The sequence below is a fragment of the Marininema halotolerans genome, assembly GCF_900116235.1.
GTDB lineage: Bacteria > Bacillota > Bacilli > Thermoactinomycetales > DSM-45169 > Marininema > Marininema halotolerans.
The window spans coordinates 1-40,666 of the sequence record NZ_FPAA01000018.1; the positions used below are offsets into that span (position 1 = coordinate 1).

The 40,666-nt window shown below is 37.0% G+C and carries 57 protein-coding genes and 4 pseudogenes; 59 read left to right on the forward strand and 2 right to left on the reverse strand.

What is annotated here, in order from left to right; translation table 11 throughout:
- The 56 genes and pseudogenes from CHX35_RS16285 to CHX35_RS16555 form a co-directional block, all read left to right on the forward strand.
- A partial coding sequence (locus tag CHX35_RS16285) for an RNA-guided endonuclease TnpB family protein (protein ID WP_140413643.1) occupies window positions 1–375 on the forward strand: 375 nt, incomplete at its 5' end.
- 114 nt (window positions 376–489) lie between these two features.
- Window positions 490–1,065 (forward strand): barstar family protein, encoded by a 576-nt coding sequence (locus CHX35_RS16290; RefSeq protein ID WP_091839560.1) that lies wholly within the window; start codon window positions 490–492, stop codon window positions 1,063–1,065.
- Between the two features lie 379 nt (window positions 1,066–1,444).
- Window positions 1,445–2,107 (forward strand): DUF7003 family protein, encoded by a 663-nt coding sequence (locus CHX35_RS16295; RefSeq protein ID WP_091839563.1) that lies wholly within the window; start codon window positions 1,445–1,447, stop codon window positions 2,105–2,107.
- A 15-nt stretch (window positions 2,108–2,122) separates the two neighbouring features.
- Window positions 2,123–2,323, forward strand: a complete 201-nt coding sequence (locus CHX35_RS18190) for a golvesin C-terminal-like domain-containing protein (protein ID WP_483869407.1) — start codon at window positions 2,123–2,125, stop codon at window positions 2,321–2,323.
- A gap of 29 nt (window positions 2,324–2,352) precedes the next feature.
- Window positions 2,353–2,523 (forward strand): annotated as a pseudogene (locus tag CHX35_RS18065) (hypothetical protein); the annotation flags it as partial.
- Window positions 2,524–2,535: 12 nt separating this feature from the next.
- Window positions 2,536–2,757, forward strand: coding sequence for a GH-E family nuclease (locus CHX35_RS18175; RefSeq protein WP_176392151.1), 222 nt, complete (start codon window positions 2,536–2,538; stop codon window positions 2,755–2,757).
- Window positions 2,758–2,766: 9 nt separating this feature from the next.
- Entirely contained in the window at window positions 2,767–3,333 is a 567-nt protein-coding gene (locus tag CHX35_RS16305; protein ID WP_091839568.1) for a suppressor of fused domain protein, read from the forward strand.
- Between the two features lie 256 nt (window positions 3,334–3,589).
- On the forward strand, window positions 3,590–3,940 hold the full coding sequence (locus tag CHX35_RS16310) for an SMI1/KNR4 family protein (protein ID WP_091839570.1): 351 nt from the start codon (window positions 3,590–3,592) through the stop codon (window positions 3,938–3,940).
- A gap of 488 nt (window positions 3,941–4,428) precedes the next feature.
- The gene (locus CHX35_RS16315; RefSeq protein ID WP_091839573.1) at window positions 4,429–4,830 is read left to right on the forward strand and encodes a DUF4279 domain-containing protein; all 402 of its coding nucleotides are present in this window, start codon (window positions 4,429–4,431) and stop codon (window positions 4,828–4,830) included.
- Window positions 4,831–5,354: 524 nt separating this feature from the next.
- Window positions 5,355–5,612, forward strand: a complete 258-nt coding sequence (locus CHX35_RS16320) for a hypothetical protein (protein ID WP_091839576.1) — start codon at window positions 5,355–5,357, stop codon at window positions 5,610–5,612.
- A 166-nt stretch (window positions 5,613–5,778) separates the two neighbouring features.
- Complete coding sequence (locus tag CHX35_RS16325; RefSeq protein ID WP_140413644.1) at window positions 5,779–6,120, forward strand: hypothetical protein; 342 nt, start codon at window positions 5,779–5,781, stop codon at window positions 6,118–6,120.
- A complete protein-coding gene (locus CHX35_RS16330; protein WP_091839582.1) occupies window positions 6,105–6,533 on the forward strand; it encodes a hypothetical protein in 429 nt (142 codons plus the stop codon). The genes CHX35_RS16325 and CHX35_RS16330 overlap by 16 nt, the downstream gene beginning before the upstream one ends.
- Window positions 6,534–6,791: 258 nt before the next feature.
- Window positions 6,792–7,256 carry an SMI1/KNR4 family protein gene (locus tag CHX35_RS16335; RefSeq protein WP_176392152.1) on the forward strand — a complete coding sequence of 155 codons (465 nt, stop codon included), beginning with the start codon at window positions 6,792–6,794 and terminating at the stop codon, window positions 7,254–7,256.
- 229 nt (window positions 7,257–7,485) lie between these two features.
- Window positions 7,486–7,980, forward strand: a complete 495-nt coding sequence (comJ, locus tag CHX35_RS16340; RefSeq protein WP_091839588.1) for a competence protein ComJ — start codon at window positions 7,486–7,488, stop codon at window positions 7,978–7,980.
- Window positions 7,981–8,007: 27 nt separating this feature from the next.
- On the forward strand, window positions 8,008–8,235 hold the full coding sequence (locus CHX35_RS16345; RefSeq protein WP_091839590.1) for a hypothetical protein: 228 nt from the start codon (window positions 8,008–8,010) through the stop codon (window positions 8,233–8,235).
- Between the two features lie 297 nt (window positions 8,236–8,532).
- Window positions 8,533–8,991 carry a hypothetical protein gene (locus CHX35_RS16355; protein WP_091839596.1) on the forward strand — a complete coding sequence of 153 codons (459 nt, stop codon included), beginning with the start codon at window positions 8,533–8,535 and terminating at the stop codon, window positions 8,989–8,991.
- Window positions 8,984–9,340 (forward strand): hypothetical protein, encoded by a 357-nt coding sequence (locus CHX35_RS16360; protein WP_091839599.1) that lies wholly within the window; start codon window positions 8,984–8,986, stop codon window positions 9,338–9,340. The genes CHX35_RS16355 and CHX35_RS16360 overlap by 8 nt, the downstream gene beginning before the upstream one ends.
- A 224-nt stretch (window positions 9,341–9,564) precedes the next feature.
- A pseudogene (locus CHX35_RS18180) lies at window positions 9,565–9,816 on the forward strand (SMI1/KNR4 family protein); the annotation flags it as partial.
- Between the two features lie 474 nt (window positions 9,817–10,290).
- Window positions 10,291–10,695 (forward strand): hypothetical protein, encoded by a 405-nt coding sequence (locus tag CHX35_RS16370; RefSeq protein ID WP_091839605.1) that lies wholly within the window; start codon window positions 10,291–10,293, stop codon window positions 10,693–10,695.
- A 161-nt stretch (window positions 10,696–10,856) separates the two neighbouring features.
- On the forward strand, window positions 10,857–11,150 hold the full coding sequence (locus CHX35_RS16375; protein WP_091839607.1) for an immunity protein TriTu family protein: 294 nt from the start codon (window positions 10,857–10,859) through the stop codon (window positions 11,148–11,150).
- A gap of 408 nt (window positions 11,151–11,558) precedes the next feature.
- Window positions 11,559–12,005, forward strand: coding sequence for an SMI1/KNR4 family protein (locus tag CHX35_RS16380; protein ID WP_091839610.1), 447 nt, complete (start codon window positions 11,559–11,561; stop codon window positions 12,003–12,005).
- 174 nt (window positions 12,006–12,179) lie between these two features.
- Window positions 12,180–12,635: a hypothetical protein gene (locus CHX35_RS16385; RefSeq protein WP_091839613.1), complete on the forward strand. Its 456-nt coding sequence runs from the start codon at window positions 12,180–12,182 to the stop codon at window positions 12,633–12,635.
- Window positions 12,636–12,699: 64 nt separating this feature from the next.
- A complete protein-coding gene (locus tag CHX35_RS16390; protein WP_091839616.1) occupies window positions 12,700–13,278 on the forward strand; it encodes a suppressor of fused domain protein in 579 nt (192 codons plus the stop codon).
- A 132-nt stretch (window positions 13,279–13,410) separates the two neighbouring features.
- Complete coding sequence (locus CHX35_RS16395; protein ID WP_176392153.1) at window positions 13,411–13,866, forward strand: SMI1/KNR4 family protein; 456 nt, start codon at window positions 13,411–13,413, stop codon at window positions 13,864–13,866.
- A gap of 193 nt (window positions 13,867–14,059) precedes the next feature.
- Window positions 14,060–14,428, forward strand: a complete 369-nt coding sequence (locus CHX35_RS16400) for a hypothetical protein (RefSeq protein WP_091839621.1) — start codon at window positions 14,060–14,062, stop codon at window positions 14,426–14,428.
- Window positions 14,429–14,600: 172 nt separating this feature from the next.
- Complete coding sequence (locus CHX35_RS16405) at window positions 14,601–14,909, forward strand: hypothetical protein (RefSeq protein ID WP_091839624.1); 309 nt, start codon at window positions 14,601–14,603, stop codon at window positions 14,907–14,909.
- Between the two features lie 231 nt (window positions 14,910–15,140).
- Window positions 15,141–15,626, forward strand: coding sequence for a hypothetical protein (locus CHX35_RS16410; RefSeq protein ID WP_091839627.1), 486 nt, complete (start codon window positions 15,141–15,143; stop codon window positions 15,624–15,626).
- 359 nt (window positions 15,627–15,985) lie between these two features.
- The gene (locus tag CHX35_RS16415; RefSeq protein WP_091839629.1) at window positions 15,986–16,450 is read left to right on the forward strand and encodes a hypothetical protein; all 465 of its coding nucleotides are present in this window, start codon (window positions 15,986–15,988) and stop codon (window positions 16,448–16,450) included.
- 132 nt (window positions 16,451–16,582) lie between these two features.
- Entirely contained in the window at window positions 16,583–17,197 is a 615-nt protein-coding gene (locus tag CHX35_RS16420; protein ID WP_091839632.1) for a hypothetical protein, read from the forward strand.
- Between the two features lie 279 nt (window positions 17,198–17,476).
- Window positions 17,477–18,133 (forward strand): DUF6881 domain-containing protein, encoded by a 657-nt coding sequence (locus CHX35_RS16425; protein ID WP_091839635.1) that lies wholly within the window; start codon window positions 17,477–17,479, stop codon window positions 18,131–18,133.
- 46 nt (window positions 18,134–18,179) lie between these two features.
- Window positions 18,180–18,524 (forward strand): Imm50 family immunity protein, encoded by a 345-nt coding sequence (locus CHX35_RS16430; RefSeq protein ID WP_091839639.1) that lies wholly within the window; start codon window positions 18,180–18,182, stop codon window positions 18,522–18,524.
- 596 nt (window positions 18,525–19,120) lie between these two features.
- Entirely contained in the window at window positions 19,121–19,675 is a 555-nt protein-coding gene (locus tag CHX35_RS16435) for a hypothetical protein (RefSeq protein ID WP_091839642.1), read from the forward strand.
- 389 nt (window positions 19,676–20,064) lie between these two features.
- Window positions 20,065–20,499 carry a contact-dependent growth inhibition system immunity protein gene (locus CHX35_RS16440; protein ID WP_091839645.1) on the forward strand — a complete coding sequence of 145 codons (435 nt, stop codon included), beginning with the start codon at window positions 20,065–20,067 and terminating at the stop codon, window positions 20,497–20,499.
- A 748-nt stretch (window positions 20,500–21,247) separates the two neighbouring features.
- Window positions 21,248–21,514 carry a CPCC family cysteine-rich protein gene (locus CHX35_RS16445; RefSeq protein ID WP_091839648.1) on the forward strand — a complete coding sequence of 89 codons (267 nt, stop codon included), beginning with the start codon at window positions 21,248–21,250 and terminating at the stop codon, window positions 21,512–21,514.
- 236 nt (window positions 21,515–21,750) lie between these two features.
- The gene (locus tag CHX35_RS16450; protein WP_091839651.1) at window positions 21,751–22,068 is read left to right on the forward strand and encodes a hypothetical protein; all 318 of its coding nucleotides are present in this window, start codon (window positions 21,751–21,753) and stop codon (window positions 22,066–22,068) included.
- Window positions 22,069–22,246: 178 nt separating this feature from the next.
- Window positions 22,247–22,864, forward strand: a complete 618-nt coding sequence (locus CHX35_RS16455; RefSeq protein ID WP_140413645.1) for a HEAT repeat domain-containing protein — start codon at window positions 22,247–22,249, stop codon at window positions 22,862–22,864.
- A 312-nt stretch (window positions 22,865–23,176) separates the two neighbouring features.
- On the forward strand, window positions 23,177–23,602 hold the full coding sequence (locus CHX35_RS16460) for an SMI1/KNR4 family protein (RefSeq protein WP_176392154.1): 426 nt from the start codon (window positions 23,177–23,179) through the stop codon (window positions 23,600–23,602).
- A 228-nt stretch (window positions 23,603–23,830) separates the two neighbouring features.
- Window positions 23,831–24,265, forward strand: a complete 435-nt coding sequence (locus CHX35_RS16465) for a contact-dependent growth inhibition system immunity protein (RefSeq protein WP_091839659.1) — start codon at window positions 23,831–23,833, stop codon at window positions 24,263–24,265.
- A gap of 215 nt (window positions 24,266–24,480) precedes the next feature.
- Window positions 24,481–24,699: a hypothetical protein gene (locus CHX35_RS17760; RefSeq protein ID WP_217895896.1), complete on the forward strand. Its 219-nt coding sequence runs from the start codon at window positions 24,481–24,483 to the stop codon at window positions 24,697–24,699.
- Window positions 24,700–24,947: 248 nt separating this feature from the next.
- Window positions 24,948–25,676, forward strand: a complete 729-nt coding sequence (locus CHX35_RS16475) for a hypothetical protein (RefSeq protein WP_091839664.1) — start codon at window positions 24,948–24,950, stop codon at window positions 25,674–25,676.
- A gap of 142 nt (window positions 25,677–25,818) precedes the next feature.
- Window positions 25,819–26,328, forward strand: a complete 510-nt coding sequence (locus tag CHX35_RS16480; RefSeq protein WP_091839667.1) for a DUF2247 family protein — start codon at window positions 25,819–25,821, stop codon at window positions 26,326–26,328.
- A 90-nt stretch (window positions 26,329–26,418) separates the two neighbouring features.
- Window positions 26,419–26,706 (forward strand): hypothetical protein, encoded by a 288-nt coding sequence (locus CHX35_RS16485; protein WP_091839670.1) that lies wholly within the window; start codon window positions 26,419–26,421, stop codon window positions 26,704–26,706.
- A gap of 100 nt (window positions 26,707–26,806) precedes the next feature.
- Complete coding sequence (locus CHX35_RS16490; RefSeq protein ID WP_091839673.1) at window positions 26,807–27,211, forward strand: hypothetical protein; 405 nt, start codon at window positions 26,807–26,809, stop codon at window positions 27,209–27,211.
- 15 nt (window positions 27,212–27,226) lie between these two features.
- Window positions 27,227–27,595, forward strand: coding sequence for a hypothetical protein (locus tag CHX35_RS16495; RefSeq protein WP_091839675.1), 369 nt, complete (start codon window positions 27,227–27,229; stop codon window positions 27,593–27,595).
- A gap of 97 nt (window positions 27,596–27,692) precedes the next feature.
- Window positions 27,693–28,250: a hypothetical protein gene (locus tag CHX35_RS16500; protein ID WP_091839678.1), complete on the forward strand. Its 558-nt coding sequence runs from the start codon at window positions 27,693–27,695 to the stop codon at window positions 28,248–28,250.
- Window positions 28,251–28,661: 411 nt separating this feature from the next.
- Complete coding sequence (locus tag CHX35_RS16505; protein WP_091839680.1) at window positions 28,662–29,114, forward strand: hypothetical protein; 453 nt, start codon at window positions 28,662–28,664, stop codon at window positions 29,112–29,114.
- Between the two features lie 143 nt (window positions 29,115–29,257).
- Window positions 29,258–29,518 (forward strand): hypothetical protein, encoded by a 261-nt coding sequence (locus CHX35_RS16510; RefSeq protein WP_091839683.1) that lies wholly within the window; start codon window positions 29,258–29,260, stop codon window positions 29,516–29,518.
- 127 nt (window positions 29,519–29,645) lie between these two features.
- Entirely contained in the window at window positions 29,646–30,347 is a 702-nt protein-coding gene (locus CHX35_RS16515) for a hypothetical protein (RefSeq protein WP_091839686.1), read from the forward strand.
- 304 nt (window positions 30,348–30,651) lie between these two features.
- Window positions 30,652–31,251 carry a GNAT family N-acetyltransferase gene (locus CHX35_RS16520; protein ID WP_091839688.1) on the forward strand — a complete coding sequence of 200 codons (600 nt, stop codon included), beginning with the start codon at window positions 30,652–30,654 and terminating at the stop codon, window positions 31,249–31,251.
- 279 nt (window positions 31,252–31,530) lie between these two features.
- Window positions 31,531–32,028, forward strand: a complete 498-nt coding sequence (locus CHX35_RS16525; protein WP_091839691.1) for a hypothetical protein — start codon at window positions 31,531–31,533, stop codon at window positions 32,026–32,028.
- A gap of 143 nt (window positions 32,029–32,171) precedes the next feature.
- On the forward strand, window positions 32,172–32,555 hold the full coding sequence (locus tag CHX35_RS16530) for a hypothetical protein (protein WP_140413646.1): 384 nt from the start codon (window positions 32,172–32,174) through the stop codon (window positions 32,553–32,555).
- Window positions 32,556–33,133: 578 nt separating this feature from the next.
- Window positions 33,134–33,442 carry a hypothetical protein gene (locus CHX35_RS16535; RefSeq protein ID WP_140413647.1) on the forward strand — a complete coding sequence of 103 codons (309 nt, stop codon included), beginning with the start codon at window positions 33,134–33,136 and terminating at the stop codon, window positions 33,440–33,442.
- A 256-nt stretch (window positions 33,443–33,698) separates the two neighbouring features.
- Window positions 33,699–34,079 (forward strand): CDI toxin immunity protein, encoded by a 381-nt coding sequence (locus tag CHX35_RS16540; protein ID WP_091839698.1) that lies wholly within the window; start codon window positions 33,699–33,701, stop codon window positions 34,077–34,079.
- A 258-nt stretch (window positions 34,080–34,337) separates the two neighbouring features.
- Window positions 34,338–35,220: pseudogene (gene tnpB, locus CHX35_RS16545) on the forward strand (IS200/IS605 family element RNA-guided endonuclease TnpB); the annotation flags it as partial.
- A gap of 119 nt (window positions 35,221–35,339) precedes the next feature.
- Window positions 35,340–35,927: a hypothetical protein gene (locus tag CHX35_RS16550; RefSeq protein WP_091839699.1), complete on the forward strand. Its 588-nt coding sequence runs from the start codon at window positions 35,340–35,342 to the stop codon at window positions 35,925–35,927.
- Between the two features lie 182 nt (window positions 35,928–36,109).
- Complete coding sequence (locus CHX35_RS16555) at window positions 36,110–36,484, forward strand: hypothetical protein (protein ID WP_091839702.1); 375 nt, start codon at window positions 36,110–36,112, stop codon at window positions 36,482–36,484.
- A gap of 232 nt (window positions 36,485–36,716) precedes the next feature.
- Here the strand turns inward: CHX35_RS16555 and CHX35_RS16560 are convergent, their stop codons facing one another.
- A complete protein-coding gene (locus CHX35_RS16560) occupies window positions 36,717–37,799 on the reverse strand; it encodes a thermonuclease family protein (RefSeq protein ID WP_091839705.1) in 1,083 nt (360 codons plus the stop codon).
- Between the two features lie 254 nt (window positions 37,800–38,053).
- Between CHX35_RS16560 and CHX35_RS16565 the strand changes: the two genes are divergently transcribed.
- From CHX35_RS16565 to CHX35_RS16575, 3 genes are all read left to right on the forward strand, one after another.
- A complete protein-coding gene (locus tag CHX35_RS16565) occupies window positions 38,054–38,380 on the forward strand; it encodes an Imm8 family immunity protein (protein WP_176392155.1) in 327 nt (108 codons plus the stop codon).
- Between the two features lie 524 nt (window positions 38,381–38,904).
- Window positions 38,905–39,513, forward strand: a complete 609-nt coding sequence (locus CHX35_RS16570; RefSeq protein ID WP_091839711.1) for a pentapeptide repeat-containing protein — start codon at window positions 38,905–38,907, stop codon at window positions 39,511–39,513.
- A gap of 93 nt (window positions 39,514–39,606) precedes the next feature.
- Window positions 39,607–40,092, forward strand: coding sequence for a hypothetical protein (locus tag CHX35_RS16575; RefSeq protein WP_091839713.1), 486 nt, complete (start codon window positions 39,607–39,609; stop codon window positions 40,090–40,092).
- 124 nt (window positions 40,093–40,216) lie between these two features.
- Here CHX35_RS16575 and CHX35_RS17345 read toward each other — a convergent pair.
- Window positions 40,217–40,513 (reverse strand): annotated as a pseudogene (locus CHX35_RS17345) (MBL fold metallo-hydrolase); the annotation flags it as partial.
- Between the last annotated feature and the right edge of the window lie 153 nt (window positions 40,514–40,666).

Sequence of the window (40,666 nt, forward strand, 5' to 3'; positions counted from 1 at the left end):
GACTTTCTCCATAAACTGTCTTCGAAGCTGATTCGTGAAAACCAAACGATCTGCATCGAAAATCTTGGTGTCAAGAACATGGTAAAGAATCACAAGTTAGCCAAATCGATCACGGATGCATCCTGGTCGGAGTTTGTTGCCATGCTCACCTACAAGGCAGAATGGCATGGACGAAACGTGGTGAAGGTGGGGAAACAGTTCCCTTCCAGTCAGCTATGCTCATCCTGTGGCAACCGCAATAAGAACGTAAAAAACCTCAACCTACGAGAATGGACATGTCCTACGTGCCACTCCCATCATGATCGAGACATCAATGCATCGAAGAACATTTTGCAAGAAGGACTTCGATTACTTGCCGTTGGGACGACGGTTTAAGCTTGGATTTGATCCTGTCAGTCGATGGGAGCTTCCAAGAATCCCCCACCTCTTAGCGTTAGCGTAGGTGGGGGAGGTTCAAAATAAGTGTTTGGAGTTAAAGGGTGAGATAACGTGCTGTCTAAATTGGATAAAATTATTAATTCTAATAAACCTAGAAATGCAGTGTGCACTTCTGAAAATAAAAACATAAATATAATATCGAATTATATTAAAAAAGAGGTACAGAATAATGAATGTATTTTGTATGAAATCGATGGAAGTAAAACTTTATCAGAAAAAAGTTTCTTCAAAGAATTTAGCAATAAGATGCCTTTAATAAAAGGGTTTGGTCATAATATGGCTGCCTTTATGGATCTATTACGAACTTGTGGTTATGGATCGAACTCAGATTTTAATCATTATATATTGTGGGATAATGCTCACTTGCTTTATAAAAATAATCCTGACTTTTTTTATGAGGTTATCGATATAATGTTTGGTATTTCTAAAGAGTTGGTTGATTGCGAAAAGGAAAAAGACAAATTCCCTCTTGAATTTGTAGATTGGGAACCTACACTTTTAAGGTGTTTTATTGTTGCAGACCTTAGTATTCTCAAAGATAATTATGATTTTACAAAGCTTCATGATGAATTTTGGAACCGAATATTTTATGATAGGGAATCGAATTCTGAATTATTGATGTTATAAACACAGAATTTAATAAGAAACATTGACAAGCTTATTATACGAACAAAGTCTGCTACAAGAGAGTTAAGAAGGCACCGTCGGTCGGTATTGAGAAGATTCAAACCACTGCGGAGTATCCCTTCTAGGTCAAAGGGAAGAGGGTTGGGTGAATGCGAAGGATATGCAACGGGGAGATCCGAGGACGATAGAGGAAGCTTACTTGTAAAGCGCGTCACGATACGCAAAAGTACGTGACGGTGTATAATTTTGAAGTAGAAGATTATCACACCCTATCATATGGTAGCAAGAGTCAACGTAATTTTAAACGGCTTGTTCTTGATCATCAATCACGTCTATTTATAAAAAAAGGATGATAGTTATATCAATTTACCATGATATTATGAGTCAATTTGAAGAAGCTGCAAATTCATTTTCATTTCCAAATCCAGATAATTTTCATATAGACATGTCCCAAATGAGACTATCTGTTTTTAGAGATGAGCAACACTGGTTAATCACCTTTGAAATGGTGGGGTACTTTATACCTAGTCAAATATTTATTAATGATTTATACGCTTTTGGTAATTGTATTGAAGAAGTAGGTCCTATTCAAATGTTTGAATTTATATCGGATGATAAAGGATCTGAATTCCCTTTTATAGATGAAGAAGGGAAGTTTATAGTTTCTCCAGTAGAAGAGATGTGTATAAAAATATGGGGGGAAGACATTAGTTATTTACCTAACTTAAATGACTATCAAAAAGCTGGAATTGATAGGGAATCCTTTTCGCCAACTTCATTTATTAGAATGGTTGGTTATTTATATAATAATAAATTATGGTTGGAAGATGAAGATATTTTCTCTGCTTTGAATTTAGATAAAATAAGTTTATTCTATCGAACAGATAGTTGGAATCATGAATATGAGCACCCGAGTAAACACGGGTTTTTCGAAAATCTTGCAAAAGCGATCCAAATTGGTGACCCGGATTTAATTAAAAATGAAACTCCGAATACCCATTGGAGTAATTGGAGTACAGATATTACAGATTCTGATTATTAATCATCCTCCACCAGTCTGTCCGAGCGTTTCAGTAAGGATTTTCTCTGGAACCACAGTGGGACAGGGGAAGACATCTTTACCTGGAACTTCTCCATTCCGGGAGACACCTGCTATGATGTCTATGTGCGCTACCTCAGCTACAAGGACCGCGCCACGGATGCGCCTTATACGATTAACTATGCTGGGGGTAGCACCGTCAAAAAGGTGAACCAGTAAGAGAATAGGGGCAGTAGGTAAGCGTTGGTACCTATGCTTTTAAAAAAGGGGATGGGCAAAAAATCACCTTGAGTAATGATGCCATCGGCACCGTGATCGCCGATGCGGTGCGCCTGGTGGAACACACCACGGAGAAAGACCCTGAGAAGAAAGCCTTCACCTACGGCTACGATGCCATCGGCAAATCAAGTTGGCAATAATGTAGGGTATTGGTGATTCGGTTTGCAAAAGGAGCGAATCAAAAGGGGCAAGTTAGAAGTCAAGGTTCGTCCCTTTCCAGTAAGCATCGTGAATGGGATATCGATCATCAACCTGCGTGGACAAATAGAAATTTCCCAGATGGAGCTAAACGCAAAGGGGTATTAGATGATTATCAAAGAGAAACAAGGTTTGACTGCGCTTCTTGCAATCGAAGTCGAGGAAATAGGGAGTAGAAAAAGTACATGGATAACTATATCAGCTTTTTAGAAAAACAGTTGGGGGAAATTGAGTGTGGGTGGCGGGTAGGTGAAGGAAGTAATTATCCATTCAATATTGTGAAATACAAACGAGGTCCTTTTCCGGGGACGGTAACCTATTCTACTCTAGGGATAAGTCATCATAATTTGAAATACTCGGATTCACAAAAAGAAATTAGACAAGAGCTACTTATAGTAGCTGATTTGAATTTTGGGGATCAAAATATTCCTGGTATTCTCGAACAAGTAGGAATGAAAGCATTGGAAACTCATTCGCCGTATCTAAGGGGAGAAGTTATCGGTCCCAGAGGGCCATTGTTTCAAGACTCTTCTTTAGAAGCATTATATGTTTCTATACCTGTGTACTTTCCAGATTCATTTCATGTATTTCATAAGGATAAGGATGTACCAATTGTTCAAGCGTGGTTAATTCCCATAACTTCAGCTGAAGCTAAATTTGTTCATAAAAACGGATGGAATAAATTCGAAGATAAACTTGAAAAAGTAGACCCTGATTTAATTGATTTTAACCGGACTAGTATTATTGACTGATATATACTGAGAACTCACCTTTCGCAGGGGTTTTCTTCGCGGAAAGGTATTTTGCATAATACTTGAGGGTATATTCGAAGACAGATTAAGTACGAACGCTAGTGATGTACAATATGTTTAAACGAATTACTAGAATGAGAGGAATTAGTAATGAACAAACAGGAAATAATCGCACAGATGATGAAAGATTACGCTGTAAAAGGTGAGGGCTATTTCGACCCAATGCCCGAGAGTAAAATTATAAGAAGCGGAAGCGTTGCTAGAGGTAAATTTCCCAGATAGTTACAAATGGTATATTCAGAACTATGGTCATGGAGGCGTTGAGGGGGTAGAGATCTTAGGGATCGCCCACATTGCTATGCCTGTCGTGGAGGAAACTGTTCATTACAGACAGCATGGATTGCCTCCACAGTATGTTGTCGTTGAGGATTGTGGCGAATATGTGTACTGTTTGGATACATCCCGAATGGAGAATGGGGAGTGCCCTATAATAAACTGGGCAATATGGGAACCTATCGCTATCGATAAATTTGACGATTTCTACAGTTTTTTAGTTGATAGATTTCAAGAGGAAATTGATAATCTGGATGACGATGACGAGTTGTAATTACTATAAATGAATTCCCTATGTTTTTTAAGCTGTCGATAATTTTGCGACAGTTTTTTTATCTAACATTGAAACACTTTCACTATTATGGAATTGTAAACGGAGAATGAATAGAATTAAATACTATTCATGTCTTCTGTTGGAAGAGGGGACGGTTATAAATCCCGCATACATTTAGTGAGCTGGATGGGCATATCAACTCCTGGGGTGGGGGAAGGGCTTAAGTATAAAGAAGATCAGTGACAATCGATTGAAAAGAAGGGGAATTGATGCCCTTGAATTAAAGAGAGAATGGCTTGAAAGGAAGGCTAAAATCGCCCGCTATGATTTGTATTATGATTAAAATACAAGTCAAATATATATGTATCGTAAAGGGGAAAGGTGAAAGAATACCAACAGAATAGTATATAAAATAACATTAAAATAATGTATTAACAAATAATTTAACCATTAATATTGCGCAGAGAAGAAAAAGGAGAAGATCTTGTATGGATAAAACAACGATCATGGTTGAATTTGCGGTAATGGGTGACGAATTTCCTCCAGATGAAGTAACAAAGGCATTATCCATTAAACCGACTAGTTCATGGTTAAAGGGAGAAAAGATAGCGGATAAAAATATCACAAGAAAAGAAACTAGTTGGGCTATAAGTACTGGTTATGAAGAGTCTCTTGATATGAATGAACAATTACAAAAAATAATAGTGTTATTTGAAAATAAAAAAGCAGATTTACGTCGTGTTTCTAAGTTATATGAATTGGATTGCAAGTTTTTTGTAGTTATAAAAATAGTGGAAAATTATTGCCCGGGAATATATATAGATTGTGCTTTGGTGGATTTTTTGCGCGAAATAAAGGCGGAGATTGATATGGATCTGTATGTAACTTGATGTTCAATGACCACTATGTTTACCCGGTATCCTATACATAAGGTGCTGTAAAGCGTGTCACTGTGAAGAAAACCCCGTGACCGTGTATAATTTCGAGGTAGAAGATTACCACACGTACTTTGTTTCGGATGAGCATGTGTGGGTAACCTTACGAATTAAGGGGACTATTGGGAATGATCAGCTGACTTATATTATGGTAAGGGTTCAGTTGATGGTAACAGGGTGAAGCATATATAAGCACATGCTTCACCAGATCCTACAAAAAGAAACCATACCGTTGATTAATGAAGCATGGACAAAGAAAGGGACCTCCGTTAAAAAATGATCCAGGTGCATATCTAGTTCCTATGGGAAGAGTTGTAGGTACAAATGGGGAGACTGAGACTACTATTAGAATAGTAGTGAAACCAGGACATTTAAGATAATAACGGCTTATCCTCATAGTTTTTATAACCTCAATTTGTCAGGTGAAGTTAAACTTCACCTGATTCTATACTTTTAAAAATTGATTTAGGAGGTTACCCATGGAGATATTTCAAGATAAAGTAGTATGTCCTCGTTGTAATGGGAATGGCCTGATTTTTAAAGCTAAAATAAGTGAGTTGGATCTGATAATCTATGTTTGTGATGAATGTGATGCAACTTGGGGGAATGAAGATGATATTTTATTTAATAAATTTAGTGATTTAAGTATATTTATAAATAATTTTGGTCTAAATGAGGATGAGGTAAATATCAATATCATTACTTATTATTGGTATAGTAAAAATAAAGAGAATTAATAGGGTGTTTTTGCATAGTGCGAGTATAAAGTCGCTTTCAGTAATGAGGTGAGAACCTTGTAAGAAGGCGGCATTCTGGGCACTTACGGCTACAGCCTATACAGAGAAGACCAACCGAGCGCAGATGTACAAGCCCTATCGCTATACCACAAGCGCTGGGACCCGGATGCGGAAAGTTACAACATGGACTTCCGGAACTACGACCCCACATGCCCGCTTTGACACTCGGGACGCCTACAGCGATGCTTCCCAGGACCTGGGACTCGCGATGGACATGGCTACGGATAGCCGCTATGCCTTTGCTGTAGGAAATCTGATCACGTATAGGGAGTTGGATGGGCATATCAGCATGGTAGCTGGGGTTTATCAGAGTAATCCAGTGGGTGACTATACCAAAGGTGAAAATTTGGTAACAAGTACGATGAAGGTCTCATCCAAATGTTTGGACATAAAAAAATTTGTATTAGCAGATGGGGAAGTGAGGAAGATAAAATGGAAATTGAAATAATTCCATATCAAGGAATTATAGTTGAGGGGAAAGACATTTCATTGGGTATGAAAAGAAATGAAATATGGGAGGTATTGGGTAAGCCCATAAGTCAATTCAAAAAAACGTATTTGAGCGAACAATTGACAGATGAATATACAGGAATGCACGTGTTTTATAATAACGAAGATAAATGTGTAGCGATAGAGATGAATGATAGTTCATCTCCTGAATTTAAAGGCAGTTTTTTTTTCGATAAAAAGTTTGATGAAATTAAGCGATTGTTTGTTGAAATGGGCGATGACTCACTTGAAGTAGATGATAGTGGACTTACCTCTATTAAATACGGAATTGGTATATATATACCTGACATCGAAGAAAACGGGAATGTTGACGGCGTGATCGTATTTAAAAAAGGATACTATGAAGATTAAACAACAAGGGGTAACATTTCCTAGGATCGGCTTTTTATATATTAATAATATTGATTGACTTTCCCATTTAAAAAGATAATTACATTAGAATTAAATTTGTGAAAAGTATAATTAATTCCTTCAAGGTATAATTGAAAGAGGGATAATTATTATGTTTAGTTCTATTTTAATTTAATATAAAAACTATTTTAAGAATTAATATTGGTAAATTATAAATAAATAATACATAAATCATTTTTTATGGTGGAGGAATCAGTTGTGAACAAACGGGAAACAATCGCACAGATGATGAGGGATTATGGAGAACAAGGACTAACTTTCTTCGGATCAATATCCGAGAGTACAGTCAAAGAAGCGGAAACGATGTTAAATGTTACGCTTCCGGAAAGTTATAATTGGTATGTTCAGAGCTATGGTCATGGGGGTGTTGAAGGATCAGGTATTTTAGGAATTATCGAAAGTGACATGCCTGTTATGCCTGTTGTAGAAACGACTCTTGATTATAGACAATATGGATTGCCTCAACAGTATGTTGTCGTTGAGGATTGTGACGAATTTATTTACTGCTTGGATACAGCGCAAATAAAAAATGGTGAGTGCCCTGTAATTAACTGGGCAATATCTGACCCTGTTGCAATCCCTCAATCTGATGAATTCCTTAGTTTTTTAATAGAATCTTTTCAAGTAATAGTTGATAATTTAGATGAGGAAGATGATATTTGATTATTTCTGTTTTTTAAGCTGTTGTTATTGTTTCGGCAGCTTTTTTGTGATCTTGGAGGCATTGCAGTTCATGGTGGAATTTTATTCGCATTGTCTACAACGGATGGGCATGTCTGGGTGCATAATCCATGCGGTCGTTCTATTCAATTAATAATAGGTATTACAATGATTACTTTAAGGTGCTTCGGTACTTTATCTTTTAAATTGAATAAGAATTGAGGTGTTCAATATGAATAAGACATGGGATCGGGTTAGTTTAGATATATCTTTTTCTCAACTTTGTGTGTTTCGTGCAGATTTGAAAAATCCTTTTAATGATTGGGTCGATGAGCATGTGGAACAAGGATTTTCTTGGCGCCCTGGTTCTGTCTCATTTGCAGCATTATCCGATTGGGAATGCGACATAATCGTAAGTGTAAAAAACGAAATGCAGTTGAATGACGACTGCGTCCGTTCAATTGTAGTTCCATTTTATGTTGATAATGAAGAGGTTGCAGTAAGCAGTATCATGTCTGAAGAATATATCTTTAAAGTTCCTAAGGGGGTTTATGAACTATCTTTTCATGCTACTCCCTTAGAGGTGTCTGAAGAAGATGGGCTTTTTAGAGTAAGGTATGAACTGATTTTTATAAAATCGGATTTGCCAAAACCGAGAATACTTATAGCCGATGATGAATTAAAGCCCCCAAAAGAGTTTTTAATGCATACAAATGCTGCTTTATAGAGTAAAAATCTAGAATGAGGGGAAAACATGAATCGGCCAATTATCTTTGATTGTAGTCAGTTTGTTACCTTCGATACGTCGAACCCAAAATATGAAAAGAAGTTAAGGAGGGATCTTTCTAATCTTGGCTTTAAGGCGAAGAGAAAAAAAGAGATTGAAGTCGTTAAGTTGAACTATGGAAAAGAAGAATGGCGTGAATTTGTGCTAGAAATGGTTGATGAGGAGTATCTGGGTAACTTCGGATTTGATGAGTGACCAGAAGTAGAGGAAGTACCGAATGCTATAAAATAATCGGTGGATGTATTAAGAGAGTATGTAGATAACAAGTGGGTAGAAAATCTCTCGTTGATTTATATAGACTATGCCATAGAGGACATCACCCTTGATCGGGTTGTAAGAGAGAAAGCGGCGAGCCATGAGATACTCGATGTATTGTATGAGCATCAATACGAACAAGTTTTACTATTGAACATTGTAAAATCGTAAAAAATAATTTTTTAATCTTCGTTTCGTGATAGAGAAATTAACTATAGAAATGGAGAAGGAATCCCTATGGATAAATTATTTTTGAAGTGGATTCAAAATTATGCTGAAGATTATTTCGGACCAGGAATAGAAGTGGAAATTGATTACACAAAACACAAAATCGATAATCCTTCTTCTAAAATAACTAATATTAAATCTAATATTAAAGGAATTGAATTAATTGGAGATGCAATTGTGTGGGAAAATGGCTGTATGGACATACATATAATAAATGATAATCAAGATACGGTATTATGGGAACACCATCTTGTCGATGAAAACGTATCCTTTGATCATATATTAAGCAATTACAGAGAAGTATTTCAAAAAGGTCAGTTAAATACAGTGGATACACTGCGTACGTTTAAAATCCAAGCATCCTGTTGGAATGGAGATTGGGATGGGTTTATCGCTAGACAAGAGAAGGATCCAAGGAACTACTCTATCAATAAAGAGTGTGAGAAGGAGTCGATAAACAATGAATGAAAGATTTTTAAAATGGATTAAAAGTGATGCAAATGAATTTTTTTCATCGATCCCGATCTCGGAAGTTGAAGCTCCAGTTGGACCCAATGATTCATATACAAGAATGACAAATGTTACTGATCGATTTACTGGGAAAGTGAGCGTAAAAAATAATGGCAATTTCGAACTCGAGGTACAAGATTCTGAGGGAAAGATGGTTCTCTTTGAACATCATGAAATAGATGATACAGCGTCATTTGAGCAGCTATTAAGTCGCTATAAGGAATTGCTGAGTCAGGGTCAAATTTCAGGGACTCCGCAAACCTTGCAATATATGAGGTACCATCGTTATACGAATAGTCGTCGTTGAGGACATGGTAGAAAGGTCGTTTTATTGATAATAAGAGGGAGCACTCATTGTTTAGTGAGTGCTCCCTCTTATTATCAGAGTACAGTACAATAGGATTAGACGAAATACTTGGAATGGAGGAAGTAACAATGGGCAAACAGGAAATGATCACACAGATGATGAGAGATTACGGGGTAAAGGGTGAGGACTATTTCGACCGAACACTCTAGAGTAAAGTAAAAGAAACGGAGGCATTGCTAAATGTCGATTTTCTAGATAGTTATAAATGGTATGTTCAGAACTATGGTAATGTTGGAATTGAAGGGGCGGATATCTTAGGGATCACCCAAAATGATGTGCCTGTTGTGGAGACAACTATTGATTACAGACAGTACGGATTGCCTCAACAGTATGTTGTAATTGAGGACTGTGACGAATATGTGTACTGTTTAGATACATCCCGAATGGAAAACAGGGAGTGCCCTATAATAAACTGAGCAATAGGAGCCTATTCCTATAGATAAATCTGATTATGTCTATGGTTTTTTGGTAGATAGATTTCAAGGAACGATAGAAGATACGATCTTTCAAAATTCACTCGAAGGTAGTGATGATGGTGAGGAACTGTAAAAGAAAACACTCCTTCTAATATTAGCTTCCGATACAGTTTTTTATCATACATTGGAACCCAGTTACCTGAAAACATTGTGGTTCGAACAATTTTTAAATTAACCTATGCCATGAGTTTGAATGATGTGGTAAGGTACTTCTCCTTTAGGCGAAGGAAATGGTAAGGGTTGAGTAGTAGATGAATGGCGACTAAAGATTCCTAAGCTAAATTGGTTGTTCCTAAACTTTTAAGAAGAGGTTCAATTTAGAGAACTACTCCGATTGAAATTCGCTATGTGAGAAATACACGAACTAGGCAAGTAGAGATTTTAAGTTGAAAAGACTATTAAGGAGATGGAAAAGTGAGAGTCCAATGCATTGCGAATAAGGGAAAGGATTTACCAAAAAAATATTGGGATGCAGAAGCAGAAGAGGAATACACGGAATACTATGAGCTGAAAATCGGTCACGTATATATCGTGTATGGTATGTATTTATATAAAGATATCATTAACTATCTTGTGGCATATAGTATAAACCCAGCATTACCTTTTTGGTATCCTGCAGATTTATTCAAAGTTGTGAACCAAATACTCCCTATGGAATGGTATTTTTCGCATAGTAAAGGGACAGAAGATGAAATTACAGCAGTTTGGGGATATCAAGAACTGATGGATGATAAACATTTTGATGATTTAATGGAAAGAGAGCCAGAAGCTCTTAAAATATTTAAGAAGCGAAAAAAGGAAATTGATGAATTTATGTAGATGTCCCCAAGAAATATTTATGGGAAACAGATAAAATTAGGGATTGGGTATATATTATGGGTCCAAATTCAAATAGTTCAAGATGGAGTAAAAACGTGGGCGTTGTGTTCCAACTGAAATGCCTGAAGCTAAGAATATAAGGCACTTGGGAGGAAAATAGTATGCATGAATTTTTCTTAAATTGGGTTAAGAAAAATCAGTTGAATTTTGAAAAAATGGGTATTAAAGTAGAATTGAATGGAGTAAGAAGAGATATACCTGATCCAAAAGTTTCCTTTTCCTTTTCGTCTACTAACTGTATGAGTACTATGACGGTATGGAAGTCAAAGCTAGTAGACTTTGAAGTGCTTGATTTTAACAGTCAAAAGAGGGTGTTATATTACTACAGAGAGATTAAAGAGGAAGGAGAGTTTGACTCTATAATCCATAAAATGATTGAGCTAGTAGCAGTTTGATAGCTATTTTTTCTTTATTGGCTGACCAACTAGGCTCGATTTTATTTGAATACAATTATAAATATAAAAAAATATATATAAAATAAAAAACCGATTAAAATGTAGAGATATTTTTATTGATAATAAGAGGGAGCACTCACTAATCTATGAGTGCTCCCTCTTATTATCAGAGTACAGTACAATAAGCTTAAACGAATTACTTGGAATGGAGGGACTAACAATGAGCAAGCAGGAAATAATCGCACAGATGATGAGAGATTACGCGGTATAGGGTGAGGACTATTTCGACTCAATACCCGAGAGTAAAGTAAAAGAAATGGAGGCGTTGTTAGGTGTCGCTCTTCCAGATAGTTATAAATGGTATGTCCATCAAATGTAAGGTAATAAAAACGGAGGATTGTTCAAAAAATGCAAAAGGAAATTAGGAAACTTCTTTGTGGATTTGATGAAGATGATGTATTTTTTGGAGGCGGAGCAAGTACGGAACAGATCATTGAGTGTGAAAAAAAGCTAAATGTACAGTTCCCGGATAGTTATAAGTGGTTTATAAGAGAGTATGGTTTTGGAGGAGCTTGTGAAACTGAAATAAATGGAGTTAATATTAATTCAGGATCATTGAAAGTGGTCGAGGAAACCGAGTATTATAGAGAATTCGGCTTACCAAAGTCTATGGTTGTTATTAATAGTAGTATAGGACCCTATATTCTTTGTTTAGATACTAGTAAGATGGAAAAAGGGGAGTGTCCGGTAGTTGCTTGGGATCAGATTGAGGGTGAAGGTCTACCGGAATACAAGAATTTCTACGAATACTATATTGAAGATTTGAAACGGATTATAGAAGATGAAGGTACTTGAGCTGATTTAGTCAAATAACATCTAAAATAGAGACTTTTTACTTGTGATAAGGATTGTTATGGAGAAGAAGATAAAATAAAAAACAGAGAGTAACATCCCGCGGAGAAAAGGATGTAAACAGTTATATGGTCACTTAAATAATGGCTAGTACTATAAGTAGGGGGGGGGCGAAAGGTGTCGAATGATGTATTATTTGATTGTAGTCAGTTTGTCAGCTTTAATACAGATGATTCGTGTGTAGTGGATGACTTAAAAGCAGATTTAAAGAAGCTGGAATTTGAAAAAATAAAAATTAAAGCAGAGATTGATAATGTGAAATTACAGTATTATCAAGAAGAGTGGCTTGAATATGTTTTCGAAATGGTTGATTTGGAATTCTTGGGATATCTTCAATCTAATGAGTGGCCGCAACAAAATGAGGTACCCGTACCCATAGAAAAGTTGATTTCCGTATTAAAAAACTACGTGGATCTGAAGTTGATAAGAGACTTAAAGATCATGTTTGTTGGGTGTGCACCTGAAAAAAAGAATGAAAAATGGGTATCTAGAGTTCGGGTGACCAGTGATAAAATAATCGATGAACTTTATGAGAATCAGTTTGAAACCGTGATCATTTTAGAAGTTGATTAAGTATAGATAATCTCTAATTTTTTAGGATCAGATCTCTCTAAGGATGGGATTAGGAGGAATGGGTATGAGCGTGACAGAAGAAAAAAAAATAATAGCAAAATCAGCCCTACATTCATTTGGGGGAACACCGTCAGTATATAGATGCTGGGATGATAATAGGAATAGTCATGTGGATTTAGTAACATGCAAAAACAGACCCTACGAAGGCATAAATTCTTCTGCTACAATTGGACTTTCCGATTTTTCAATTGGGTATTCTGCAGGCGATGTTCCTTTAAGGACCGAGATTGTGGGTGCAGCTAATTCTGAGTTTGAATGGTTTCCGAATGTATTAAGTACCTGTGCCTTTAATGTGATTAATTCTCAGATGGAATGCGGTATGGGGAAAATACATCACGATGTAATCGAAATGTACTATCCTAGTTTTGAAATGAAACACATTCTCTTTGTGCCTCCATTTTTGTGGGAAGAATCGTTAAAGACCATTGATTTTCCTGATAAGAAAGTCGCATGGTTAATGGCTATACCTATTTCAGAAAATGAATATCGTTATGCTAAGGAAAAAGGAAGCGAAGCACTTGAGGATCTATTCGAGAAAAAAGAAATCGATTTTTATGATTTAAAGAGAAAATCCGTGGTATAACTCTTTTGATTATGGTGCCATTGACTAGATAAAATAGTCATGGTTCTTTTTTTATGTCTTCAAACAGATTAAGTACGAACGTTAGTGATGTACAATAAGTTTAAACCAATTACTAGAATGAGAGGAATCAGCATGAACAAACAGGAAATGATCGCACAGATGATGAGAGATTACGCGGTAAAGGGTGAGGACTATTTCGACCCAATGCCCGAGAGTAAATTAAAAGAAGCGGAAGCGTTGTTAGAGGTCGCGCTTCCAGATAGTTACAAATGGTATATTCAGAATTATGGTCATGGAGGCGTTGGGGGGGTAGAGATCTTAGGGATCACCCAAAATGTCGTGCCTGTTGTAGAGACAACTATTGAGTACAGACAGTACGAATTACCACAACAATATGTTGTAATTGAGGACTGTGACGAATATGTGTACTGTTTGGATACATCACGAATGGAAAATGGGGAATGCCCTATAATAAACTGGGCAATATGGGAGCCTATCCCTATCGATAAATTTGACGATTTCTACAGTTTTTTAGTTGATAGATTTCAAGGGGAAATTGATAATCTGGATGATGATGACGAGTTGTGATTACTATAAAATGGACCTCTTCGATGTCTGAAGATAGCGGTTGAACGAGCAAGAATTAAGCTAGCAGGAGTAATCGAGTCACAGTAATTCTATTAAGAGTCAAATTTTGAAGGAGTACGATAACAAGAAGAAAGATATTACCATCATATGGTGAAAGGATTGCGAAATGAAGGCCAAGTAAAGAGGTGTGCTGATGATATACGATGAACTGTATTGTAAGTTATTTGTAGATGCCAATATCGATTTTGATCAGTTAGTAAATATTATTACAAAAAAAACGAATGGGAAAAAAGGTTTCTTTGGTAGTATTACAACGAATTGTTGTGATATGTCTTTAATGACTAACGATGATTATAATTGTATAAAGAAACATACGAAGGGGAAAGGTTCATTTCTGTACTTTCGTTATTTCCTAGAGATTGATCCAGTAGAAAGCTGTGCTCAAGCCACATATATCGATGAGATAGGAAAATTACTTCAATCGCTTGATTCATCGGGATTTAGAGCGGTAGCTGCTTGTGATTTTGAAGAAGAACTACCGAATCAGGGATTCTTTTTGTAGGATGAGATGAAAGCAAAGTGAAGTACATGCAAAACCCCTCCAGAAAATTTGAAGGGGTTATAGGTGGATGGGCCATTTAAGGCAGGAAGAGATATTGCTAAACGCATAAGGCTATGGTTTATATGGAGCAGTGCCTAAAGTGAAAGAATTGAAATAATACAAAGGAGGAACTATGAAGGAAAAATCAATGATGGAGAGGTTATCCTATATTTTTAATTGCTATCTGAAGGGGGACCCAGTATGGATAGAGTGTGATACTTTCTGTGATGAATTTCATGATCTTTATGGTTTGAATTTTGCCGACAGTAGTATTGAGTTGTTAGGAACTGATAAACGTGAGGAACTCACAGAACTATTGAGAATTTGTTCTAGGTTTAATCCATGTATCAGTGAACACGTTAAGTATCCAAATGCATATACAAATGAAATGGATGTATATACTAAATCTACTGAGGTGTGGGAGATGATTTTTGATAAATAATCTTTGAGTTTAGAAAAGAAAATTACTGTCATTTTGCACTTTGCAGGGAATGGCTTGTAAAGTGCATTTTATTTTGCGATAGGAAAAGTCCTACATATCATGTAAAGCGTGTTACGTGTTTACGGTGACACGGAAGTGTGTGACGGTTTACAATTTAGAGGAAGAAGATTATCACACGTACTTTGTTTCGCTGCGTTCATGTTTCTAATTATTTGGATGAGGTGTTACTCTATGAAGGAGAGAAAAGAACGGTTGAAAGAGATAATATCGAGAAATAAATCAAGAAGAGAAATCGATATTATGAAAAAAGTATATAGAAACAAATGGGGATTGGAAATAGAGGTAGAGGATTTTCTTCCATTAAAAGAGTCGGAAGAGATAATATCTAATATATATAATAAAGTTATTTGGGGATATAACAATAATAAAATATATGATATAAATAGATTAATGATAAATATAAAAGAGTATATTTATAAAATGAACAATAATGAAAGGTTAATTGTATTCAATTTAAATGAGATTCCAGATTTCAAAAGAAGATATGGGTTAAAATTGGAATATAATAAAAGTGTTTTTCTTATAGAAAGTATTGTTGAATCGTGTAGATTAAATCTTGATGTAATAATCGTTGATGAATGTTTGCATTCTGGATTATGTGTAGAAGTCGAGGAACATTCGTTTTTATTTACAACATGGGGTATTGAAAAAGATTAATATGACGACGGGTTTTTCAACCTTCTTGCGACGATTGTCCACTAGAAGGACAAGAATAGTAAAACAGGCCTTGAAGCCCTATTCCTACACCTGGGCAAAGTGGATCAAGAGATCTTCTCATTAGGAATGTTAACCACTTCGACGGATCTAATCGATGTGGTCAATTAGATACAAGAAGATACTATGACGATAAAGGTAATGCGATACTAGATATCGATTGAATCATTCATTGAAATCCTAAAGCACACCGTATGCACATAATTGGGATGAAAAAAGGATTGACATCCCTAAGAGGAAAGGATATTAAACAGTTATATGATCACTTGAATAATGGTAAATATCCAGAATGAGGAGAAAACATGGGAAGTCAGTATGCAATTTTTGATTGTAGTCAGTTTGTTACCTTCGATACGTCGAAACCAAAGTATGAGAAGAAGTTAAGGAGAGACCTTTCTAACCTTGGTTTTAAGGCGATTAAGAGAAAAAAAGAGATGGAATCCGTTAAGTTGAACTATGGAAAAGAAGAATGGCATGAATATGTGCTAGAAATGGTTGATGAGGAGTATATGGGTAATTTAGGATTTGATGAGTGGCCAGAAATAGAGGAAGTGCCGAATGCTATAAAAAAATTGGTGGATGTATTAAGAGAGTATGTAGATAACGAGTGGGTAGACAATCTTGCATTGATTTTTATAGACTATGCCTCAGAAGACATCAACGATGATGAGGTTGATAGAGAGAAAGCGGCAAGCCATGAGATATTAGATGTATTGTATGAGCATCAATACGATCAAGTTCTAATAATGAACATTGTAAAATCGTAAGAAATGCTTTTAAATCTTCGTTTCGTGGGGATAAAATCCAACGCAAAGTTTTTCTAAAACCCAAAATAAAATAAGGGATTGTTGTATCCATGTATTTATTAGCTGGCTACTATTTAAAGGTAGTGATCATAAATGAGTAAAATATATCTCGATAATATCAATTGGATGGGTGGATATTATGAATTATCTATGGAATTTAATCCAACCGGAAACGATATTAGAATTCATGACGCAATGGCTGCTCTTATTAAAAGCGATATAATTCATGGCATCTGGTACGAGAAGGGTAGTTACTCGAAGAAATCCATTGAGCTGCCCATTGATTTAAATGAATTCGGAAAGACTTGCTATGTTGCTGTCGAAATTAATGACTATATAGTAGATTGTAAAGTAATAATAACGAGAATTGAGGACGAGTCTGATTGGATAGATATATTAATATCGCAAAGTGTACTTGAAAAAATATATTCATATCAATATCCTTTGTTATACTCGTTAAATCCATGGTTGTTCAAGGTAGATCATTTATTTATAACTTTAGCTAAGGATATCTTTCAGGAATCACCGTTTGATTTTGCAATGATTGGAGAAGATGCAAGTGGTTTAACAAACCAACAAGAGTTAAGTATTCAGCAGATATACAAGGAGAATTTCTTATTACCTCGTAAGTTATATGAAAAATTAGATTTGAAGAATGAAGGTGAAAAAATATCAAATGAGTTGAGGTTATACAGGTTTAAGGAATAGTTCATGTGGGATCCTGAAAAGAAATTTATTAGGATGGCTACGAGAATCATTAGTTAGCCTATTCCATTGCTCATCCTATTCATATCCTTACGGCGATATGGACGCCAGAAACGATATAGAAGGAGCCAAGAGTGAGGTAAAAGCAAGTAGCCCCTACCCATTCCAATATCCCTTAGATACATCCAATAAAATAGTAAGTACAGGAAAGAGTTGATTTTTCTCGATCATGGTATCGTACGATACCTGATACGATTATCAATTTAAATGGGGTGTGATTGATTGGAATATATAAAAGCAAAGTGGATTCATGATTTAAAAAATGAACCGATTTTTTACTATATGGAAGTAGATCCGGAAGGTTATGAAAAAAGGAAGATCGTCTTGTATGAAGATGAGAAAGTAGAATATGCTTCTGAAGAAGTAGAGAAAGGAGCTTTTTTATCACCAGTACCTGTAGGAACAGTTGAGGAAATCGACTCAGATCCAGAATGTGAGGCTGAGAGAATTTCTCACAAAGAATTCAATGAAATGTGGAGTATGAAGGTTGGATCCATGTGGATAAACTTTTTAGATAACCCTCTTCCTATATCAAAACTATACAATAATAATATACCTTCCTTGGATAGGGTTCGAATAGTTAAACTTTCATCAATTAATAAAAATGCACTTAACATTATTATTCAATTTAATAAGTTGCCAGAACCTTTGCCTCCCAGATGGAAATTGAATAACTATAATCAAGCTTTTATGGGGATTATTTTATATAACGTATCTGAATTCGAATTGGATGGTTGGAACAGTATGAATACTTCAAAGGTCACGTTTTCTAACTGCAGCGATGGAAAATTAAGTTTAGAAATAACGTCTAAAACATTTGAAGTTAGATGTAAATTTGATTGCGTAAATATTTCGAGAACATGGGGCGATAAAGTATAAGTTGTAATCAAAAACTTCATGAATATTATGATGCGGAGGGATATATATGTGGATAGAGTATTTAGATAACCCCAATGATATAAAAGAATTTTACAATAAAGTTCCTTCCTTATCCAATTCGGTAGTAACTGTGGTGAGTTTTAATACGAAGGGGATAGACATCAGTATCGAGTTAACTAAATTTCCGGATTATCCCCCTGTCGAATGGGAAAATTGCAATGTTTTAAACGTGACGCTAGGGTTCAGATCGATTAAGGAAGTAAAGATTTCAGGTTGGGAAATACATGATCATTTCAATTTTATTTTTGATAAATCGAAAGATGAAATAATAGTTCGTGGATCTTCAGAAAAGTTTGCATTTAAAATAATTTGCCGTGAAATAACTATATAAAATAAATATTTTTATATTATTGATTAAAAATAGTTGGTAATATAAGACTTCACTTGTTTTCTACAACGGCGATAAGAAAGAGAATGATCATATTGATGTTTTTGTCGAACTAGAAGATGGGTTTCTATGTTCCCGTAGCCATAGAGCCGTTGGTATCGACCGTGGGATTAAGGACTTTGCCATTCTAACGGATGAACCAAAGTCAAACCGTCCCAGTATTTCTGTCAGTACGAAAAGAAGTTAGCTTACTCGATTACGGATGCGTTATGGTCAGAGTTTCTGGGCGAAACGTGGTGAAGGTAGGGAAACAGTTCCCTTCCAGTTAGCGATGCTCCACCTGTGGCCTACCATAATAAAAAGGGAAAGAAACTTAACTTGCGAAAACATGGACATGCCTGACATGACCTTGTCACCATGCTCGACCAAGATACAATCCACCCAAGAACATCTTGCATGAGGGACTCCGATCATTTGCCGCTGGGATGGCGGTCTATTCTTGGAAGAAATTATCCTGTTAGTAGACGGGAGTTCCTAATCACTCCTATCTTTTAGTGTTAGCGTAGGGGGTGAGGTTCAATTAATAAGGGGGTATTTCATTGGAATCTTATTTGGATATTTGGATACCAGATATACAGGAGAATAAAAATTTTCAGGAGTATCTAGTTAATTTTGGTGGTGACTTATACAGTAAGGATCCGAAAGAGTATAAATGGACAAATGAAATTCATTTTGAGGTACGACATTTACGAGAGTTATTCATAGATAGTAAAAGAACGATTGCGAAGTCAGTGAAGGAGTTTCTTCCTGTGAATTATATTAATTACGATTGGAGTTATATTCATTCTATTATCGATAAAAATGGATGTTCTTCTCTTCATGGTGGCGTACAATATCCTGAGAGAGATGTTGCTTTTGCTAGGCATATTTTAGTTATGAATAATCTTATCTATAGAGAAAGTGACATGTATAAGCAAGCCTCATTAGAAATCTTAATACCCAAATTACTAAGATGCTTTCAAAAATGGGTAGTAGTATATCACAATGTAGATAAAATTGGTTTACGTTCCTTTCAAGCCAATGATGAAAGAATTGCAGAAGAACTTCGGGAAACAATTAAAATGGATGAAACAAGCTTTGTTAGTTGGAAATGAATCCAATCTTTCCTATTGACCTTATTTACTCCTGAAAGGAATACTATTTTATCTTATGAATAGATGGGATTCGCCAGGTGTTCTATAGAAGGTACCGGAACATGAGAATTTATTGTTGATCCAGAAAAAATGAGGTAGTACATGGGTTGTTTAAAAAAGGGAAGTGATTTTTCGACTGATAAATAAACAAAAAGGAAATGAAGGAGATTTTTATCATGTTATTTTCTAATTTAAGATTTTTTCATAACTATGAAGCTCCGCAATTGCCTGGTGAGTTAGTCTACATGAAACATTCTATTGATTTTGAACCGAGGTTGTCGGCGAATGCATCGATCTTAATAGATACACTGGAGTTGACTTTGGATGCAGTGTAAAGTGAGGGGATTTTCATGGATCTTACAATCGAAGAAATTGAAAGATTGTACGGGGTTGAGTATGAAGGCATTGTTGGACCTTACGGCCTTCCAATATGGTATGACGGGATTCGTAAAAAGAAATTGTCAGAGCTCAGGGAAGATGATATCGCTAGATTGATCAGACAAGATCTCTATGTAGATTATGCGATTGAAGAAGGGCTCAAGCGAGTAAAAGATGACCCTGCTGGAGGTTATAAAGTTGACGGTGAGATCTTATTAGCATTGGCTAAAATGAAAAAAAAGTATTGGTTAGAATACCCTGCATTAAGAAGGAAGGCCTTCGAGGTTATTCTATTCATTAGAGTGAATTATTCGGTAATCAGAGATGATGATTCTCTCATGGAAATCGATAAAATCGATATTTATGAAAGTCTATTTGAAATCGAAAAGAACATCAACATGAAATAGAGCCCATTGATAGAATCCCCTAATGGAAAACAGTGAACAAAGTCCATCGGTTAAGGTGGACCAAAGACATTGTTTAATCGCAGGGTGTTTTTCATTTTGGCTAGAAAGGGACAGTGCTGTCATAAATAATGAAAAACTTAAGGATTATATAGGGGAGAGTATACGAAGATAGAAAATTTATTGTAAGATAATTTTATTATCGATTATAATATAGAAGAAGTGAATGAAGAAATCCCCTAGGAGGTAGAGTATAAATGGATGATAGGTTTAAGGGTTGTAGAAGAGATGAAGAGTAAGATGTCTGGGAGGAAGTGTACGTTGAAACCATCTTTTAGTGTAAGTTAATTTAGATAAACCACCCTAATTCAGGCGTGTTGATTAACCTGTTTTTAGAAGTGGAAAGGAGGCGTGTGAGGGGCAAAAAGAGCTTTGCCATGGACCTAGCGGAGAATTAGATGAGGTCGAGCGTTTAGGGGCAAGGAACATCCTCAAATTCACTTCCCGAAGGGAGTTTGCCCCTGCTCGTCCTCAAATAATTTGGAGCGGACAGCGCTTTTTTACATCCGCGACAATGGCAAGTCTCTTGTGCTTCCACACATCCTCCACAATCCAACTTCTGGATAATCAACACGCCTGACCCTAATTACTTTTCTAACAAAAAACGCCAAAGGAATCCCTATAACTATGTTTAATCCAACGGATGGAATTAAGCAATTTCATTGGCAATAGTGAGTTGGGGGAGATGAATATGTATACTCAAAGTCCATGTCCATGCTGTGGGTATCTAACTTTTGATGAAGATTCACTAGGGGAGTACGAAATTTGTGCGGTATGCTTTTGGGAAGATGATCCCGTTCAAAGAGAAGATCCAACGTACGCTGGTGGAGCAAATACGATGAGTTTGGAGCAAGCTCGTAAAAACTTCGCTGAATTTGGTGCCAAATCCCATGAATCTGTGATAAATGTTCGTAATCCTCTTCCTGATCAAATTCCACCTCACATAAAGAAAGATTAGGGATAATGAATTTATATATATAAGAGTATTTGTGATGTCTGATATTATAAGAAAATTTGAGTAATATTTTAAAATAAAATGGCGTGTGAGTGTGCAAAACGTCAGCCTATTTTATTCACAAATACTTAGGAGCACCAAAGCGATGACCACTACATTCTGTCTACTTCCCTTTTGAACGATGTGGGTAGGGGGGCTTCTCTTTTAGGTGATGGTGGTTTGCCAAGGAGGAAGTGTGGTTGACGAAGATCTTAGGAGGTTCAATTGGAATGGACGATAGATACAGAGGCCGAAAAAGAGGCGAAAAATATAACTTTGATCTGTTTTTAACCCATTTGCAAATGGGTCATGATATTGAGTTCTCCTATAAAGGTGAACAGTATGCTGCTTGTCGATCCGGGAGTGATGAAGAAGGTCGGTACGTACTATACCGTTTTTACGATGACGCCTCGGTCCAACATTTTAAGAATGTAGAGTTCCTGCGTGAAAATGCTGTTATCAATGGCGAAAAACTTGAAGGTATATGGGAGGTAGTAGAAGTAGATAAAATATTCTAGTATATGGGAGGCGTACATCTTTGTCTCAGAAATAATATTCCCTTGTTGATGAAGGTAAGTATGTGTTAGAGCACAAAAACAATCCTCCTCGGAACCCATAGACAAAAGGGTTAACAAGAACTGATCTGACTGAGGGGGTTTGGAGGTAAAGTGTTTCAAAAGGTAAAGGATGGGTTCCATGAATATAGCGCATCAATTAAATAAAGAAGTAGATGGTTTTTGGAATTGGTCAGGTGTTAATATGTTGAGTGTTGAAAGTGTTTCTTATGAAGTGGATGCGACATTATACCCTGATTGGGAAAAAATCATTGAGCTAACGGATCGTTTGATTTCTAGTACAACCCATGCTTTCTTAGAAAATGAGATAACTCTTATCCTTACGGTGCTTGGTCTTGATAATGAAGTAGAAGATATACTAAGCCTGTTAGAACAAAAAATCAGCTATGATAACTTTCGTTTATTGATTGGAGAAGGGGTTAAGTTTCCTCTCTATCATACTCGATGGCAAATTGCAGAGTTGCTCGGGAGAAAGGATGATCATTCCTTTACTGAACATCTAATTATCTTATTAAACGATAAAAACAAGTATGTTGAGCGAAGGGCTTTAAATTCGATGGCCAGACTGAATTCAACTATAGCAAGTAAAGAGGCATACAAAAGGTTGACGGATAAAGATGAGATGATAAGGTATGTAAGCTTTTCAATATTGAAGGAGGATCCCTCAGTTAACAAAGATCATTTATATTATAAGATGAAAAATGAGACGAGTGAACTTATATTAAATGAAATGAATTGACCGATATCCAGTCAGGGCCAAAGTAGGTGCTTATTGATAGATCATGATGGGATGGAGCAACTTACCTACTTCAAGAAAAATGTCAAAGGTTAGGTAGAGGAGGCCTACGCCTACAGATATGATGCTAACAGAAACCTCCTCCAACGAAGCAGAAGAGAGAGTAAGCAGATATAACACCTAAAAGGGAGCACTTCACTCTATGAGAGCTCCTTCTTATAATCAGAGTAGAGTACAATAAACATAACGAGATACAACTTAGAATTACTGGTATGGGAGGAATCAGCGATAAACAAACAGGAAATGATCGCACAGATGATGAGGGATTACGCGGTAAAGGGTGAGGGCTATTTCGACCCAATGCCCGAGAGTAAATTAAAAGAAGCGGAAGCGTTGTTAGAGGTCGATTTCCCAAATAGTTACAAATGGTATATTCAGAACTATGGTCATGGAGGCGTTGGGGGGGTAGAGATCTTAGGGATCGCCCAAATTGCTATGCCTGTCGTGGAGGAAACTGTTCATTACAGACAGCATGGATTGCCTCCACAGTATGTTGTCGTTGAGGATTGTGGCGAATATGTGTACTGTTTGGATACATCCCGAATGGAGAATGGGGAGTGCCCTATAATAAACTGGGCAATATGGGAGCCCATCCCTATCGATGAGTTTGACGATTTCTATAGTTTTTTGGCAGATCACTTCCAAGAAGCAATTGATAATTTGGATGACGATGAGTTGTAATTACTATAAAATGCTCCTCTTCCCTCATGTAAAAGGGTGCTGTGACGTGTTACTATGACACAGGAGAGCGTGGTTTGCAATTTTGAGGTCCAAGATAACTATACGTACTTTGTTTCGTATAGGCAGTTCTTAGTGCATGGATGAATAATGTATCAATGTGATTGAATCAGGAGCACGACAATAAGTGTGGATGCTCTTTTCTACAGTGTGTAGAGTGAGGGGATTTTCATGGATTTCACAATCGAAGAAATCGAAAAATTGCACGGGGATGAGTATGAAGGCATTGTAGAGCCATATGGTCTTCCTATATGGTATGACGGGATTCGTAAAAAGAAATTGTCAGAGCTCAGGGAAGATGATATTGCTAGATTGATCAGACAAGATCTCTATGTAGATTATGCGATTGAAGAAGGGCTCAAGCGAGTAAAACAAGATCCTTCCTGTGGAGTTAAATACCCTGGAGAGGTTATACATGCATTGTCTACAATTAATAAAAAGTATTGGATAGAATATCCTGTATTAAGTGTGAAATCGCTTGAAATTATTCAGTTAATAAGAGTTAATTATACAATAATTAAAAATGATGATTATCTAGTGGAAGAGGATAAGGTGGAAATATATGAAAGTCTATTTGAAATCGAGAAGAACATCAAAATAAAATAAAAGCCCATTGATATTCCCTAAAGGTAAACAGTGAAGAAGTCCAAGAAAGTTGATTTTTAGCATGGAGAGTGCCACGCATTAGGGATACCTGCCCTCGATGTAGAGAAAGTACCGTTTGTGTTTAGATGGAATTACAGATCCTCTTTCACTTGACTGATTAAAACCAAATTGAGGTGATTCTAATGAAACAAAGTGAGGAGTATACCTATTAACATTTGCTAAGAGATTTGAGAAGGGGCTATGAAATAGAATTTAATTACAAGGAAGAAACCTATTCTTTTAGTTGTAAAAAATATGGATGGTATCTTACGAGATATCGTGATGGAGAAGATCAATCATTCCTTGATGTAGAAAGTTTGATAGAGAATGGAAAAATCGAAGAAAAAAACATAAGTGAGTTTTGGATGGAAGTAAAGAATGCAGGGACTGCTTGAATTTATCAACATAAAAAGTGGGTTAACTAAGTGCAACGAATCAAAGATGATACTTCTCCCTGCTTGTGAATTTGAAGAGGAATTACCGAATAAGGTTTTTTTTGAGATAAAGAGAATGTAAGATAGCCATATCATCAAGCATGTGCAAGATGGTACCACCAAATCCTACATTTATAATCGCAACCGCATGCTCCTGAGATTCCCGACATTTAGATGAATGAAAAGCCCCAAATAGAGTGGAGATAATTGTGAAATATTCGATCGATGTGTCACTTCATCCGTTAGTATCCGATGAACTCTTTCCAGTTGGAGCGCTGCTAAGTGATGTAGCAGATTTTGAAAATGGTAATTGGGTAGAAGAGATGATAAAGGAAATTGATCAAGTACTAAACAGTGAAAAAGAATGCGGTGAAACAGTAAGTTATGCGTGCTGTCTTGAAATTCGAAAGGATAAGACCAAAGCTTTTTTCAATTTTGGGGACGAAGAAGAATGTGAAATTGAGACAGTCGAGTTAAGGAGATTAATTATACAATGGCTAAAGATGATTGAAGAAATAAAGGGGTGGGTACAAGAAGCACCAATCACGACAAATCGCAATGGATGTAAAAGGTATTTGGATAGCAGAATAACGACAAGGGAAGAAAATGTTTTGAAATATTTTTTAGATATATTTCCTATTGTTTCATTTGAATCGATGGACATCTATCAAGTTGGTGCGCTTCTGACTAATGATGTCACAGATGGTGTGTTTCATGTCCAATTAATTGATCAAGTTTTAAACCATAAAAAAGGAACTGCTGTTACAGAAAGTGAAGCATATTCGCTAGAGATTCGAAAGGCTAAGACATTTGTTACAAATAAAACTAATGGCTATCAAAGTGAAATTGAGACGGTAGAACTAAGGCGATTGATTGAGCAATGGGTGAAGATGAAGGAGCGAATACGGGAGAGCGTACAATGGCACAATGCAATTTAGTAGATTGTTGAAGATCATCACGCTTGGTAGTTGTCTACAAGCGTTTTTAGTCGTTCTTGGCGAATTGGAATTCTTCAAGTCACGCAGCTGGGATGCATGATAAGGCTATGAAGTGAAGGGTAAATGAGGTGCCTATTAAAAAATGAATTACATTGATGTGTTCAAGGAAGAAGACATTGAAGTGAATTGGTTGACTCTATTAATAGGACTAGATGGTCCAGCTAACTTCCCTCCATTAGTGGATGTAGCAGAGATAATTAACTTTGCGATTGAGTTACTTGATGGTACTTCAGATAGGGATATCATATCAATTGCTACAGCTTATGTATCAGAGAGTGAAGCCATACGATCGTCTTTAATGAAATTATCTAAGAGAGTAGATTGTAACGAAGAGTTTGAGATGCGAAAGTGGAGATATATTTTGTTGAAAAGCATGATGAAGGATGTTCCTCAAGATTCATTGTATGGGTTGATATTCCTGACGGAATTTTGGGCGGATTTTGATTACCCATCAGATCGTCCTCATCTTGTGCAAGGACAAAAAAATAGTTTGACACCCGAAGAGTATTACTCCGATGAATTTTTTGAAAAGACAATTGCTAATCATTATACGTGGCTTAAGCAAGAACTCAATATCCTAGTAAAACAATAGTGATCGATATCTGTTGGATGAGCAAGATGAGACAGTGGGTACACGTAAGCAAACCTGGAATTCTACCACAATGGAGGGAGCCACTAGTTAATGAATGATGAATGGGAAGAAGCTTTAAGTAAAAATGATCACTATACGTTTCATGATTTTTTGATCTTTGTGAAGATAGGTCTTGATGTAGAATTTACATGTAGAGGTGAACAGTATTGTGCATGTTCATCTGGAAATGAGGAAGAAGGGCGTTATATATTCTATCGATTTTATGATGATTCCTCGGTTCAACATTTTAAGAGCGTAGAGCTTCTGGGCGAAAATGCTGTTATTAAAGGTGAGAAGCCTAAGGATATGTGGGATGAAGTGACGATAGATAGCATGTAGTTACAAGAGATACCACCACAATCGATGGTTAATTAAAATACGATTGATCGAGTTACATGGAACCATTGGGATGTGCGACTGAAAGGGAGCGTAAATTGCTATGGACCAATTGTTTTTAAAATGGGTAAAGGATTACGCTAAAGATTTCTTTGGACCAGATATCGAGATCATTGAAATTAAGCTACCGACTGCTCATAAAAACCCATTTTCTAGGATAACTAATTTTAAAGAGGATAATTTTTATGGTGAAGTAATTGTATGGAAAAACGGTGGGCTAGAACTGCAAATTTCATATATACATGATCCAATTCTATACGAATACCACCTTATTGACGAAAGTGTTTTATTTGCTCGCGTTTTAAGCAATTACAGAGAAGTATTGCAAACAGGTCGGTTAAAAACGAAGGCTACACTTCGTAAGATTGAAATCAAAGCATCTTCTTGGAATGGTGACTGGGATGTGTTTATCGAAAGTAGAGGGAAGGGCCAGAACCGTATTTACTAAAATAGAGGTGTTACAATGAAATATTCAAGTTTGCATGGTCATTTATTTGTTGATACAGATATGGATACTGATCAACTATTAAACCTACTAATTAATAAGTCAAATGGAATTCCAGGGTATTTGCAGTCTATGAGTACCGATTCATATGAAATAGATTTAAGCACGAATGATGATTTTGATCAAATAAAAAGGCATACAGAAGAAACCGATTCATTTTTATATTTTCGGTATTGCGCAGAAGTCGACATTGTTGAAGGTTATTTAGAATCAATGTATATCAAAGAGATTGGGGAATTATTGCAATCGCTTTATTCAACAGGATTTAGAGTGGTCCTTGCTTGTGAGTTTGAAGAAGAATTACCGAATAAGGGATTCTTCTTGTGAGAAGATGTGCAAGTTCGTACTCTTCTTAACTGATCGCTTATCTTTTACAATCCCAAAGTCTTAGCATGCTCATATGCAAGGAGGTTACTTTCTAACGATGGTATTTAAAAATCAGTCTCTTATAAATTTAGAAATTGTATCAAGTGAAGTAGATGGAGTTGTGAAAAATATTGAGATGAGTCATATTAATGGTGGTATTATTATAAAAATATTTGATATTATAAATAAAAAGGTTATTAATGAAACAATTAATCCATATTTTTATAATAATAGTCAAGATGGATTTAAAAAATTACTTTTATCAACGGATATTAAGTCATCGATTCCTTTGCTTAAACTAGATGATGGACTTCAAGGGGATACAGATTTTCAATTAAGCAATTCATTTGCCTTTGAATCGGAGATTGCATCTGCTATTTACCAGGGTGGTGCCTATTTTAAATTTAAAGGTAATTCGAGAGAGTCAAAAAATATAGCTGCTAATTTCACTGATTTTATATTTGGTATAGAGGATCCTGATTCTAATATTAAAACCTTTGAATCTTGCAAACCATGGAGCAAATGGTTTTTTGATGTTGCATGGGATGTATCTTGGCTAATATTTGATGGACGCAAGAATAAATTATGGATAATTTGTATAACTGATACAGATTAAGTGCTCTTTTGTTAGATCTTCATCACCTACGCCGCCTCTGATTCACACCCTTAGCACAATCCTGGTATGGAGACCGCTATTGACTTCATGTGTGGGTCTTCTCGGATGAAGTCGAAAGCATCACCGACATAGATATACACCTATACCACTTGAGTGGAAGGAGGAGAGGATAAGGACTCCCTTCTATGCTAAGGTTACAACAACCGCTGTGTCGTAGAGATTTGCATGATGAAAAGGGTGGTTTTACGCGGTAACTACATCGACACGATGTATGGTAAGACACAAAGAAGCATTACTGGCTTAGGGAAGCCAAGCTCCCTTAAGGAAGTGAGTTCTAAGCGAGCAAAATTACTAAATCGTATGGGTTATACCAATGCCTATTGTATTAGTATCGATTAAATGGAGGATTTCATGGATAAAAGTGTTTTGTATTTTATTTTTGACCTAATTTGGATTGTTGATGAGAAGAACAAAGATCAAACTGCTTGCATTGATGAGTTTAATAAAGGATTAAGGTTTGGATATAGTGCTGTGATGCAGATGATCATATCTAAAGTTTCAGATTTGGGTAGTGAATACGAGAAGGTGGTGAAAAATGAGGGAGAGGGAATGAGTATCGATTCACTTTTAGATGTGCAGAGAAAAGATGGCTTAAAGAATGAAAATACTTTCTTGACCAATCTCATATCAGCCCTAAAGGTGAAATATAACAGTACTATCAATGAAAAAAATGATTTTATATCAGGAGAAAATTTTTCTTATTATGATATATTGGATATTATTGAATCGCAATTGATTCTATTCGACTACGATATAACGTTGTTTGATAATATAACACCAATCCTCGGACAAAAAGTGAAGTAGCATGTATATTCCTAGAGAACCGGCTTTGGAAAATCAGAGGATGATATTCATCCGAACATGGCACAAAAAGTATGGAATGAACCTATAGGGCTTGATGATCTTCAAGATCTTAAATCACACAGTAATGGAAGGGTGTGGGTTCGATGGATGATTACTCTTTTGATGATTTCAAGAGGGATTTAAGAATTGGTCATGAAATAGAGCTTTGTTATAAGGGGCAAATATATGTAGTTGCCTATAGTCCTTATGATAGTAGTGAAAGAATATTATTGTTTTATAAAGCTTATGATGAAGAATCCATTCTTGAGTACAAAAGCACGGAGGAGTTTCTCCAAAGGGGTTCAATAAATGGAAACAAGCTAGAAGACTTGTGGGAGGATATTGTAGTAGAGATGATCTTCTGATAGTGGTTGATCTTAGGGGCAATTTAATAGAGGTTGGATTCTGCGAAACGTTTTTCATTGTAGTGGCCGTTGGAAAGATCAAATATCCATTCAGGTATCCCAAATCTTATCGAGTGGAGGATTAACTGTGAAATACGCGATTGGTGTAACGCCTTTTCCTGAAGTAACGGATGACATTCTTCCCGTTAAGTATCTTCTACATGATGTAGAATTTTTTGGAGACGAATGGGTAGAAGAGATTGTAGGAGACATTGATCAAGTATTAAACGGTAAGAAAACATGGGTGGATACAGGCAGTAATGCTTGCTCAATAGAAATTTATAAGGATAACACGAAAGTCATGTTCTATTATGGGAACGAAGAAGAATGTAAAATTGAGACGATAGAACTAAGGCGATTGATCGTACAATGGTCGAAAATGGTGAGCGATGTAGAAAAGTTGGTCGAGGAATACCAATCACGATTACGACGATGGAAAGCATCCTCTTCGAAAGGTGAGAATGCGATGAAATATGTTCTTGAACTACATCCAGTTGCTAAACTAGCGGTGGGAATTCAACAATTTAATCATTTACTAACCGATGACGTCACAAATGGTGTGGACCATATCCAAATGATCGATCATGTATTAGACAATGAGAGGAAAACAGTTAAAACCGAAGGCGAAAGATATATGTTAGTCATTTATAAAGATAAGGCAATCGCAACAAATAAAAGAAATGGTTATCAAAGTGAAATTGAGACGGTAGAACTACGGCGATTAATTGAGCAATGGGTAGAGATGAAGAAGCGAATAAAGCAGATTGTAGAGAATCACAATGATGGTTAGTTGATTGATTAGAGAGATATCGAAGGGTAATGTGGAAATATTTAACCATAAAGCAGTATTCCCTCGCTGAATGGAATGGGCTTATCTTTAAAGGAAAAATAAATGAAACGATCCTTTTAATTAATAGCGAAAACACTTTTTAAAAATCTTATCTTGATCCTCATGTATTTGTACAAATAATTTTCGCATGGATTCTGAAACATGGAGTAAGTCAAATTGAACGATTCAAACTTTATCGATGATATTATTTGAATGGAATTAGAAATATATATTATTGTGAAAATAGAAAAGGGAAGCTGATAAAATGGATCATAAAGAAATTTACCTTATTGGTAAAAAAGTAGTCTTGCGGGACATCACATTAGACGATATTAAAACGATTTACCATAATACCTACCTTGCTAATGACCGTGAGCATCTTAAATGGAATGCCCCTTATCAAGAAATTGAACCCATCAGCTTTGATGAGTATTTAACAAAAGAAAAAGACTCCCTTAATAAAACTGGCACTGACAAGATAAGAAGCAAGTTGGCGATTGAAGTTGACGGCAGATTGATTGGTCGTGTTAGCTGGTATTGGGTAGATGAAACAACGAACTGGCTTTGCAACGGACTAGTTATTTTCGATTCAAATTACTGGTCTGGTGGGTATGGAACTGACGCATTCGATTTATGGACGGACTATATATTTTGCCATATGGATGTTGCACGTGTGGGAATCTCCACATGGTCAGGCAACGAACGGATGATAAGACTCGCACAAAGAATAGGGATGATTGAAGAGGGGCGCATTCGCAAGGCTCGAATAGTAAATGGAGAGTATTTTGATTCTATCAAAATGGGGATTTTACGTGAAGAATGGGAACAGCGAAAGATGGACCTTTCCCATGTAGTAAAGGAGTAATAATTCGCAGATTAATATCTTTCTTGCATCACTGCTGATATTTACTGATTAACTAGCACCTAAGCATACACATGGTGCCCTTTTAGTTGGAGGAGATAAAGGTGGCAGGGTTGCACTCCTACCGCCCGCCCAATAATAGCCTGCCATGAGCAGCCAGGTTTAGCGAGAAGTAACCCGCACACCTTTGTCACAGGAACGGGTTACTTCTTTTTGAACGCCTGGTAAGATCTAATGTATGAATCCACTTTTTTGACCGAAGTAACAACTACTGGAGGAAGTATGAAAAAGATTACTAACACATTATTAGTATTATCCATAACCGCTTTATTGTTAGGTGGCTGCTCACAAGAAAATACTACAACTGAAAAATCATTCGATTCGGAAAGCGAAGCTATAAAAGCTGCCATGAAGGATGATTCTGAGATATCAAGGATCATTGGCGAATCACCATATGTAAACAAAGAAAGAATCGTGGTTTATCTTTATAAGAGTGAAGGCGACGAGGGTATAGGTACAGCTACTCTTACTCATAAGGGTAAAAGCATAACGTGGACAAAAAATGGTCCCGAAGTGATGGTGAAATATCAGCAGAATTATGACGTTGAGGTGCACGGGGTCGTTAAAAGTGCTTCTGGCAAAAAATATGATCTTTATGCAGGCGTGGCACATCGTCCTCACCAAACTATCGATACTCAAATGAAGCATGATGTAAAACCAAAAGTAGACAAAAAATCGAAGATCTATTACTATTTGGTGCCTATTACCAAGTACAGATAATAGAAAGTCAGTAACGTATGGGAGATGAACAGATGAATGTGTAGGATCAATACAGAGAACTTTGCTAGAAAATCAAGGAATAGCACCTATCCAGGATAAACTAGTAAAAGAAATGATATAAAGGTATTTGACAAGGGGCGGACATGACTATGGTTCATTTATTTTCCCAATGGATAGAAAACGCTGCTGAAAGTTACTTTGGACCAGGGATTGAGATCGAATTTGAGTTTGAAGGTACGATAACGAATATCAAGGAAAATGAGTTTATTGGTGAGGTGAGGGTGTGGGACAATGGCATTCTAGAACTACAGATAGCGGACTTTGATGAAAAGACAGTTCTTTACGAATATCATCTCATTGATGAAAACGTATCCTTTGATCATCTTTTGAGTAATTACAGAGAAGTATTTCAAACAGGTCGGTTAAAAACGAAGGATACACTGCGTACGATAAAAATCGATGCGTCCTATTGGAATGGGGACTGGGATGTGTATATTGAAAGAAGAGGGAAGGACTGGGGGAGGTAACCTAAAAGGAAACTGATAAATTTATGTACATTCAAAAGGGGTAGATCGTCGATAGGATAGTTAGTTTCAAATGGAGTAACGGGGTGACAGTTCAGTCGTGTTGACAGGGATTACTCGGATAGCCTATAGATCCAAGTCAGTGTCAAAAATTAAAGGGCATTGCCCTTATTTAGGTTAAGGGTCGGTTTCAGGCATATTGGTTTGTCAATTAAAGCAAGCAGTAGATTGTTTATGGTAATGGATGGTCAGTCGTGAACAGACAAAATGTTGAAAGAGCTGCTAATGACGTCGATGCAACATCATACCCTGTATAGAAGTTATTGAGTTAACGAGGAAGTATGGTTATGCTGACATAGGATAAGTGATATGGGTACAAATAATTACTGATGAATCGAGGGGTAAATGTGTGCTTTCATGAGATTGAAGTGATTTCTATTAGGGGGCGAGTAGCACTCGCTGTTACTTGTATGATAGAGGTCTGCAAACAGTGGGAAGTACATTCTGTAAAAATGAAGGCGTTTCTTTCTCACTTTCAGGACTTTACTCTCGCTAGGCAATTGGATAGGTGGGATAATGAAATGAGAATGTACCTTCCTGAAGAGGATTCAGTGGGTACCTATGCAAGTGAATTTGGATTTGATCACTTATCATTAGATAAACAGCGAGTAATTTATGAAATGATTGATGCTCTCTACGAAGTAAGCCAAGGGAACTTATATATAGGATTTAAAAACGAAAATACTTTGGAACCCTTAAGGGAAATGATTAAAATCATGAATGAAAATAAAATAAATATACCTCCCATACATCCCTTTAAGAAATCTAGAATCACTGAAGCTGGAGGCTGGGGGTTTGCAATTCAATATAAAGAGTTTATTGACAAATAAATTTTCGAAGTATGAGACAGTGTATACTTTTGAATAGCCGGACGATTGTATGTCTCTATAGAGTCGGATAACAAGGCGAACTTCCGATATATGAATAGGCACTTCGTAATAGGAATTGGGATGTTGGTAAGGAGATGGCTTTCAACTAGCAAAGAAGCAACCTAAAAGTATCAGATGGGATAAAATGGGATGAACAAATGACCTAAATGAAGAATTTCCGATCCGCTTTAGGCATCGAGAAGAGGATGGTGGCCGTATGACTTTGTATGAAGAGTGCTTGGAGGCTTTAGGTGAAGGGGTAGAGATTCTTTCAAAAAAGGATTCAGAGGAAATATTTGAATGGTTTGAATCTAATTTTTTTATTTCCTATGGAAGAATCGATTGGGAAAAAAGTAAAGGTCTAACCCTTATTAATTCACTTGAAGAGTTACCGAAATGTATTCAAAATGAGATGGTATTTATCCTATGGGATGAAGCAGATACCCCAGTTTTAAAAGCTAACTTCAGAACGGTATTGGATGTCATTGATGACGTCACTGCAGTAAGCTTTGACACATGGCTAGTCGGGAGAGATTCAGGATATGTTGTAGAATATCATCATGAAGGGGATATCACTATAGCGATATTAGACTTGTGAATTGAAGTATTCATCCCCACTATCAAATTTAGACCATATAGCAAAAATCGATTGCTATCACCAATCTCAAATCGATTTTATGCTACTAGCGCTTGGTGATTGTTTTACAAATAATGCAGATAATAAGGGTCGCTTTGAAAATAAGTGGGATCATCAACGAATTATCCTGGGAATTTTAAGAAGGGGATAGTTTTTGGGGATAAATAAAAGTCTAGTAACCAGGATTCATGATACAGTATTAACATTTCCTCAATTAAGGCGGATTCCTTCGCTCGTTTCTTTAAAAAGCAAAATGATCGCCCACGCTTTAAAAGCAAACGCAACCATGTCCAGTCCTACACCAGTCAGTGCAACCATCCGAAAAAAGGAAAATCCACTGTCGAGGTGGTAGCCAATCGGATCAAGCTTCCGAAACTGGGGTGGGTGCGGTTTGCTAAGTGGCGTGAAGTAGAAGGACAGATTCTTTCGGCTACCATCCGGCGAAATCCTAGGGGAAATACGTTGTATCCGTCCTGTGCGAGATCAGCGAGTGTCCAGTTTTACCTATGGCTAAAGGGAAAGCTATCGGCGTAGATTTAGGGCTGAAGGACTTTGCCATCCTGACCGATGGAACCAAAGTGAAACGGTCCCGCTATTTCCGCCAGTATGAAAAGAAGCTAGCCCATGCGCAAAGGATTATGAGCGTCGCATCAAGTGCGGTTCCAAATGGCACAAAGCACGGATCAACATCGCCCGCATTCATAAGAAGATCGGGAATGCTCACCATGATTTTCTCCATAAGCTGTCTTCGAAGCTGATTCGTGAAAACCAAACGATCTGCATCGAAGACCTTTCCGTCAAGAACATGGTGAAGAATCACAAGCTAGCTAAATCGATTACGGATGCGTCCTGGTCAGAGTTTGTTGCCATGCTTACCTACAAGGCAGCATGGCATGGACGAAACGTGGTGAAAGTAGGGAAACAGTTCCCATCGAGTCAGCTATGTTCTTCTTGTGGCTATCTCAACAAGGAAGTAAAAAACCTCAACCTTCGAGTATGGACATGCCCCACATGTGACTCTCACTATGACCGAGACATCAATGCATCCAAGAATATTTTGCAAGAAGGACTTCGATTACTTACCGTTGGGACGACGGTCTAAGCTTGAGGATGATCCCATCGGTAGATGGGAGCTTCCAAGAATCCCCCACCGCTAAGCGTTAGCGTAGGTGGAGGAGGTTCAAATCTGAGATTAAGATGTAACAGATAGGAGATTATGAAATGATCAGGGATATAACCCTTTTATTAGTTCCTAAGGAAAAGATATTAATTCAGCAATTGAAAGGGAAGATGATCAGTGATATGCAAATTGATTTGGCGGATACCAAAGAAATAAAAAATAATTGCTATTATAACATGTGTTTGTCTGCTAAAATTACTTGTTTAGAAGAGGAGTTTGCTTTTTATAGTGAAGCAGTTAAGACTTTTGATGATGAAGAATTTCCTCGATTGCATTTTAATTATTTTAAAGATGACTCTAATGATTTTAAGCCATTATACACCGGCTCAACAAGGAAGGAAGACTATGTAGAAGAAATCGAAGTTATTCATGATCATATAGAATGGATGGAACATAGTGGTCCTTGGAATCTTAAAATTGATGTAGGAATCCTACTTACTTTTAAGAGTAATAATTATCTATTTATTTCACTGCTTGATTCATCTGTTGGTTTAATGGAAACTTACTATGGTAACGACATATCATGGATATTTGATAGAGAGGCAATACTGGATATCTATATGATTGAACCTGAATCTGTCAGCCATTTGAAAAGAGACCGTGTAAAATTAACCCGTGAAACTGGTTGAAGTAAGGCGTTCCATGTAAGTATCATAATGGTTTGTTTAATAAGTGTTCTATGGTGTTTTTTCTACTGTACGAAAAGAGTTGGCTAATCATGCGCCTGTTCATAGCCATAAGCAATTGTATTAGGAGATGGGTGTAGGGAAGATAACTACATGAATGACGATCTCATCGAAGCAGGTGAAACATGCGAATTGTAGTAGAAAAAGTAGAAGATGCTCATCATGTGAAATTTTCATCACTATACGGAGGCTGTTTGGCACAGTGGGAAGGTTCGTCTCCCTTAATTGGAAATGCATACGATGTAGAGATTGATATACCTTGTGTCTTAACCTGGGGATTAGAGGCTACGTATAGTGAAGAAGAGCAGTATCAAATTAAAGAGATAGGTAGAAAAATTCTTGTCATAGGTAAACTAGAATCAATTCATGATGATGGGTATGCAGTCTTTCGAATGGGTGAAAGTGTAACCTTACTAGAAATTAGGGGCATTCAATTTTCGAAAATGGTTTTTCTCAAACTTGAGATAAACAATCTGATTTTACATGAGATTTCTTTATAGATAGGTAGAAAAGAGGGCCGTTCAAAATTTTTCTATCCATAAAATTTGTGCCTTTGCAGAAGAACTACTGAAACAGGGATTCTTCATGTGAAACCGAGGAAGAAATCACTGCGAAAAAGTATGAAGAATACCAATCGAATGGGTGAAAGGATCAGCTTCCGGCAAAAAAGCCAAAAACCCTTAGGGTTTCTGGCTTTTTCTATCGTTTGATGGGGATGTAACCCAAAGAACTCTATTGATTCTTCGTGCCCTTGGTTGGTGTTGTCACAACTGCAGTGCCCCATTCGCCTCCATCGGGAATGCGAGCCCACGATGCCCCTTTGACAGAGAAGCGATAGTGATAGGAATCGATGACTTTCCCATCTGGCGCTAGCAATGTCACATCATCGCCGTTGTTATTAAAGTAAGAGAAAGTTTCCCAAACGAAAAAACCTTTTGCTGGTAGAGTGGTCCCCTCTGGAATGGTATGAGGGGAAGATCCGCCTTGAACGATGTCATCGATGATATATCCCCCTAGATCCATCGGTTGGTTACTTGGATTGTAAAGTTCAATAAACTCTTTGGTAGTGTTTGATTCTGGATTGGGTAGGACTTCATTAATAAGCACGTTGGGCTGCTCTCCATTGCCATCTTCTCTTGTATAACCGGCTTCCTTGGCATCAGATTCTTTAAGGAAAAATACGCGCTGTTCAATTGGGACATCGTTATACTGAGTAGGATCCACATATTTTTTGGTCTCGTAGTTCCCCACATATTTATCAGGATCTCGTTTTCCGATTCGAAGGCGGAATTCAAAGGGCATTTCCTTGAGTGGATCCGACGGATCCCACATCCCAGCACCCGTGTTTTGCGCAACTTGAAGAGCTGACTGATAGTCCTTGTAGTGACTCATATTTGGCCAGATATAGTACGGGATTGCATAACCAAGTCGCACCATCTCTTCGTTGATGTCCAGTTTATCGGTATGAATATACGCTAGGAGACGTCCATATTGATCCTTGACCGTTTGATCCGTTTCTACAGTGACTGGAGTACCTTCTGGGAGCAGCTTCTTCAACTCGATCTTGGCTTCTTCACCGTACTTCCCTTGACTTTTACCTAGATAATTAGTCTCTGGTGCATCCATCGAGAGCAGACGTACTTTGGTACTCCCTAGTACAGGTTCATTCAAATGAACCGTATCCCCATCCACTACCGATCGAATCGTAGAAGAGTACGTAGCGGCATGGGCATGCGTTGGCGCTATCCATAGAACGATCAAGGTGCAGATGAATAACCACCGGGTCCCCTTAATAAACGACCATTGCTTACGCATAGCAGGTTTCCTCCTTTTTCAATGAAGGCGCCTCGCAAACGATGTGCCTACGATGTAAGCTACTACGTCAACCCACAACCTCCTGCTAAAATTTTCATAATATTTTATGATAAATCCACATTCTAGTAAATTCACGACAAGGTATGTAGGTATGTACCTCGATAATCATGAGCTGACCAAGAGAGAATGGTTTATAATGAGGCAAATAGAGTGATTTTGGCTAAAGGATGCATACAGAATTAGGAGATGGTAGGGTGCTTAGCTTGCAATTAATGAGAAATATGGATGAGCAGTGGGATGATGTAGATCACTTTCATTTATCCTACGATATCGATATTGGGGTGAGTGAAGACCCCTATGAATATGAAGTATTTCAGGTGGATGTGGTGAGCCCAAAAAGACTTGCCAGTATCGTGGAGGATGGCAGGGTAGAATGTGGGAGGGGTTATCTAATCATGAGTGATTTTGATATCCACAAAGTGAATGCCACAATTAAACGAATTCTAACAATATGTGAAGCGGAAAGCTTCGAACAATCGGTGGATCACTTAAGTAAGTACTTTCGGTTACTATCTCGATAATTGAGGGGATAAATCGTTATGAGGATAGTATCAAATGACATTAATGAGATAATGAATGAATTTGATTTTACAGATAGTATGATTGATGGTCTTACGTTTAGGGATAATTTTTCGACTTAGAAATCGATATCGACTTATACTTTACCGGAGAAATAAGAGGAGAGAAGAATGTAAAATTAATTTTTAAAAATTTCTCGAGTATAAATTTCAATTATAATGAAACGATAAAAGAATTATATAATGAAAAGCTCTCACCAGCGCAAATCTTTAGTTGGTTTACAATCGTTTTTCTTGAGCTGGGGGAAGTAGAAGGATGTCATGATGAAAAATACGCGGAGATTTACACATTTGATTTTGAAAAGCCTTGGTTAGATATTGTTTTTGGTGAGATTGAGTTGGTAGATATTCAAGGAAGTTTGGAGCAGATCAACGAAGATGAAGGAATATGAGTGGGCCTTCGATGTAGTTGTATCTTTCATTGATCGATTGTAACTAACAGGGGCTCAGTAGAAAGGAAGGGTTGTATGGATCCATTCAAGGACCATCTCTCTCATGTAGAGATTACCGAAGAGACCTTACCCGCTGATACTACTTGGCAACAACGGGTCTTTGACAACTGTCACTTTCAACAAATGAGTATGGAAGAGTATCAACTGATTGGCTGCCAATTCCATCATTGTCACTTTAGTCATGTTCGCTTCAATGCGGCTGTATTAAAGGGATGTCAATTTATCTCCTGCCATTTTAATGATACCGATTTTTTTGGTACCTCGATCATGGATTGCAAGATGACCGGCTCTGAATGGGAAGGTGGACGATGGACTGGAGCCACCATTCATACGGGGGACTGGTCCTTTGTTTCATTGCGTCACCAAGACTTATCGGGTTTAGACTTACGCAATATCGACTTACGTGAAGCTGATCTATATGGATGTAACCTAGCCAATACGGATCTCCGTGAAGCTCTGCTAACCCGTACCAACTTCAGTCAATCCCAATTAATTGGCGCTGATCTACGCGGCGCGCAAACCGATGGTGTAAAGTGGAGTGATTTTTCATTGAAGGGTGTCCATATCGATGGCGTCCAGGCAATCGAGATTGCCCAATCCTTCGGTGCTAAAGTGGATCATTAAGAGATTACCGAAAGGATCTAAGGGAGAACGCTCCACACCGAGTTTCACTTGAGAAGGAAGGTTAATTTATAATCATTAAGGAGGGCCTACCTAATGGAATATATCGAAGTCCTAATCTGTGATGTAAGAAAAGATAATATTGATGAGTTGGTATTTAATGATATTATAATGGATCGAAGTGCTATAAAGAACTCGCATTTTTATGACAAGATGAAAGAGGAAGACTTAGAACTTGATGATATCCTGTCACTTAAGAATGTGTTATCTCCTTTCGGAACAGGTAGTATGTTTGTCAATACATTAACGATAGGCAGTATCCTCATCCACGATGTATCGATTGTGATATCCTTTGATGAAGTATACGGAGATATCGTTTTTCAATTTCCAGAGAAAGAAGTTTTGGATGAAGGTGGGGAAATTGACAAGCAACGTTGCAAAGAAATCACAGAATACTTCCTTTTTCTTATGAATAAGTACAATTTTGACTCGGTGAAATTAGGTTATGACCCTATCGATGTAGTAGGTAATGTATTGTATCATGTGAACGGAAAATCGATAGTTACCAATGAAATAGATTGAATTTGACGATGTCAATGTAGCAGATTGCGATGCATCTATGATCGGTTTGTGTGTAGGAAAAATAGAGAGCCCTGTTTCTCACAGGGCTCTTAGTTGGTATGTGAATGTGGATCCGTATCAGGATTTAGTCTCTAAAAGCAAATACATACCGGCTATATAACCCAGGTTCGTAATAAAGATCCGATCCATGGGATGAACTAATAAGCTTTGGCTTTAGCTCATCAATAATCGCTCCGCTATCGATGTTTTCATTAATATTAACCGTAAATTTTTTAATAGGAGGATAGAGATTCGTATTGCTCGTGCTAAAAAGATCCCCGGTTAAGAGCACATGATCTTTTTCATGATGATAGACGACATGCCCTGGAGAATGCCCTGGTGTCAGATAATACTGTATGGGTAGGTGGGTGAAAAGATCCTTGGTTAGGGGCTTTACCTTATCCTTGACACCTGTCTCTTCTAAAGTTTCTTTATCTTAATTGCGCCGAGAATACTCCCACCTCAACGAAGTAGGTGGGGGATGAATCGGCGTGACAGACTTGAGAGGGGTGTTTTTTCCCCCTCGCAAGTCTGT

Excerpts from the sequence above, each read along its gene's own strand:
- CHX35_RS16295 (WP_091839563.1), top strand. The coding sequence starts at position 1,445 with ATGAGTCAATTTGAAGAAGCTGCAAATTCATTTTCATTTCCAAATCCA.
- CHX35_RS16305 (WP_091839568.1), top strand. The coding sequence starts at position 2,767 with ATGGATAACTATATCAGCTTTTTAGAAAAACAGTTGGGGGAAATTGAG.
- CHX35_RS16315 (WP_091839573.1), top strand. The coding sequence starts at position 4,429 with ATGGATAAAACAACGATCATGGTTGAATTTGCGGTAATGGGTGACGAA.
- CHX35_RS16320 (WP_091839576.1), top strand. The coding sequence starts at position 5,355 with ATGGAGATATTTCAAGATAAAGTAGTATGTCCTCGTTGTAATGGGAAT.
- CHX35_RS16325 (WP_140413644.1), top strand. The coding sequence starts at position 5,779 with ATGCGGAAAGTTACAACATGGACTTCCGGAACTACGACCCCACATGCC.
- CHX35_RS16330 (WP_091839582.1), top strand. The coding sequence starts at position 6,105 with ATGGAAATTGAAATAATTCCATATCAAGGAATTATAGTTGAGGGGAAA.
- comJ (WP_091839588.1), top strand. The coding sequence starts at position 7,486 with ATGAATAAGACATGGGATCGGGTTAGTTTAGATATATCTTTTTCTCAA.
- CHX35_RS16345 (WP_091839590.1), top strand. The coding sequence starts at position 8,008 with ATGAATCGGCCAATTATCTTTGATTGTAGTCAGTTTGTTACCTTCGAT.
- CHX35_RS16355 (WP_091839596.1), top strand. The coding sequence starts at position 8,533 with ATGGATAAATTATTTTTGAAGTGGATTCAAAATTATGCTGAAGATTAT.
- CHX35_RS16360 (WP_091839599.1), top strand. The coding sequence starts at position 8,984 with ATGAATGAAAGATTTTTAAAATGGATTAAAAGTGATGCAAATGAATTT.
- CHX35_RS16375 (WP_091839607.1), top strand. The coding sequence starts at position 10,857 with ATGCATGAATTTTTCTTAAATTGGGTTAAGAAAAATCAGTTGAATTTT.
- CHX35_RS16380 (WP_091839610.1), top strand. The coding sequence starts at position 11,559 with ATGCAAAAGGAAATTAGGAAACTTCTTTGTGGATTTGATGAAGATGAT.
- CHX35_RS16390 (WP_091839616.1), top strand. The coding sequence starts at position 12,700 with ATGAGCGTGACAGAAGAAAAAAAAATAATAGCAAAATCAGCCCTACAT.
- CHX35_RS16395 (WP_176392153.1), top strand. The coding sequence starts at position 13,411 with ATGAACAAACAGGAAATGATCGCACAGATGATGAGAGATTACGCGGTA.
- CHX35_RS16400 (WP_091839621.1), top strand. The coding sequence starts at position 14,060 with ATGATATACGATGAACTGTATTGTAAGTTATTTGTAGATGCCAATATC.
- CHX35_RS16405 (WP_091839624.1), top strand. The coding sequence starts at position 14,601 with ATGAAGGAAAAATCAATGATGGAGAGGTTATCCTATATTTTTAATTGC.
- CHX35_RS16410 (WP_091839627.1), top strand. The coding sequence starts at position 15,141 with ATGAAGGAGAGAAAAGAACGGTTGAAAGAGATAATATCGAGAAATAAA.
- CHX35_RS16415 (WP_091839629.1), top strand. The coding sequence starts at position 15,986 with ATGGGAAGTCAGTATGCAATTTTTGATTGTAGTCAGTTTGTTACCTTC.
- CHX35_RS16420 (WP_091839632.1), top strand. The coding sequence starts at position 16,583 with ATGAGTAAAATATATCTCGATAATATCAATTGGATGGGTGGATATTAT.
- CHX35_RS16430 (WP_091839639.1), top strand. The coding sequence starts at position 18,180 with ATGTGGATAGAGTATTTAGATAACCCCAATGATATAAAAGAATTTTAC.
- CHX35_RS16440 (WP_091839645.1), top strand. The coding sequence starts at position 20,065 with ATGGATCTTACAATCGAAGAAATTGAAAGATTGTACGGGGTTGAGTAT.
- CHX35_RS16445 (WP_091839648.1), top strand. The coding sequence starts at position 21,248 with ATGTATACTCAAAGTCCATGTCCATGCTGTGGGTATCTAACTTTTGAT.
- CHX35_RS16455 (WP_140413645.1), top strand. The coding sequence starts at position 22,247 with ATGAATATAGCGCATCAATTAAATAAAGAAGTAGATGGTTTTTGGAAT.
- CHX35_RS16460 (WP_176392154.1), top strand. The coding sequence starts at position 23,177 with ATGATGAGGGATTACGCGGTAAAGGGTGAGGGCTATTTCGACCCAATG.
- CHX35_RS16465 (WP_091839659.1), top strand. The coding sequence starts at position 23,831 with ATGGATTTCACAATCGAAGAAATCGAAAAATTGCACGGGGATGAGTAT.
- CHX35_RS16480 (WP_091839667.1), top strand. The coding sequence starts at position 25,819 with ATGAATTACATTGATGTGTTCAAGGAAGAAGACATTGAAGTGAATTGG.
- CHX35_RS16485 (WP_091839670.1), top strand. The coding sequence starts at position 26,419 with ATGAATGATGAATGGGAAGAAGCTTTAAGTAAAAATGATCACTATACG.
- CHX35_RS16490 (WP_091839673.1), top strand. The coding sequence starts at position 26,807 with ATGGACCAATTGTTTTTAAAATGGGTAAAGGATTACGCTAAAGATTTC.
- CHX35_RS16495 (WP_091839675.1), top strand. The coding sequence starts at position 27,227 with ATGAAATATTCAAGTTTGCATGGTCATTTATTTGTTGATACAGATATG.
- CHX35_RS16500 (WP_091839678.1), top strand. The coding sequence starts at position 27,693 with ATGGTATTTAAAAATCAGTCTCTTATAAATTTAGAAATTGTATCAAGT.
- CHX35_RS16505 (WP_091839680.1), top strand. The coding sequence starts at position 28,662 with ATGGATAAAAGTGTTTTGTATTTTATTTTTGACCTAATTTGGATTGTT.
- CHX35_RS16510 (WP_091839683.1), top strand. The coding sequence starts at position 29,258 with ATGGATGATTACTCTTTTGATGATTTCAAGAGGGATTTAAGAATTGGT.
- CHX35_RS16520 (WP_091839688.1), top strand. The coding sequence starts at position 30,652 with ATGGATCATAAAGAAATTTACCTTATTGGTAAAAAAGTAGTCTTGCGG.
- CHX35_RS16525 (WP_091839691.1), top strand. The coding sequence starts at position 31,531 with ATGAAAAAGATTACTAACACATTATTAGTATTATCCATAACCGCTTTA.
- CHX35_RS16530 (WP_140413646.1), top strand. The coding sequence starts at position 32,172 with ATGACTATGGTTCATTTATTTTCCCAATGGATAGAAAACGCTGCTGAA.
- CHX35_RS16535 (WP_140413647.1), top strand. The coding sequence starts at position 33,134 with ATGAGAATGTACCTTCCTGAAGAGGATTCAGTGGGTACCTATGCAAGT.
- CHX35_RS16540 (WP_091839698.1), top strand. The coding sequence starts at position 33,699 with ATGACTTTGTATGAAGAGTGCTTGGAGGCTTTAGGTGAAGGGGTAGAG.
- CHX35_RS16550 (WP_091839699.1), top strand. The coding sequence starts at position 35,340 with ATGATCAGGGATATAACCCTTTTATTAGTTCCTAAGGAAAAGATATTA.
- CHX35_RS16555 (WP_091839702.1), top strand. The coding sequence starts at position 36,110 with ATGCGAATTGTAGTAGAAAAAGTAGAAGATGCTCATCATGTGAAATTT.
- CHX35_RS16560 (WP_091839705.1), bottom strand. The coding sequence starts at position 37,799 with ATGCGTAAGCAATGGTCGTTTATTAAGGGGACCCGGTGGTTATTCATC.
- CHX35_RS16570 (WP_091839711.1), top strand. The coding sequence starts at position 38,905 with ATGGATCCATTCAAGGACCATCTCTCTCATGTAGAGATTACCGAAGAG.
- CHX35_RS16575 (WP_091839713.1), top strand. The coding sequence starts at position 39,607 with ATGGAATATATCGAAGTCCTAATCTGTGATGTAAGAAAAGATAATATT.